Origin of the sequence: Chryseobacterium sp. MMO-72 (assembly GCF_037146035.1) — a bacterium.
Classification (GTDB): Bacteria; Bacteroidota; Bacteroidia; order Flavobacteriales; family Weeksellaceae; genus Chryseobacterium; species Chryseobacterium indicum.
In genome coordinates this window covers 230,686-288,356 of sequence record NZ_JBBCWG010000003.1, presented here as the reverse complement: position 1 = coordinate 288,356, position 57,671 = coordinate 230,686, and the positions used below count along the sequence as shown (strand labels likewise).

Sequence of the window (57,671 nt, the reverse complement as noted above, 5' to 3'; positions counted from 1 at the left end):
AAAAAGTAGCGTTCATTACATTTTTTCCGTAATAAGCTTTCGCATTGGGCAGAAAAGGATTCTTGTAATTTTCATCCCAGTCCAGTCCCGATTCCATCTGAGCCAGATGTTTTAACGTTAAATTTTTAGCAAAATCCTTATTTTTGAATTCCTCAAAATAATCAGAAAACTTATCATCCAGACTTTTAATTTTTCCTTCTTCCAATGCTTTGCCCAAAAGCATTACCGTAACCGCTTTTGCCATGGAGAAAGAATTGGTTTTCGACAGTTGATTATAGCCGTTCCAATACTGTTCGTGAAGCAGTTTTCCGTTTTTCACCACAATAAAAGATGCGGTATTGGAATGTGTTAAATCTTCAACGATATTTTTCGGTAATTGCTTTTTATTGTATTCGGGAGATTCCTCCCAAAGTTCAGGAGATTCTGTAGCGATGAGGTTACCGGAAAACAAGGTTCCGTCATCAATATTGGCACTGAGCTTTCCTCTTAAATAGGTTTTGGATATTCCGTTAAAAATATAACCATACCCTAAAACATATAAAAGCAGTACCGCGATGACAATAAATGTCACAAAATAAATAAGAATTGTCATAGCAATTGATCTTAAACAAATTTAAAATAAATTTGAAAACATGAAACGAAATGATTTATTTTTGTGATTATTGAACTAAAATGATGAAAAAACTAATTTCCCTATTTCTTATCCATTTCATTATCACCGTTTTCGGACAGATGTATAAACCGCTCGATACGGCAGATTACGTCCAGAGAAAAGAATTTCTGAAAAATTTTACGGCGAATACTGAAAGTTTAAGCAAAAAAAGCAGATCCGATTATCCGGGAAAGACGGGCAATGAGCTTTCTAAAATTTATAAAGAATTCGACAAAGAATTTGAAAAAAAAGTAAAGGAAAAAGATTTTGCTTTCAATTCTGTGTTTGATGCAAAGGTTAAAAATCTTATCGAACGGTTAAGAAAAAACAATTCCCAGATTCCGCAAAATTTAAAAATCCTTATCGCTAAGGACAATACTCCGAATGCATACTGTTTTGCAGACGGCACTTTTGTCATCAATATGGGACTTTTCAACTGGCTGAATAATGACGATCAACTTGCTGCCGTAATTTCACACGAATTAGGACATAAAATTTCCGAGCATACGCTGAAAACTTTTCTGAGCATGATCGAACAGGATAAAATGGACAGAATGGTGGTTCAGGATATAAAATCGACAAAGGAAAACCGGAATCAGAGGGCTTTTGATGTGATGAAAAACAGAATCTACAGAAAAGGGGCTGAAAACAGAAAGCAGGAAATGCAGGCGGATTCTTTAGGATATGTGGTTTTTAAAAATAGTGATTTTAAGAAAACTGAATACGTTAATGCTCTGAAAAGACTGGAAGATTTCGATACCATTTCGCCAAGAGAGCTGAAAGTGGAAACTTACAAAAAATACTTTAACCTTCCCAAACAGGAGTTTAAAGACAAATGGCTGAAAAAAGAAGATTTTTCTCTGTATAATTACAATCATTTCAAAGAAAAACTGAATAAAGATTCTCTGAAATCGCATCCTGAAATGGTTTTAAGAATCAATAACCTTAAAAAAGTGTTTCCTGAACTTAAAAATGATGTTCCGGATGAAAAACCTTCCGATTCTTATTCTACGGTAGAAAAAATCGCAAGAATGGAAACTTTGCCCAATTTTTATCACTCTGAAGATTACGGAGTCGGAATTTATGCAGTTCTTCAGTTTTTGCAGGATAATGAAGAGGAAAAGTATTATAAAAACTGGCTCGGAAAATGTTTTGCCAAGATTTATGAAGCGAGAAAAAACTATAATTTAAATCGATATTTAGATCGGGTAGATCCCAAAAATCAAAGTGAAAGTTATCAGCAGTTTCTGAACTTTATGTGGAACCTGAGTCTCGATGAAATTAAAAATATAGCAGACTATTATCAAACGACAGAATCCTGACCGAAGGTCAGGATTCTTATTGAGTATAAAATTTAAATCCACTCTTAATAATTTAATCTTTCCAGACGGATTTTATTGAATTTTTCTTTTTCATTGAATTCACGAAGCAGAATATAGCCTTCTTTCGCAACATATGGCGTTACCACATAATTATCTTTTTCTGAAATAGGAACAACTTCCTGCTTGAATTTCCCGTCAATAATCGTATTGATAAAAAGATTCCACTTCTTTTCTTTGGTCACCTGATCTTTCTGATAATCGCGGAAGAAAAAGACAACGTCTTTTCCGTCATTCAGATATTGAGAAAAAAGATAATCGCTGTTTACCCACTTCGATTTTTCTTTTTCAAAAACCTGTACATCTTTTACCTTAAAATCTTTATCGGTGTTAATGTAAACCAGATCGGTTGTTTTCGGAGCATTGTACTGTCCCGCAGGTTTGAATTTCTCCGAAAGAATTCCCACACTGCCGTCGCTCATAAAATACGCATCCTTTGTCTGAAGATAATAACCGTTTTCTACGCCTCCGTCTGCGCTCAGTTTTGGAATGTAGTTGGAAAGATCCGGTTTGTAGCTGATGGTTTTCAGATCTACATTGTAACTGTTTTTATCAAGAATAAATCTTGCAAAGCCTCTGTTCTCTTTGGAAATATAATTTCTTCCCAGCAAAACCACTTTATCGTCAAAAGTTTTGTCATTATCAATTCCGCTTAAAGCATCAATATTATAAATGGTTTCCGGCGAAAGTCCCGTTATCGGTTTGTTAGAAAGCTCTTTTCCGGTTTTCATATCAATCACCAGAAGAGAAAAAGTTTTGTCGTCATCATTCACCTTTCTCAGGATTCCGTAGATGCGGTTTTCGTCCTTTTCCAAAATGGTAAGATCCGAAAATACTTTTTTATCTCCGTTTGTATTGTAGCTGTATCGCCAGATTTCTTTCTTATTATCATCAAATTTTATCAGGCTGTTTTTATTGATGTATTTTCCGTAATCGTTGTATTCTAAAGCCAGATAACCGCCTTCTTTAATTTCTCCGACCACGGAAACATAATTGTACCCTTTCTCTTTCTTTTCGGCGCGGTTTTCTTTTCTTTCTTCTTTAAAAGTTTTGGGCTGTGAGATTTCTTTAAACGTTCCGTCTTCCTGATAATCGTAATACACTTTAGGCTTTACTGTATTGGTTTTAGGATCAATAACCATAGAAACTGGAGCCGCTGCATCTTTGGAAAAAGCCTGAAGATAATTGATGTCCGAAGGCTGAAGAATAATCTGCCCTTTAAAATCCACATATCCGAAATAATTGGAAACCAGAAGTCCCGCTTCAAATTCCTTATTCGCCACCGGATTCAGGTTTTTATCTAAAATAACGTATTCGAATTTCTGTTTTTTATTGTCTGTTTTCCCGTAGGAATAGATAGAAACATAGCCGTAAAGATTGTCTTTGGTATCAAACAGCGCATTCATCCCTACATTTTTACCTGAGGCTAAAGAAGCCAGATCCTGAGTCTGAGAATATGCAATTGTCTGAATAAGACCCAACCCTAAAAGTATTAATTTTTTCATGGTTAAAATTTGAATTTCAAAAATAGCAAATTCGGGGATATGTTCTTAAAAAAATAAAAGCCCTGATTTCTCAAGGCTTTCGGTCTATATTTTAGAAAGTAAGTTTCTGAAACTTGTTTTTTCGTCGATAATTCTTCTTAACTCAGAAACCGGAACTCTTTCCTGCTGCATCGTGTCTCTGTCTCTTATCGTCACCGTGTGATCCGTTAAAGAATCGTGGTCGATCGTGATACAGTAAGGTGTACCAATCGCATCCTGTCTTCTGTAACGTTTTCCGATCGCATCTTTTTCTTCGTAGAATAAGTTGAAATCATATTTCAGGTCGTTGAAAATTTTCTCTGCGTATTCTGCCAAACCATCTCTTTTCATTAACGGAAGAATCGCTGCTTTAATTGGCGCTAAAGCCGGAGGTAAAGATAAAACCGTTCTCTCAGAACCATCTTCCAAAACTTCGTCTCTTAAACAATGAGAGAATAAAGCTAAGAACAATCGGTCTAAACCAACCGAAGTTTCCACCACATACGGAACATAGTTTTCGTTTCTTTCCGGATCGAAGAACTGAAGTTTTCTGCCTGAGAATTCTTCATGCGCTTTTAAATCGAAATCCGTTCTTGAGTGAATACCTTCCAGTTCTTTGAAACCGAAAGGGAAATTAAATTCAATATCTGCTGCAGCATTTGCGTAGTGAGCCAGTTTTTCATGGTCATGAAATCTGTAATTTTCGTCACCTAAACCTAAAGCCAAATGCCAGTTCAGACGCTTTTGCTTCCACTGCTCGTAGAATTCCAATTCTGTTCCCGGAGCAACGAAAAACTGCATTTCCATCTGTTCGAATTCACGCATTCTGAAAATAAACTGTCTTGCAACAATCTCGTTTCTGAACGCTTTTCCGATCTGTGCAATACCGAAAGGCAATTTATGACGTGAGGTTTTCTGAACATTCAAAAAGTTAACGAAAATTCCCTGCGCAGTTTCCGGTCTTAAATAAAGATCCATTGCAGAATCTGCAGAAGCACCTAATTTAGTCCCGAACATCAGGTTGAACTGTCTTACTTCTGTCCAGTTTTTAGAACCGGTATCCGGATCAGCAATTTCCAGCTCTTCAATTAACGCTTTTACATCAGCAAGATCTTCATTTTCTAAAGATTTTGCCAGTCTGGAAAGGATTGCTTCCCTTTTGGCTCTGTATTCCAAAACTTTTGGATTTGTTGCCACAAACTGATCTTTATCAAAAGCGTCACCGAATCTTTTCGCTGCTTTTTCAATCTCCTTATTCTCCTTATCTTCAATTTTAGCGCAGTAATCTTCCACCAAAACATCTGCTCTGAAACGTTTCTTAGAATCCTTATTATCAATCAATGGATCGTTGAAAGCGTCTACGTGCCCCGAAGCCTTCCATGTTGTAGGGTGCATCAGGATCGCCGAATCAATACCCACAATATTTTCGTTAAGCTGTACCATCGCTTTCCACCAGTATTGCTTGATATTATTTTTTAACTCGGCTCCGTTTTGTCCATAATCATAAACTGCGGATAAACCATCGTAGATCTCACTCGAAGGGAAAATAAAACCATATTCTTTAGCGTGAGAAATCACTTTCTTGAAAACATCTTCTTGCTTTGCCATAATTTTTTAACGTCTGAAAGTGCAAAAATATGAATTTGAATCCCAATTCCATGAAATTCAATAAAAAAAGCCGTCAATAGACAGCAAATATTTACATTTATAATTTTCAGGAGTCGGGAACCTGCTTTCACTACTCGCTTTTTTCTGTATTCAGCGCGGCGGAGCCGCCGCGCTGAATACAGAAAAAGAGCTCAGACATGCCGTTCAATCAGGACTACTAAGAACAGCATAAAAAAAGCAGTTGTAAAAACTGCTCCTGTATATTTTAGAAATTGTAGGATAATCCGATGCTGTTTCCTGTGATGTCTAGCCTGTAAGAAGCGGTTTTTGCCTCTCCTCCTTCCGGATTCTGGTTCTGTGTATCCACAGCTTTCTTGAGATTTTTTCCGGAACTGATTGCAAAAGGAATCCCGATTCCCACAAATCCTGCTCCGATTCCTACCAATCCCCAGCCGCTTTTATCTTTTACTTCGTAAGCTACGCCATTGTGATAAGCTGTTTTTGTGCGTAATATCTGTTTTGCTAATCCGAAACCGATAAAACCACCGCCAATCGCTCCGAAAATCTGAGAAACCGTACTGTTGGTGTTCGCTTTCTTCATATAGTTCAGCGCTTCAGGATTGGTAAATACCTTTTTATACTCGGAAAATTTGAATTTCTGATCCCCTTTGATGAAAAACTCTCTGTTAGACTTTCCCAACCTAAGTGAATCTGAATTCTGGGCGAAAGAAATTAATGGAAAAATACTCAGCAATAAAGTAAATAATAGCTTTTTCATGGTTAAAAATTTGCGCGAAAATAAAGATTCTCTCTTTTATCAAAAGAATTTAAAATGTTAATTTTTTTCAATATCAGATGAATGAAATCATTTTCATTATTATTGTCTTAATTTGAGACAATTTATCGTAATTTGCTTTATCAAAATTGAATCATGAAAAAATCAGGATTATTAATTGTTGTTTTTCTTTTGGTAAGCCATTTGTTTTTTGCGCAGAAAATTTCCGGAGGAAAGATTGTTACAACCTATATTACCGCTAAAACATTACAGAATAGTGCAGGAGAAAATCCTAAGCGTAGAGTAACCGTTTATCTTCCGCCGGATTATGAAAAATCCTCCAAAAGATATCCTGTTATTTATTTTTTACACGGTTTTTTCTGGAGCGACAGTTTGCTGGTGAACAACGATAAGATCAATCATATTTTTGATCGGGCGATTTATTCAAAAAAGATAAAACCCGTTATCGTTGTCATGCCCGATGAAAGTACCATTTTTAAAGGAAGTTTTTACGCTAATTCAAAATCTTCAGGAAACTGGTCAGATTTCACTTCCGTTGAGCTGGTCGGTTTTATTGATAAAAATTACAGAACAATAGCAAATAAAAACAGCCGCGGAATTTCAGGGCATTCTATGGGCGGAAACGGAGCGTTAAGAAATGCAATCCTTCATCCTGAAGTTTTTTCTTCTGTGTATGCACTGTCACCCGGAATTTTAGACGTCCGTTTCTTTGCACTTTCAGAAATGGAACTCTATAAAAATGCTGATCAAATTAAAAACATTCAGGATGTATCCAAACCTGAAAATGCAAGGTTAAATATTGTCTTTGCCATCGCAAGAGCTTACAACGGAAATAAAAACAAAGCTCCCTTTTTTGCAGATCTTCCATTTTCTTTTGAAGGTGAAAAGTTAAGGATTAATTCAGCCATTTTAGACGAAATGAACAGGAATTCCACTTCAGAACTGCCTTTTTCACAATATGAAAATCTGAAAAAATTAAAAGCCATAAAATTCGACTGGGGTAGAAACGACGAGCTGAAACACATTCCGCCAAGCTGCCTGAATTTCAGCAAAACACTGGAAATACTCGGTATAAAACATGAAGCTGAAGAATACATAGGAACGCACGGAAGCGAAGTAAGCAAAGAAAACGGAAGAATTGAAAATCAGATGCTGCCGTTTTTTAATACACATCTTAAGTTTGAAGAATAATATAAAACTTCTACTTTTGCCGGATGTTAGAAATTCTTTATCGCGACGAACATCTTATTGCCATCAACAAACCCAGCGGATTGTTGGTTCATAAATCTTTTTATTCGGGAGAAGCGGATAGGTATGCGATTCAGGAACTGAGGAAGCAGATCGGACAAAAAGTGTATCCTGTTCATCGCATAGACCGGAAAACTTCGGGCGTTTTGCTGTTTACTTTAGATAAAGATACACTGAAAATGATGAGTACTCAGTTTGAAGAAAAACAGGTTGAAAAGAAATACATTGCCATTCTTCGAGGCTGGACAAAAGAAGAGGAAACGATTGATTATGATCTGGTTAACGAAAATGAAGTCAAACAAAATGCAATTACGTATTACCGTCGTTTACAGACTTCCGAAATAGATTTGCCTTTTTTAAAGCACCAAACTTCGAGATATTGTCTGGTTGAAGCTATCCCCAAAACGGGACGATTTCATCAGTTGAGAAAGCATTTTAAACATATTTTACATCCGATTTTGGGCTGTCGAAAACATGGCTGCAACAAACAGAATAAATTGTGGCTTCAAACCTTTGATATTAATAAAATGACGCTTCACGCCCATCAGTTAATTTTTAATCATCCGATTTCCAACGAAAGAATTACGGTAAATGCTACTATTGATGAAGATTTCAAAAGAGTAGGGGATATCTTGAAACTGGATTTGAGCGCATATTCTTAACTTTTTATACTCATTATTCTGGCTCTTTCTTGTTGTTGTAAATCTATTAGAACTCATTCAAACCTCATAGGTTTTTAAAACCTATGAGGTTTATATTTTACCGAATAAACATCACGCTCTTTAAATTGGCTTTATCAAATCAACTCGTTGATTCCTCTTTGCTCACTTCATACTAAAACATAGAAAATTGAAACTTTACGTCAAAAATTATCCATTGAGTTGCCAATTACATATTTAAATTTTATAGATACCATTGATAATATCTTTTTCCATAAAATATCACACATTAACCGAACATTAATTTTAAAATGAGTACTTTTGTAAAACTTTTTTTCAATGTACAAATCGCTCATTCGCCCGATTCTTTTTAAATTTGATCCTGAAGAAGTACACCATTTTACTTTTTCGATGCTTAAAAATTTCGGATTTCTTACCAAATTATTTTTTCCAAAACCTATTGAAGACAAACGTCTGGAAAGAGAAGTTTTTGGCTTGAAATTTAAAAATCCTGTGGGTTTAGCGGCAGGTTTCGATAAAAATGCGGTTTTATTTAATGAACTGGGAGATTTAGGCTTTGGATTTGTGGAAATTGGAACCGTAACGCCGAAAGCTCAGGCGGGAAATCCTAAGAAAAGACTGTTTCGTTTAATTGAAGATGGCGGAATTATCAACCGAATGGGCTTCAACAACGACGGTCTGGAAGCAGCGATTGAAAAACTGAAAGGCAATAAAGGAAAAATCATCATCGGGGGTAACATCGGAAAAAATACGAATACTTCTCCCGAAAATTACACGCAGGATTATCTGGAATGTTTTGAAGGGCTTCATCCTTACGTAGATTATTTTGTGCTGAATGTAAGCTGTCCGAACGTAGGAAGCCATGCCAAACTGGAAGATGTAGAATACCTTCGTGAACTGATTACGGAAGTGAAAAAAATCAACCAGTCGAAATCTGTACAGAAACCAATTCTGCTGAAAATTGCTCCGGATCTGAATACCAATCAATTAGATGAAATCATTGAACTGATTGCAGAAACAAAAATCGACGGAATCGTGGTTTCCAATACATCAGTGAACCGGGAAGGTCTGAAAACGTCACCTGAAGTTTTAGCGGAAATCGGAAACGGCGGTCTTAGCGGAAAACCGATTCGTGAAAGAAGTACAAAAATGATCAAATATCTGTCTGATAAAAGCAACAGAGCATTCCCGATCATCGGAGTTGGCGGAATTCATTCTGCAAAAGATGCGCTTGAAAAGCTGGATGCAGGAGCAACGTTGGTTCAGTTGTACACAGGTTTTATCTACGAAGGTCCGGAATTGATTCAAGATATTAATAAGGAAATTTTGACGAGAGCGGGTCGTTTACCAAGATAAGTTGAAACGATAAAAATATAGAAGTATAATAAACTTTCAACTACTAAACAGTAATTCAAAAACTACTGTTTAGTAATTGAAAGTTTTACTTAAGGATTCACAGAACCTGCACAAACACCATTAATGCATGCGCCCGCTAATGTAGCTGGTCCTGAATTATTTCCTACAGCACCTGGTCCGAATCTTTGTGGGCAAATACTTTTAGAATTACAAGGACATCCTACAGGAACAATTTCAAGTGCACTTTGACAATAATTGTTGTCAGGATCATATACTACTAAATTTGTTAATCCACCTGTTATTTCTTTTAGAGCTTTTCTTGATAATGGAGTTGCTCCATTTAATAATTTTTTCATATTAATGAGATATTTATCAATCTCGAAAATACTCTTTTCTTTCAATAAGAAAAACAAAAAAAAATTATAAAGTATGTTAATTTTTCATCTTGACTTTGTAATTGAAGCATTTTTCACGTCTACAGTCAATTGAAAATGAGTACGATGTTTTTTTAATGTTGACTTCCAAAATTATAAAAATGTAAATTAGCCAAATCATAAACTCCCGTCAAGGGAATTTTCTTTTTGTATTTATCATAATAATACCAACCTTTCACAAAATGCTGATACTGCTGATAATCGATAATTCCATCATAGCTCAACTGCATTGTGACAGGATTTCCGGCAATCTTTCCTTTGAAAATTTGAGAAGAATCTATTACTTTTTTTAATTCAATTTTCTGGCAAAGTAAAAATGTTAGGCTTAAAGAAAATAACAGGGAGAGTATTTTTTTCATGGTTTGATTGTAATTTAATTTAAAATGGTCACAAGAAAAAATGCGCAATCGTATAAATAATCAGCCCTACTAAACCACCCACGATCGTTCCGTTCACACGGATGAACTGAAGATCTTTCCCTACTTCCAGCTCCAGCTTTTCGCTTAATTCTTTTCCCTGCCAGTTTCCGACGGTCGAGCTGATGAGGTTTCCGAATTGATGGGTATTTTTTAGAATATATTTGTAAGCGGTAACACGAACCCAGTCGTCGATTTTTTTCTGAAAATTTTCGTCGTTTTTTAAATTCTGTGAAAATTCATTCAGATTTTTAGACAGATATTTTTTTAATGAAGATTCATCGTCCTGAAGTTCTTTCGTTAACGTATTTTTAATGGAAATCCAGATGTCGTTGGAATATTCATTCAGCTTGTCATTTTTAAGAAGATCATTTTTAATATTTTTAAATTCCTCTTCCCATTTCGGATCCTGTTTGAGTTCATTGGAGAAATCATAGATTTTCTGGGTGATCAGATTTCGTATTTCGTGGTTCGGATCTTGCTCAATCTCTTTGAAAAAGTCAGAAAGTCCGGTGGTAATTTTATCAGCAATTTTATTATCCACAAAAGCCGGGATAAACGTATAGCTTCCTTTTTTTACGCGGTCTTTAATCATTTCATCATTTTCAGAAATGTAATTTTTAATCTGTGAAGAAAGATTGGTAATGATTCTCTGATGGTCGTTTTTGTCTAAAAGATAGTTGATTCCGTTGCCTAAAATGGCGTTCAGTTTGATAGTATCGGTCATTTCAGATACTTTGTTGCTGATAAAACGGCTTACTTCCGAGTCATCGAGCTTATTTAAAATATCCAGAACAATGTCTGAAAGATTTTTAAGCAAAACATCCTGATTCTTTTCTTTTCCGAGCCATTCTCCTACAAAATTCGAGATTTTTAATTTCTGAATATAAGGTCTGATGTTTTCAGGAGAAAGAAAATTCGTTACGACGAAATTTCCAAGATTGTCTCCCAGTTTTTGCTTGCTGTTTTCAATAAGATTGGTGTGCGGAATCGGTAAACCAAGCGGATGACGGAAAAGGGCTGTTACGGCAAACCAGTCTGCTAAAGCTCCTACCATTGCAGCCTCGGAAAAGGCACGAACGTAACCTATCCAGTGTGAATCTATGGTTTTTTGCAACAGCGTTGTCCCGATAAACAGAACCACCATTAATACAAATAATCCTGTGGCAAATGCTTTGTATTTTCTGAGCTGTTTTCTTTTGGCTTCATCATTCATATGCTCAAATTTAGTAAATTTGGTTGTGAATTTTCAAGTATAAATTTTGCTGTAAAAAAATAGTAATTTATACTTCTGATTTATCGGAATCACTATTTTACGGCTTAAATTTTGTCTCTGTTATAAAAATATTTAAAATTCTATGGAAAACCAAGCAAAAAACAATCCATACTACTCCAGAACAGATACTTCAAAACTCGATATTTCCAATGATGAGTGGAAAAAAATTCTTGCTCCGGATTTATACGCCATTGCAAGAGAAGCTTCTACGGAAAGACCTTTCACCGGAAAATACAATGAATTTGACGAATTAGGAGAATATTACTGTGCCGTTTGCGGAAACCATTTATTCCGTTCTACATCCAAATTTTCCAGCAGTTGTGGCTGGCCAAGTTTTTTTGAAGCAGATAAAGAAGGAGTGTATTACAAAAGAGATACTACCTATGGAATGGAAAGGGTAGAAGTGCTCTGTAAAAGATGCGATTCTCATCTGGGACATGTTTTTGATGATGGTCCTCAGCCAACGGGATTGCGCTACTGCATGAATTCTGTAAGTCTGGAATTTGTTGCAAATTCTGAAAAATAATCCGATTTGTACCCACGAAATCAGTAAGTTAAAGTTTCTTAAATTGCGTTAAACTTCGTGGAGTTATTACGTTTACACTAAATATGTTTTATACATTTGCTGACTCAATTGGATTTAACATAATAGTGAAATAGTGAATGAAAGCATTGTATAGCTTATTAGGTGCAGCTTACATCGTTACTACTTCATTCTATTTGTCTCCAAAAAAGGCAATCGAAAAGAATGAAATCAGTACAAAAAAAATTGTAAGATTAGCCGACACGAAATCTGAGAAATCTGCCGAAAAAGCAGTAAGTTCATCAGAAGAATTATACAAATCTATTGTTTTCGAGCAGGGACACGAACTTAATGAGGAAGTTTTTTTCAAAGCGGTAACAGGTTTTGAAAATATGAAGAAAGCAGGTTTGCTTAACGGGGATTCGCATTTACTTACGGTATGCGATTTTTCTATGTCTTCGAACACAAAAAGACTTTGGGTAATTGACATGAATGAGAAAAAAGTATTGTTTAATTCATTAGTAGCACACGGAAAAAATACAGGCGAAGAATTTGCAACGAATTTTTCTAACACGGAAAGTTCGTTGCAGAGCAGCTTAGGATTTTATATCACGGATGCAACGTATGACGGAGACAACGGTTATTCTCTTAGACTACTTGGAATGGACAAAGGATTTAATGATGCAGCTTACAGAAGAGCCATCGTTATGCACGGCGCAGATTATGTAAGCGAGGAATTTGCCGCCATGCATAAAAGAATCGGCAGAAGTTGGGGTTGTCCAGCCGTTCCGAGAGATTTAACAAAACCGATCATTAATACCATTAAAGGAAGAAATCTTCTTTTTATTTATTATCCTGATCAGAATTACCTTTCCAAATCGGAGTGGTTAAAAGCATAACAGAAAAGCAGTCGGTTTGACTGCTTTTTTTATTGGATTAAATTTTCCCATTATAGTTGTCATTCTGACAAAGGAAGAATCTATTGAATTACTATTTATCGTTGATTAAGAGCGGATGATACAGAATTGTTTTATCTGCTCAATCTTCCAGAAATTTACTCTAAAAGCTTAAGAAAACTTCTTAAAAATCAAAGTTGCATTATGTCCTCCGAATCCAAAAGCGTTACTTAAAGCATAATTGATGTTCTTTTCTTTGGCTTCTCCAAAAACAATATTCAGATCTTTAGGGATGTTTTCATCAATCCTGTGAAGATTAATCGTCGGCGGAATAATTCCTTTTTCAATCGCTTTGATTGAAAGAATGGCTTCCGCAGCTCCGGCAGCTCCCAACAAATGCCCCGTCATGGATTTTGTGGCACTGATGTCGAGATTTTTACTTCCTTTAAATAATTTATTGATTCCGTTTAATTCAACCAAATCTCCCATTGGAGTAGAAGTAGCGTGAGGATTAATATAATCAATATCTTCGGTGTTGATTTCTGCCTCATGTAAAGCAAGCTGCATGGCTTTAATGGCTCCGACTCCATCGGGATGAGGTGCTGTCATATGATATGCGTCGGCTGTCATCGCTGCTCCTACCAATTCTGCATAAATTTTTGCACCTCTTGCTTTGGCGTGTTCATATTCCTCAAGAATTAAGGCTCCGGCTCCTTCTCCCATCACAAAGCCGTCTCGTTCTGCATCATAAGGTCGACTGGCGGTTGTAAAATCATCGTTTCTTGTAGACATCGCTTTCATAATAGAGAAACCTCCAATGGAAGCAGGGGTAATCGCAGCTTCAGAACCACCGCTCACAATCACTTTGGCTTTTCCTAATCTGATGTAGTTAAAGGCATCCATCAGCGCAGTATTTCCGGTTGCACATGCTGAAATCGTTGTATAATTGATTCCCTGAAGTCCGAATTTCATTGAAATCATTCCCGAAGCCATGTTGGCAATAAATTTAGGTACGAAGAAAGGATTGAATCTTGGCGTTCCGTCTCCTTTGGTAAATTCCATCACTTCACTCTCGAACGTCCACATTCCGCCCTGTCCGGTTCCCCAGATTACTCCGGTGTCGAACGGATCCATTTTTTCAAGCTCCAATCCGGAATCTTTTAAAGCTTCTGCTGTGGAATACATCGCGTATTGTGAAAAAAGATCACTTCTTTTGATTTCGTTATGCGTTAAATGAACTTTCGGATCAAAATTTTTAACTTCACAGGCAAAATGAACTTTAAATTTTTCTGTATCGAAGTGGGTGATTTTGTTGGCTCCGCTTACACCGTTAATACTGTTGTTCCAGAATTCTTCAACATTATTTCCTAAAGGCGTTACTGCGCCAAGTCCTGTAATGACAACTCTTTTCATTTAATTACTGATTTTGAATAAATTAGAGGTTCCTCTTGCAATTAAGCGCGTTTTATCTGCATTCCAGATTTCGCACTCTGCGTTTACAAACTGCTTTCCTCTTTTGATGATTTTCGTTTCAGCTACAATATTATCATTTTCTTTTGCTGTTGAAAAATAATCGATGCTGTTATTTATGGTTACGATAAAGTTTTTTTCGTTTAACGAGAACATGGTGGCTCCGATAACATCATCAAAAATGGCTGCGGTAACCCCACCATGAAGATTTCCCATCGGGTTCAGCCATTCCTGCCTTACTTTATATTGGAACTCCAATTGTCCTTCTTCTGCCGAAAGAACAACGGGATTCAGCCATTTCATAAATGGGGAAGGAGATGCTGTAAACTCTTTTCCGATGAATGATTTTATGATTTGTAATTTATCCATATGAATTATGAGATGTTTTGTTTAATTTCTTTGTCGATAACCTCTAAAATCCTGTCTAAAGCGAGATTGAGATATTTTTCGTCTTCTGTGGTTTTGGATAAAAGAATACCGCCTTCAATCATCATCACCAATAAAGAGGCAAATTCCTCCGCGTTAATTTCAGGCTTGAATTCTTCGCTTTTTTGTCCTTCAATGATAATATTTGAGATGGTTTTTATCCAGTCCTCAAAAGAATGCCGTACTTTCTTTCTAAGTTCCGGAAAGGAGTCACTACATTCTGTCGCTGCATTCATTAGCGGACAGCCGCCGTTTTGGAAGACAATTTTCCAGTTTTTTCTGTAAAATGCAATAAAAGCATACAGTTTGGCAGACATCGTAGGATATTCTTCACCAAAAGATCTCTGCATATTTTTCTTCAGCATTCCTGCATTGAACTGATATACTTCAAGAGCTACTTTATCTCTGTTTTCAAAGTTTCCGTAAATACTTCCTTTGGTTAAACCCGTCGCTTTTGTAATGTCCGAAAGGGATGTAGAGGTATAGCCTTTGGTATTAAACAAAGAGGCGGTTTTCTCAATGATGAATTGTTTTGTCTTTTCTGCTTTTGACATTTTTCTGCTGAATTCCTGCAAAGATACAAAAATATACCAATCGGTATATTTTATAATAAGATTAAATGTATCCGTCTATATTAAACCATTAAGATTTTATTTAAGAAGTTTAGATTAATTAAGTTGAATATTTTATTTTTTAAATTTTGGCTAAAGCCTTATGATTTATTTTTTGAATGAAAAAACGGGCTGAAGCCCGTTCCTATTCATGTTGATATTAAGATTTTAAATAATTTACGTGAAGAGCTTAATTAATCTAAACTTCTTAAATAAAATCTTAATGGCTCAAATTCTTAGTTAGCCAAAGTAGCTTCCAAAGTAATTTCGAAATTGAAAGCTGCACTTACAGGACAACCTTCTTCCGCATTTTTTGCATATTTCTGGAATTCTTCTTCTGAAATTCCGGGAACTTTAGCTGTTAATGTCAATTCAGATTTTGTAATTTTTCCTGCGCTCGGATCCAAAGTAATAACAGATTTTGTCGTTAATTCTTCCGGAGTATAGCCTGCCTGAGAAAGTTCTGCGCTTAATTTCATGGTGAAACATCCAGCGTGAGCCGCTGCTAATAATTCTTCAGGATTTGTTCCCACTCCGTCTTCAAATCGGCTGTTAAATGAATACTGAGTCTGGTTTAAAGTGGTGCTTTGTGTCGTAAGATGTCCTTTTCCTTCTTTAATGGTTCCGTTCCAAACGGCTGTTGCGTTACGTCTCATAATGTTTTGTTTTAATATTGTTATTTTGATGTGACAAAGGTATTGCAGATTTCGTTCCAGATAAATACACAAAAAGAACTAACTATTGTACTTTTTTCCCGAGACATAATTTTTTTTGAAACTTGCAGGTGTGCTTCCTGTCTTCTGACTGAAAAGCCGGTTGAAATAGGCAGGATCTTCATAGCCGAGATCGTAGGCAATTTCTTTTACCGTTTTGTCGGTATAGAATAATAGTCTTTTGGCTTCCAATAAGATTCTGCTGATGATAAACTGGTTGGGAGATTCCAGATTCAGATTTTTAAATTTGTGCGTAAGTGTTTTGGGGGATAGGTGAAGCATTTCTGCATAATCTGCCACATTATGTTTTTCGCGAAAGTGAACTTCAAGCAAACGGCTGAAATCCCTGAAAACATCCAGTTCGTGCGCCGGAATTTTTACTTCATCATTATTCAGATTCTGCTTTTTCCATTTTCTGGTGGCGCGGATGATAATTTGTTTAACGTAGGTTCGGATCATTTCTTCTGCGGAAGAATCTTTCCATTCCAGTTCGTTTTTAATGTTTTGAAATAAATGTTGGATTGCAGAATTTTCTTCGGCATCGAGTTCAACAAAAGGAATTTCAAACACGTTATGAAAAAGCAGTCCGTCACAGGCAACTTCCTTATCATGAATCTGAATGCAGTAAAAATCACGGTTGTAATAGATCAGATGCGATTCGTCGTTTCCATTTTCCATTTGCAGATGCTGATTCGTCAGAAAAAATAAAGCCGGATTTTCGGTTTTATAATGTCTGAAATCCACGGACAGTTCGTATCCTGCAGGAATATAGAAAATTTTAATTTCAGATTTGTATTTGTGGTCTTTAAAATTGAGCAGATTGTTTTCGGAAAAAGTTTCGAATCCCAGTTTCTTGTACTGGTCTTCAAAGATAAGTGTTTGCGACATCCTTTTGCTTTCCTATAAATGTACAAAAAAGCATGATTCCAACCCTATTAATTATTGAAATCATGCTTAATAATATAAACTTAATTGCTGATTTCTGAACCATTAAAAGAATTTAAGAGGTTAAGTTTAGTTTAGAAAAACAAATTACTTTCAATAAGTATAAAACTAAAAAAGTAAGTTCCTCTTAATATTCTAAACTCCTTAACAGAAATCTTAATGGTTTAAACTAAGTGCAAATAATATTAATTTTGGTTTTCAGCTTACAACTCCAACTCGCTAACGCTCAAATCCTCAAACTCTCAAATCCTCAAACCCTCAAACTTAAAAAGTAACATCCAACCCGACATAAAAATTAGCTTTCATGATCGGAGCATAGACCATTCCGCCGTCAAAATAATTTCCGAAAGGATTTTTAACATCAACAATGGCATTTTTCTGATAATAGGAAGTTAAATTTTCTCCTCCTAAATACGCCCTGATTTTCTTATTGAAATTCCTTGAAATCTGCGCATTTAAAACAACATAAGATTCAGAATAGGCTGGAAGCTGAAATTCTGCAGGATTCGAAGATGTATTAGGAAGTCTCTGTTTTCCGACTGCATTCAGTGTGGTATCGAAACTCCAGAATGCGCCTTTAGTGTTTTTGTTGGTAGAGTAGGCAAGATTCACAAAACCTCTGTGTTTCGCCATGAAAGGAACTTCACGTCTTCCATCCAGATAATCTGCCTGAACATCGTAATATTTGTAAGCCAGTCTCACTTCAAAATTTCTGAAAAGAATGAAATCCCACTGAGTCTGGAAAGAATTTGCGAAAGACTTTCCGTCAAGATTATAGAAAGTTAATTGTTGAGGAGACCGGTCCAGATCCACTATCACCTGATCCTGAAAATCTGTTCTGAAAAAATCTGCAACAATGGTAGATTTTCTTCCGAAAAGTTTGAATTCCTGCTGTAAACTCGCTCCGTAATTCCATGCAATTTCAGGTCTTAAACCATAAATATTTCCTCCGTTCTGTAAAACCTGAATGGAACGGTTAGATGCGAAATACTGCTGACTTTCGGCAAAAATGTTTGCCGTTCTGAACCCTCTTCCTGCGGAAAGCCTCAAAATCGTCTGCGGTGTAAAATCATATTTAAAATTCAGTCTCGGAGTAAACTGCGTTCCGGCAAGATTATGAAAATCTACTCTAGTTCCGGCAACTAAGGTGTATTTTAAACCTGTTAAAGTATATTCCGCAAAAGCTCCCGGAACAATCTCGTTTCTTTTGATGGTCGAGGTTAAATAGTTTTCATCATATCCATCATACATGAAGCTTGCTCCGGCTTTGTATTTATGATTGGTATTTCCCAAAATACTTTCAAAAATTAAATTGGAATAATACGTCTGCTGTTTTCCGGAATAATTTCTCAGTCCGAAAAAGCTGTCCTGCTGATGAAAAGTGTACTGGTTCATCCAGCCCAGACTTTGGTAAGGTTTTCCTTTAAAAACATACCCTGTTTTATTCCAAACCTGAAATCTGGAGATATCAATTCCAACTCCGTACAGCGATTGTTTTTCCTGCGGAATTTTTTTATCGAATCCGGTCTGTCCTGAAGTTCTTTCGTCTTTGATGAAATTAATTCCAAAATGTGAACCGAAACCTGACTTTTGCAGATCATTGTAATTCAGTAAATAAGCTGCATTTAACTGCGTTCCTTTCGGTCTGTCCAGAAATCCGTCATCATTCATATCGGTATCTCCGAAAGTTCCGTTTCCGTGAAGTAAAAATGTCTGCGACCACTTTTCATTGATGGGCGAAACACTGGTGATATTGGCTTCTGCTCTTCCGTTAAAATCTGAAAATAAATTCAGTGAAGTTTCCGGCTTTTCGGCATTCTTAAGAAGTTCTGTATTTATTTGTCCTGTAATGCTTTCATAACCATTCGTCACAGTACTTCCGCCCTTGGTAAGCTGAATGCTTTCAATCCATCTTCCGGGAATGAAACTCAGCCCGTAAGCGGAAGCCAATCCACGGATTTCGGGCAGTAATTCTTTTGTTAAGCTCGTATATTTTTGGTCTAAACCTAATATTTTCAGTTGCTTTGTTCCTGTAACCGCATTGCTGAAAGAAACATCAACTGTTGCATTGGTTTCAAAACTTTCAGAAAGGTTACAGCAGGCTGCTTTCAGGAGTTCTTTTTTATCAATATTAAAAATAAGTCCTGCTTCTTTTTTGTTTAAAGACGTTGCCGCTTTTGATCCGTTTACCGTAACGCCTTTAATATTTTTTTCATGACTGCCGTGATTTTCACCCGCTTCATGATGATCAGCGTGATCTGTGTTTTCTGAAGGATTTCCTTCTTCCGCATGAACTTTCGGATTTGTTTCTCCAAAAGGAATTTCTCTATCGTAAAGACAGCATGAGGGTAGGTTTTTATACGTGTTGTCACTGGATTTATACTTCTCGTTATCATGCCCAACTTCCGCAATTTTCTTCAAAATTTTGTCTGATGATGTTTTATTCGAATCAAAATTCAGCGTTACAATTTGTCTTTCGGCATTCCATTCTACGGAATCTGCTCCTGCATTTTTTGCGGCTTTTTCAATTCTTGCTTTGCAGGATTCACAATTGCCTTTTACATAAAATTCATTTTCTTTTTTAGCATGATTTTCATGATTTTCAATGGTTTGTGGCTGTAAGTCTCTGGTGTAATGACAGCATTCCGGAAGAGCTTCATACGTTTCAGCAGAGGCTTTGAATTTTTCATTGTCATGACCTGCTTCTGCGATTTTTTTTAAGATTTCATCTGAAGAAGTGTTGTTGTCTGTTTCAATGGTTAATATTTGTGCATCAATTGAATAGGTTGCTGTTTTTGCGCCTGCATTCTTAGCAGTGTTTTCGATTCTTTCTTTGCACATCTCACAGTTTCCCTTTACTTTGAACTGGTTTTTTGAAAGATTCTGGGCAAAAATAAATTGTATGGATAATAAGAATACACCAAGAATAATCCTGGAAATATATAATTTCATTTTGTTTAAAATTTAGATTAATTAAAGCTTTAATGCTGCAAGGTAAACATCAGGTCGATAACCAGTCATTCTGATGCTGGTAAACCGATGTTTAGTAACATTATTTTTAATTAAGCTATTTTCGGCGGCTGCCAGATTTCTTTTAAACGGCTTGAAAGATAAGGATCCGAATATTCGAACTGCGAGTTTTTATTCGATTTGTAATACGAATATTCTAACTGTAAACTCTTTGAAAAAGGAGTTTCTATAAAAGTATAACAGGCTAAACACGTTGAACAGCAATCGTCGTTACAGCTTGATTTCTGCTCTTTTTTGTGATGGTTATTTTCGGAATTTTGAGAATGATCTTTTTTACAGCAGCTCATTTCAGAATCTTTTTTGCAACAGTTTTCCTGCATATTCTGTGCATAGAAATTATCTTTAGGAATCAGAAAGATTCCCAGGCAGAAAATAACAGTTATTATCTGAAATAATTTCATAACACAAAAGTACAAAATTTCTTATAAAGGCTCTCCCACTTTCTTCGCACAGTCATGCCAAGGTTCTCCATGAGGAGGATTTACCGCCGGTTTCGGACCTGTTGGAGCAGGTGTCGGAGCCGGAGCGGGAGCGTTTTGTGCGATATTTTGCTGTACAGGCTGCTGAACCGGAGCCGGTTTGCTGTTCAAAGGTTGTCCTACCGGAATATCGCATCGGTGTCCCGGTTCTCCATGAGGAGGATTCATTCCTTTCGGAGTTTTAACGGTTTTTGCTTTTCCGCTTTGGTCTAAGGCAAATTTTCCGGGTTGTAAAGAATTTGGATCAATCTGAATGGTCTGTCCCTGCGGAGCATTTACCGCAACATTCTGAGTTCCCTGTTGAGGTTGTGCAGGAGCAGAATTTAATGGCTGTCCTACCGGAATATCGCATCTGTGACCGGGTTGACCGTGTGGTGGATTCATTCCCGGAGAAGTAACGGTTGACGTTCCCGATCCTGTTGTTGTTTTAATTCCCGCCTGATCAAGAATAGAAGCTTTAGGAGCCTGATTAACCGCTACAGGAGCCTGCGGAACTCCGGCTTCTTCTTTAAGATAAGTAGCTCTCTCATCCTTTTTACACGATACTGTAAATATAGAAATGGCAAGTATGCCCAACAATGTAGTTTTCATATAAAACAAAATTAGCAAAACATTTTTAAATGCTTTGCTAATTTTATAATAATAGTCGTTTTTTAGAATTAATTCTTAACTAAAAGTCTGAATCCTTCTCCGTGTACGTTGATGATCTCCAGTCCTTCGTCGTCTTTCAAAAGTTTACGAAGCTTAGCAATATAAACGTCCATACTTCTTGCTGTAAAATAGTTTTCTTTCTTCCAGATTTTTCTCAAAGCCAAGTCTCTTGGCATAAAATCGTTTCTGTGGATACAAAGAAGTTTCAATAGTTCATTTTCTTTTGGAGAAAGCTTGTATTCGTTGTCACCAACTCTCAGTTGTCTCAACATAGAATCAAAGAAAATATTGCTGATCTTGAACTGTTCCTGCTCTTCATTTTCTAAGGTGGAACTTCTCTGAAGAATTGCTTTAATTTTATATAAAAGAAGCTCAGTATCAAATGGTTTTGTGATGTAATCATCAGCTCCCAACTGATATCCCTTCAAGATATCTTCTCTCATATTTCTTGCAGTTAAGAAAATGATCGGTGTATTTTTATCTATTTTTTTTACGTCTTCTGCTAATGAAAAACCGTCTTTTTTAGGCATCATCACGTCGAAAATACAGATATCGAATTCGTTTTCCGTAAATTCTTTCAACCCCTGTTCTCCGTCTGTAGCAAGAGTAACTTCGAAGTTATTTATCGTTAAATAATCCTTCAGCACTGCCCCAAAACTCTGGTCGTCTTCTACTAATAATATTCTGTTGCTCATAGTTGTAACTATTAATCGTTAATAATTTTGAATGAACAAGTCATTCTCCTCTTTTCTAATATTTGTTTATTGGATAAAAATTTTATTTATGCCATCGGAAGCTTTATTGTAAATGTGCTTCCTTTTCCTTTTTGTGAATCTACAATAATCTGTCCCTTATGGAGTTCCACAATCTTTTTTACATAAGACAGTCCTAAACCCTGTCCTTTTACATTATGAATATTTCCGGTTTCTTCCCTGAAGAATTTTTCGAAAATTTTCGTTTTATTTTGGGTTTCCATTCCCATTCCCTTATCTGAAACTTCTATTACATAAAAATGACCTTCATTTCTTGTTTTAATAGAGATTTCCGGCGTTTCCGGCGAATATTTATTGGCATTGTCCAAAAGGTTTACCAGCATATTCGAGATGTGGAATTCATCAATTTTAAAATTATAATTCGTTGCATTAAATTCCTCTCTCAGCGTACCGTTTCTCTGCTTTACAATAAGACTGAAAGATTCTGCCGTTCTTCTGATCAGTTCTCTTACGTTGGTTTCCTTCAGGAATAATTTCACTTCATTACGTTCGAGTTTAGACATATTCAGAACATTTTCCACCTGCTTTTTCATCCTCAGATTTTCCTGCTTAATCAGTTCCGAATAGTATTTTACCTTTTCCGGATTGGTTGCAATCTTATCATTCGCCAAAGAGTCTGTTGCTACAGAAATCGTTGCCAGAGGAGTCTTAAACTCGTGAGACATATTGTTGATGAAATCTGTCTTTACTTCTGCCAGTTTTTTCTGTCTCATCATATAATTAATGGAAATAATATAAATTCCCAAAATGGTAAGCAGCGAAAGAAAGGTTCCCAAAAGCATCGGCCAGTTGTTCATTGCAAGAGAGTATTCTTTTTTTGGAAAAACGAGCGCAAGATTATATAATGTTCTTTCTTTTTTATCTGTAAAAAGTGGGTATGAGTATCTGTTGCTATCTTTTTCTTCTTTATAATCTTTTGTAACAACACTTGTTACTTTGTTATTTTTATCTGTAATTCCGTAACCGAATTTTGCTGAAATACCTCTTACTCTCAATTCTTTTGCAATTACAGAATCCAAAACTTTTGGATTTACACGCTTAGTAATTGGGATGTTATTTCCTACGATTTTTGCATATTCACGCATATAAAAATCTCCGTTTTCTAATCCCTGATTAATATCAGCAGTAAGAATTTCTCTACTTGTTGTATCTCTTTTTATTTTATAGGCGGCTTCATCAGAATACAGTTTTGTAAGCTTAATCGAATCTCCCTGCAGAGAAATCGGAAGCTGGCTTTTTTCAATAATATTCTTAGAATAAATAATCTGTCTACGCGTTCCGGAATCTTCTACCTGCTGAATCGTGGTTAAAGTAGGCTGATCACTGTTTGCTAAAATATTATTTCTGAAATCTTTATTGTCTTCATTTAGATATTTATCTACCTCAATTTCTCCAATGGTTTTTGCTGTACCTTCTAAAGCAGAATACACTTTATTGGAAAACTCCTGTTCCAGTGCTCCGTAATAATTTTTCAGCCAATAAAACTGGAGTGTAACGAATACAATCAAAGAGATCGTCATAAACACAGAAATTATTGGGATGAACTTATTATTCATTTACTTTATTTTAATCGATTTTGAAATAATGAGTGTTAAAATTAATTATTTTATGACTTGATAAACAAAAAACGCGCCAATAAATTGTGTAATTTTTCTTAAAAAGGCGTTATTTAACGTTTTTTTATAAATTTTTAATTTTTGTTATAATAAACACTATGTGTAAAATAAAAAAGGAAAGTAAAAATTTACTCTCCTTTTTTTATTTCTAAAGTATTTCTTCATCCTGAAAATACTGAATAATTGCTTTTTTCATTAAAAGCTGCTGTTCGTTCGGTTTCAGTTCTGGAAGATCTTCCAGTTTATCAAAGTGTGGATATCCGTCGTCATCGTAATGCGAAAATTTATAATATCCGAAAGGCTCCAGTAATCTGCACACTGAAATGTGGATTAAATTTACCTTATCGTCTTTTGTGTATTTCTGCTGTCCGCTTCCCAGTTCCTGAAGTCCGATCAGAAAAAGGTAGGTTTCTATCGGAGCATTTTTTTCCGTATCGAAATTTTCAATAAAGAATTGCTCTATTTTTTGCCATAATTCCGCTTCGTTCATTATATATCAATTCTTTTTATTGTTTATTCTGTTTTTTCGGGAAAATAAACATAATCCCTATATTTTACCTTCCAGTTTCATCAGGAAAGCATATTCCAGAGCATCTTCTTTCAAAGATTCAAATCTTCCGCTCGCTCCGCCGTGTCCTGCGCTCATATCTGTTTTGAAAATCAGGATATTGTCATCCGTTTTCAGTTCTCTCAGTTTTGCCGTCCATTTTGCCGGTTCCCAATATTGTACCTGAGAATCGTGTAATCCTGTGGTAATCAATAGATTTGGGTAATCTTTAGCTTCCACATTGTCATACGGCGAATATTCTTTCATATAATGATAATATTCTTCATCATTCGGATTTCCCCATTCGTCGTATTCTCCTGTTGTTAATGGGATGGTTTCGTCCAGCATGGTCGTTACAACGTCCACAAAAGGAACCTGTGCTACAATTCCGTTGAAGAGAGAAGGTTCGTAATTCATTACCGCTCCCACCAGTAATCCTCCTGCGCTTCCGCCCATCGCGTACAAATGTTTTGAGGAAGTATAATTTTCTTTAATTAAAAATTTTCCGGCATCAATAAAATCAAAAAATGTGTTTTTCTTGAACAGCATTTTTCCGTCTTCATACCATTCTCTTCCCAGATATTCTCCGCCTCGTATGTGGGCAATTGCGTAAATAAAACCTCTGTCTAAAATAGAAAGCCTCACGTTTGAAAAACTTGCATCAACAGTGTGTCCGTAACTTCCATAACCATATAAAAGTAAAGGTGTATCTGCAGATTTTGGGGTATCTTTATGGTAAACCAGAGAAATGGGAACTTTCGCTTCTCCGTCTCTGGAATCTGCCCAGATTCTTTCGGAAATATAATTTTCGGCAAAGAATTTTCCGCCCAAAACTTCCTGCTGTTTCAGAAGTTTTGTGGTTTTTTCCTTCATATTATATTCGTAGGTGGAACTTGGCTGTGTAAGAGAAGTGTAGCCGTAGCGGAGAACTTCCGTGTCAAATTCCAGATTTACTCCGATGTAAGCGGTATAAGTAGGATCTGAAAACGGCAGATAATGTGATTCCTGCGTTTTCTCGTCAATAATCTTGATCTGTAAAAGACCTTCTTCTCTTTCTTCAAGAACCAGATAGTTTTTAAAGATCTCAAAACCTTCCAGTAAAACTTCCGGACGGTGAGGAATTACATCCACCCAGTTCTCCATTCCGCAGTTATCGATCTTTGTCTTTACAATTTTAAAATTGAAAGCATCGTCTGCGTTGGTAATAATGTAGAATTCATCTTCATAATGCTCAACCGAGTATTCCAGATCATCTATTCTTGGCTGAATAATCGTCCAGTCTGCGAAAACGTCATCGGAAGGAATAAATCTGTGCTCATCCGAAATGGTGCTCGAACTGGCAATAAAAATATATTCCAGAGATTTGGTTTTGAAAACATTTACGTCGAATGTATCATCTTTTTCATGGAAAATCAGCACATCATCCGAAGAATCTGTTCCCAGTTTATGTCTGTACACCTGAAAAGCTCTTAAACTTTCATCTTTTCTGATGTAGAAAATATGCTCGTTATCATTTGCCCAGACTGCTTTTCCTGTGGTGTTTTCAATTTCATCAGGAAGTGTTTCACCGGTCTGTAAATTTTTGAATTTAATGGTGTAAATTCTTCGGCTCACGTTATCTGTTGAAAATGATGCCAATTGGTTGTTTGGAGAAACAGCAACACTTCCTACTTCAAAATAATTTTCGCCTTCTGCCAAAATATTAACGTCCAGAATAATTTCTTCTTCGTTTTCGAGACTTTGGTATTTTCTGCAGAAAATAGGATATTCTTTTCCCTCTTCGTAACGAACGATGTACCAATATTCGTTAAAGAAATAAGGTAAAGATTCGTCATCTTTTTTATAACGGGCTTTCATTTCCTCAAAAAGTTCTTCCTGAAAAGGTTCTGTATCCTTCATGATGAAATCTGCATACGCATTTTCTTCTTCGAGATATTTTATTACTTCTGGATTTTCTCTTTCGTTGAGCCAGAAATAGGGGTCTAACCTTTTATCACCGTGTGTTTCAAGTATTTTTTCTATTTTTTTTGCCTTTGGAGCTTCCATTCAATGTTAATTCTTGTTCAAATTTAGTTAAAAAAAAACCATCTTTCCGGTAAGAAAAGACGGTTGCTTTATATTTTATATTAAAAACTTATTTATGTAATGCTTTAATATACTTTTCCAATGCCATGGTCATGGACGGAGTTTCCTTTGTAGGAGCCATTAAATCTACTGTTAGCCCTGCTTCTTCTGCTGCTGCTGAAGTAGTTGCACCGAAAACGCCGATTTTTGTTTCTTCCTGCTTGAAATCCGGAAAATTCTGCTGTAGAGATTTAATTCCCTGCGGACTGAAGAAAATCAGCATATCATAATCTTTTACATTGATGTCTGTAAGATCGCTGCAAACGGTTCTGTACATGATGGCTCTTTTCCAGTCTACATTAGAAGCTTCCATTGTTTTGGTAATATCCGGGCTTAAAACATCTGATGATGGCAAAAGATATTTTTCGCTCGGGAATTTTTTAAACAGCGGAAGAAGATCCGAGAAGTTCTTTTCCCCGAAGCTGATCTTTCTTTTTCTGTACACAATATGCTTTTGAAGATAATTCGCAATGGCTTCCGACTGGCAGATGTATCTCATCGTATCAGGAACCGAAAAACGAAGCTCTTCAGCTAATCTGAAGTAATGGTCGATCGCGTTTTTACTCGTGAAAATAATTCCGGTATATTGCGTAAGATCGATCTTTTGTGTTCTAAGCTCTTTATTGTCAACTCCTTCGACGTGGATGAAAGGACGGAAATCAATCTTTATCTTTTCCTTCTTTGCAATTTCCAGGTACGGAGACGACTCACTTGGCGCTGGTTGAGAAACCAATATAGACTTTATTCTCATCATTGACAGTTATTAAAAAAACAATAGTTTCCAAAGCAACAAAATGGGTGCGATTTGGAGCGTGCAAATATACAAAAATTTATAATACCATTTCTCAGGTAAGATGTTGTTCTTGTGAAATAAATAGAAAAACACCTTGAAAATGAATACAAAAGAGAAAAAGAAAATGTAATATAAAAACATTTTATTTCTGTCGATCGGGAAATAATAGTGGGTTACACATAAAATTATTAACAAAAAAGACAGGACAAAATAAAATTTTGTAGAGGTAAAATAAAAAACAGTCCATTTCTTTCCGTCGCCAATGCTTTGGAAAAATAAAAATCCTAAACTTGATTTTATTGCATAAAAAAATATGACCGCAATTAAACAAAAACCAAATTTATTAAGCTGATACCCCAAAATCTGAAGATCGGCAACATATTTTGGAACTATGGGAATATACTGGGAGATCAGAACCGAAAGCGTAAGTGTAATAACACAGGATGTGATTACCCAGCTCGGAAGGTTGTTGCTGGCGTCAAAATACTTTTGAAGCAGAAAATCTTTCAGGTTGGCTTCTCTTTCTACGACGTTCATCATAAAAAGGTATAAAAAGATACAGCCCAGCAATATAAAGATTACCCAATCGTTATGTTCAGGTATTCTTACATGATTTATAAATGTTTGTGATAAAGGCAACGGAATTTTTTTGCAAAATTATAGATTATTTTGTATAAAATAAAAAGGTTAAATAAACTATCTTTGCAAACTGAAATGAAAAAACTGGTCATAATTCCGACTTACAACGAAAAGGAAAATATTGAAAATATTATTTCCGCAGTTTTTGCATTGGAAGATGACTTTCATATTTTGGTAGTGGATGACTCGTCTCCTGATGGAACGGCGGACTTGGTGAAGGAATTGCAGAAGAATTATCCTCATTATCTTCATCTGTCGGTACGAAAGGTGAAAGATGGTTTGGGAAAAGCATACATTCATGGGTTTAAATGGGCGATCGAAAATAAGTATGATTATATTTTTGAAATGGATGCCGATTTTTCGCACAACCCGAATGATCTGCCTAAGCTTTATGAAGCCTGTTTAAAAGCAGACATGGCAATCGGTTCCCGTTATTCCAAAGGAGTAAATGTGGTGAACTGGCCTATGGGAAGAGTTTTGCTGTCTTATTTTGCTTCAAAATATGTTCGTTTTGTTTTGGGACTTCCGATTCATGATACTACGGCAGGCTTTGTCTGTTTTTCAAGAAAGGTTCTGGAAGAAATCGGTTTGGATAACGTAAAATTAAAAGGATATGGATTTCAGATCGAAATGAAATTCAGAGCTTTTAAAAAAGGATCTAAAATTGTAGAAGTTCCTATTATTTTTACCAACAGAATTCTGGGAGAAAGCAAAATGAATGGCGGGATCATTCATGAAGCGGTTTTTGGAGTTTTAAATTTAAAATGGAAATCCATCATCAACAGATTATGAAAAAACTGATCTTCATTTTTGTTCTGATGTGTCTGTTTTCATGCGGAGACTACATCGATAAGCCTAAAAATCTGATCCCGAAAGATCAGATGGCAGAAATTCTGGCTGATCTTTCCATTAACGATCAGGCAACTTTCATGTATCCCAACACGAATCTTGAAGCAGGAACAAGATATATCCTGAAAACACATAATGTAAAATCTCAGGATTTTGTGGAAAGCTTCAAATATTATGTGGTGAAGGAAGAGATGAGCGGTATTGCAGATGATGCCCAGAAAATAGTATTAAAGAAAGATCCCAAAGCGGATCAGTATGTAAAGGATAAAAAAAATAAATCAGGAAATCTTCAGAATCCTCCTGCTTTATCGAGATAATTTAAGATGCAAAAGTTTTTTAATATAGAAAAAACCTCTGAGGGAAAGGCAAGAGCGGGAGAACTTACCACAGATCACGGTAAGATTCAGACGCCTATTTTTATGCCTGTAGGAACGGTTGCAAGTGTAAAAACAGTTCACCAGAGAGAATTAAAAGAAGATATCAAAGCTCAGATTATTCTGGGAAATACTTATCATTTATACCTTCGTCCGGGAATGGAAGTCATGCAGGAAGCCGGAGGTTTGCATAAATTCATGAACTGGGATCTGCCGATTCTTACGGATTCCGGAGGTTTTCAGGTGTTTTCGCTGGCGAGCAGCAGAAAAATGTCTGAAGAAGGAGCCCGATTCAAATCTCACATCGACGGAAGTTACCATATGTTCTCTCCCGAAAAATCCATGGAGATCCAGAGACAGATCGGAGCCGATATTTTTATGGCTTTTGATGAATGTGTGGCGTATCCGTGCGAATACAATCAGGCAAAAACATCCATGGAACTTACACACCGTTGGTTGAAAAGATGTATCGAATGGACGGAAAACAATCCTGAATTGTACGGTCACAAGCAAAGACTTTTCCCTATTGTTCAGGGATCTACTTTTTCCGATTTAAGAAAAATTTCCGCAGAAGTTATTGCGGAAGCCGGAGCGGAAGGTAATGCAATCGGCGGTCTTTCCGTAGGCGAGCCTGAAGAAGAAATGTACAGAATTACAGATGAGGTTACCGATATTTTACCAAAAGAAAAACCGAGATATTTAATGGGAGTGGGAACTCCGTGGAATATCCTGGAATCCATCGGGCTAGGTATTGATATGATGGATTGTGTAATGCCAACAAGAAATGCCAGAAACGCAATGCTTTTCACATGGAAAGGCGTAATGAATATGAAAAACGAGAAGTGGAAGAAAGATTTTTCGCCTCTGGACGAATTTGGAACAAGTTTCGTAGACAGAGAATATTCTAAAGCGTATGTAAGACATTTGTTTGTTTCTAAAGAATATCTGGCAAAACAGATTGCTTCCATTCATAATTTAGCTTTTTATCTGGATCTGGTAAAAGTGGCAAGAGAACATATTATGGCAGGAGATTTCTATCAGTGGAAAAATTCGGTGGTTCCAATTCTTCGTCAGAGATTATAATTAAAAATAAAAACGCAGTAAAATGCTTAAAATAATAGACCGATATATCGTTAGAAAATACCTTGGAACATTCAGTTTCATGCTGATATTGCTGTCTATTGTTGTTTTGGTGATCGACGTACAGCAGAAAATTCCAAGAATTGAAAATGCAACAGCGCTGGATCCGAAACTTAATGTTACGTACTTCCTGATTCATTTTTATCCTTTCTGGATCGTGAATCTGGTCATGACGTTCCTTTCGATTCTCGTCTTTATTTCGGTAATCTATTTTACCTCAAGAATGGCAAACAATACCGAGATTGTTGCCGTTATCAGTAGTGGAGCGAGTTTTCACAGGTTTGCAAGACCTTATTTGCTTACATCCTTGTTTATTGCTGTTTTGTCATTGGGAATCAATCACTTTTTGCTTCCCTGGGCGAATATTCAGAAAAATCAGCTTGAAGCCTATACCTACAATGCAACCAATAAAGAGAAGGTTTTAGGAACGGCTCCCGTTTCTGCGCAATTAAGCAAAACGGAGTATATCTTTATCAATTCATGGAATAAAAGAGAAAAAAGAGGTTCCGGATTCGTCTATCAGAAGTTTGATAAGGATAGAAGAATGACGTACGAGTTAAAGGCTTCTGATGTTTCGTGGGATAAAGACAAAAAAGAATTTGTACTGAATTCCTACACGGAAAAAACCATCAATAAAGACGATACAGAAAAGTTGTCCAGCGGTTTCGATCTGAAGAAAAAATACGGTCATGATCCTGAAGAACTTTTCCCCAATGAACTTTTAGGGCAAAATAAAACAACACCGGAACTGATAAAATTCATCAAAAGAGAAACTGAAAAAGGTAACAGCAACTTGAATGCGCACTTAAACGAGCTTCACCAAAGAACTTCGATGCCATTTTCCATCGTTATTCTTACCTTTTTAGCGCTGTCGCTTTCTTCACAGAAAAAACGAGGCGGATTGGGTATTAACTTGGCTCTGGGTATTTCTTTAGCCTTTGTTTTTGTATTTTCCTTTGAAGCTTTAAAAGTGGTTTCGGAAAATAAAAGTATTTCGCCTGCTTTGGCGATGTGGCTTCCCAATATGATCTTTTTCCCGCTTGCTGCTTTTCTTTACATTAAAAGAGCCAATCAGTAAAGTAATTTTATTTCTTTGTGATAGAAAGATCGTAGTCCGTCATTTTCAAGATCAATCCAGAGTTCACCATTTTCATCAGCCTTTTTGATGATGCCATTTTGGCGTGTTTTTTCGAGTTCGAACACCGATATTTCGTCTTTTCGGAACAGGTTTTCATTGAAAAGTTTGAGGATTTCCTCTTCCGATGGAATATTTTTCAGTTTTTCGGTTAAAAAATCATGAAGTTGTAAAGTGAAATCATTCAGGTCAAAACTTCTTCCGGTCTGCGTTAAAAGCGATCCTGCATTGGAAATTTCAAATTTTTCCTGAAGAATATTAAATCCGGCTCCTGCAATGAAATATTGATTTTGATTAAATTTTTTCTTTTCAATAAGGATTCCTACGATTTTTTTACCTTTAAGAATCATATCGTTCGGCCATTTTATTTTCACGTCGCCGTCAGTCAAATTGGCAAGGAAATCCCTTATGACAATTGCGGTATAATAATTGAACATAAAATCCGAGACTGTAAAGTGTTCAGCCTTTACAGCAAGAGTATAAGCCAGATTTTTTTCAGCCGTTGAAGACCATGTATTTCCGTACTGTCCGCGACCTTTCGTCTGATTGAATGTGTGAAGTGCAATAAAATCTGAATCTTCATAAAGTAAAAACTTAGATATTTCGTCATTAGTAGAAGAACATTCTTTCACATAAAACAGTGCGCTCATTTAAGAAAACTTTAAGACTTTAAAAGGCTAAAAATAAGGCTAAAGTAAAAGAAAAACAATAAATTTGCAGATTATAGTATTTTTTAATGAATAAAACAGTAGAAAAACAAGCGCTAATAGATAAAATTGTAGAGGCTATCCAGGATGTAAAAGGTGAAGATATCATGATCTTTGATCTTTCCAATATCGAAAATTCAGTAGCAGAAACGTTCATCATCTGTAGCGGAAACTCAAATACGCAGGTTTCGGCGTTAGCGGGAAGTGTAGAGAAAAAAGTAAGAAACGACCTTAAAGACAGACCTTGGCACGTAGAAGGTACCGAAAACTCTATGTGGGTTTTGGTAGATTACGTTTCCGTAGTAGTCCACATTTTCCAGAAAGAAGTAAGAGAATATTATGATATTGAAGAACTTTGGGGAGATGCTGTGATTACGAAAATCGAAAATTAATTATTAAATTTTAAAAAGTATAAATGAACAATAAAGGATTTAACTGGTTTTTTCCTATCATGATTGTGGCACTTGTGCTGTTCTTTGTAGCCAATTCTATGGGCGACAGCAGCGGTAAGACAATCGATGAAGATGGTTTCTTCAGAGAAATGCAGGCAGGGAAAGTCCAGAGAGTTTTAATTGACAAACAGGCTCAGAAAGCCGATGTATTTTTAACACAGGCTGCGAAAACAGCAACTGTAAAAAAAGACGATAAATCGAATCCTTTTTCGGGGCTTGTAATGGCTCCAAAGGCAGATTACTCGCTTAAATATGGAGATCTTAGACTTTTCCTTGAAAAATTTGATGCCATCAGAATGCAAAATCCGGCGATAAAAACGTCTAAAGATTATGCGGAAGGCGAAAGCCCGTTAACGAGCTTTTTAATTCAGGCATTAATCTGGATTGCGATTCTAGGGATCTTTTATTTCCTTCTTTTCAGAAAAATGGGAAGCGGAGGCGGACCCGGCGGACAAATTTTCTCCATCGGAAAGTCGAAAGCAAAACTTTTTGACGAAAAAGAAAGAATTCAGGTAACATTTAAAGATGTTGCAGGTCTTGAAGGAGCGAAAGAAGAAGTTCAGGAAGTCGTGGATTTCCTTAAAAACTCAGAAAAATATACCAAACTGGGAGGTAAAATTCCGAAAGGAGTTCTTTTGGTGGGTCCTCCGGGAACCGGTAAAACATTATTAGCAAAAGCAGTAGCGGGAGAGGCGAAAGTCCCTTTCTTCTCGCTTTCAGGTTCAGATTTTGTGGAAATGTTTGTTGGGGTAGGAGCTTCAAGAGTAAGAGACCTTTTTGCTCAGGCGAAAGCAAAATCTCCTGCGATTATCTTTATTGATGAGATTGATGCCATCGGACGTGCAAGAGGAAAAAATAATTTCTCTGGCGGAAATGACGAAAGAGAAAACACACTGAACCAGTTATTAACTGAAATGGATGGTTTCGGAACCGATACGAACGTTATCGTAATGGCTGCAACCAACCGAGCGGATATTCTGGATAAAGCCTTAATGAGAGCCGGACGTTTTGACCGTTCCATTTATGTAGACCTTCCGGAACTGCACGAAAGAAGACAGATTTTTGATGTTCATTTAAAGAAAATCAAGCTTGATGATACTGTAGACAGAGAATTCCTGGCAAAACAAACCCCGGGATTCAGTGGAGCCGATATTGCAAATGTTTGTAATGAAGCAGCCTTAATTGCAGCAAGAAACAACCACGCTTCGGTAACGAAACAGGATTTCCTTGATGCGGTAGACAGAATTATCGGTGGTCTTGAAAAGAAGAATAAAGCCATCAAACCTTCTGAAAAAAGAAGAGTTGCTTATCATGAAGCAGGACATGCTACGATTTCATGGCTGGTAGAACACGCTTCACCACTATTGAAAGTAACGATTGTTCCGAGAGGACGTTCTTTAGGTGCGGCTTGGTATCTTCCGGAAGAAAGACAGTTAACAACTACAGAGCAAATGCTGGATGAAATGTGTGCAACATTGGGAGGTAGAGCAGCAGAGCAGGTGATATTCAATAATATTTCCACCGGAGCGCTTTCTGATCTTGAAAGTGTAACCAAAAGAGCTCAGGCAATGGTAACCATTTATGGTTTGAGTCCGAATATCGGGAATATCTCTTACTATGACAGTTCAGGACAGTCTGAATATTCTTTCGGAAAACCTTATTCTGAAGAAACTGCGAAGAAAATTGATATTGAGATCAAAGGAATTATCGAAAATCAGTATGACAGAGCGGTTCAGATTTTAACTGAAAATAAAGATAAGCTTGATGCTCTGGCGAATAAGCTTTTAGAAAAAGAAGTAATCTTCCGCGAAGACCTTGAAGAAATTTTCGGAAAGAGAGCATGGGATCCTGAATTAACAGAGAAACCTGTTACCAATACGATTCCGGATGCTAAGGAACCGCAAGAACAGATTCTGACTAAAGAAAAAGAAGGAGACAGTGAAATTCAGGCTCCTGAAAGCCCGACACAGCTTTAAAATTTCTTTAAATTTAAATAACACAAAACCTGACAGTTCTGAAATTGTCGGGTTTTTTTATATTTCTCGGTATGTTTTTGGATTTCTATATGATTAATTTATATTTTTGTATAAAGTTGACTAAAAATAGATCAAATTGAATTTATTTAAGAAGATTGTAAGCAAACTTACGAACCAGCCGGAGCAGGATGAAAGACAAAGCCTGGAAAAGCTAGGGGATTCGCTGAAAAATGCGGATCTCGATTATAAGTTTGCCCAACTGTTTACGCATTCCGGAGGTTTTTTTAATTACTGTGCAGATGAAGCGGAGGCGTTACAGACTTTGAACCAGATTATTAAAATTGAAGGAATACATAATATGTTCTGTTGGGATAAAGACCTTCAGAATTTCCTGAATGTCGTAAAAACGCCTTATACTTCTGAACTCCAGAGCAATAACGATGCAAGTTTCATTACCTGCGAATATCTTATTGCGTACGACGGAAGAATTATGCTTTCTCACAATAATATCCTTCATTATCATTCTTCCAGACTGCCGGATAAAATTATCATTATGGCAAATATTTCACAGATTGTGAACAACCTGAATGATGCGATGGGAAAGATCAAAAGAAACGGAAATATCAAAAATCTTACTTCCATCAGCGGTGGACAGTCGAAAATGGATACTTCTTCCCATACCAACACAAAACTGTTTTTATTGTTGCTTGAAGATTAAGCATCAGATTTAAAATTTAACATCTTGGACAAAAATCTCATTCAAAGAACCTTATCAGGAATTGTTTACGTAGCAGTTATTATTCTTTGTACCACTCCGCTTGGAGCCCAGTTAATCAACAGTATTTCTCCGGATCTTGTAAAGCAGCAATATCTTTATTACGGATTAATTTCTCTTCTAATGGGAGTAGGTTCGTGGGAATGTTTTAAAATCATGAAATTCGGGAAAGGCTATGAACGGTTTGTTGTTTTTCCTTTGGTGATTTTTATTTTTTATGTGTTTTCGAAAAGATATTTTAATTATGGTTTCTTTTTCGATTTCAGGCTGAGTGAAATCCTTGCGATGGTTCTTATCGTTATTGCAGCCGTTACTTTATTTAAATTCCCGAACGAATTATATTTTGACAGCGGAAAGCTTATTTTCACGGTAATTTATGTAGCGCTGCCTTTCAGCTTTGCTTTGGGGCTTCCCAAATTTAGAAGCTATGATAACAGTTTTTCTTTAGAAGTACTGTTTCTGTTTATTCTGATCTGGAGCAGCGATACCTTTGCTTATTTAACCGGAAAATTCTTCGGAAAACATAAAATGGCGCCTAAAATTTCTCCTAAAAAAACATGGGAAGGTTATATTGGCGGTGTTGTTCTTACTTTAATCCTGTCTTACTTTGTAGAACATTATCATCCGGATCTTCGCGGAAACTGGATGGTGGTAGGTTTTCTGGTGGCTGCTTTTGCGCCGATCGGGGATTTGGTGGAAAGCCAGCTGAAAAGAAATTTCGCCGTGAAAGACAGCGGAAACATCATTCCGGGACATGGAGGCGTATTAGACAGACTGGATAGTTTCATTATTTGTGTTCCTGTCGTATATTTGTACTTTATTTTAGAAAAATTTATTTAATCTCATGAAATTACACAGAGAATCAAAAGGAACCATTACCGTTGCGACTATCCTGTTCATCATTTTGGGTGCGCTGGCTATTTATTTTCTTGAAATGTGGTCGTTGGTGATCATTCTGCCTTTATTGGTAATCTACAGTTTAGTATTTTGGTTCTTCAGAGTTCCGAATCGTGAAATTCTCGATCACAAAGAGAATGTGATTGCTCCGGTAGACGGAAAAGTGGTGATGATAAAAGAAGTTGAAGAGGATGAATTTATCAAAGGAAAAGCCATTCAGGTTTCTATTTTTATGTCTCCGCTTAATGTACATATCTGCCGATATCCGGTTTCAGGAAATGTAATTTATAAGAAATACCATCCGGGAAAATATCTTGTAGCATGGCATGAAAAATCTTCTACGGAAAACGAGAGAACAACCGTTGCGGTCGAAAGTTTAACCAATCATAAAGTGGTTTTCAGACAGATTGCAGGATATGTGGCAAGAAGAATTGTTTTCTACTGCAATGAGGGCGATACTGCAAAAGCAGGGCATGAATTCGGTTTCATTAAATTCGGTTCCAGAATGGACGTATTTCTTCCTTTAGATACAGAAATTGTATGTAAAATTGGTGATATCACGAAAGGAGGTCTTGATGTGATTGCCAGAATGAAGGATGAATAGAAATTGATACAAAATTATTATAATACAGAGAGGTTTTTCAGCCTCTCTTTTTCTTTTTCAAAAATCAATATCTGAAAGGATTTCCAAATTTTTTTGAAATTTAAATTTAAAAAAAGCTTTAAATATTTTAACCTATCAAAAATGATAGGTATTGGTAGAGATTGATATATACTATAATTTTGTCTCATTAAGTGTGAGATAATCAGGTGAATAATAATGAGTTTATGCATTATTACGGCATGATTCAGTTCATCTAATTTTCTTTTATGTAATTAGCTGCTTTTTTAATAACCTTAACTTAAACACTACGAAATGAGAAATTTTTATATTTTTTATCTGATCGGGCTGAGTTGTTCTTCTTTTGCCCAAGTGGGAATTAATACGTCATCTCCTGAGGCGACGCTGGATATCAGAGGAAAAAACGATACCGGAAATGCAGGGGTAGCCGTTCCCGGTGTTGTACACGGTAAAGACGGTATTCTTGTTCCCAGAGTTACAGCACTGAATGTAAACGGTACTGTGAATGGACAGCTGGTATATCTAATAAACAATTCCAGCATTTATAATAAAGGATTTTACTATTGGGACGGAATCTCTTCCTGGGTAGGTTTAAGCGGGGGAGGAAGTGCCGGAGATCTTACAAATGATGCATTTGTAAATGACAACACCAACCAGATGGTAAAACTGGGAACTAAATCTGACGGATTTACCGTAAGACCATCAAATACTGCCTTTGTTATAAAAGATAACGGAAATCTGGGGATTGGAACTGAAACACCAAATACATCGGCATTATTAGATTTAACAGCCGCAGATAAAGGGATTTTAATTCCTAGAGTTGCTCTTACAAGTACCACAGATATTGTTACCATTCCTAATCCATTAACCAGTATGTTAGTCTACAATAACGGATCAGCAGCTTTAACTTATAAAGGATTTGTTTTTTGGAATGGAACCGAATGGAGAACAATTAATAATCAATCTACAAAAGCGCCTACCATAACTTCTTTAACCTGCAACGCTGCGACTTTATCTCCTGCAACCTATACCAGCGGGGTAGCTTATAATGGGATTTTAAAAATCCCGTATACAGAAGGTAACGGCGGTCTTTATCAGGAAGGAACTACAGTTACCGTAAATGGATTGAACATAAAACTTCTTCCGGGAGAGCTTGCAACAGGCAGTGGTCAGCTTTCTTTCTCAGTATGGGGAACACCTTCTGTTTCTTCCCCTACAGCAATTACTTTTCCTATACAGGGAAGTTCCGGCAATGGTTTAGTGCCGTTTCTTACCAGTGGTCAGAATTGTAGTGCTGCAGTAGGCGATCAGGTTGCTGCTGAATACAGCCAATCGATCACTTTGGGACCTTTGGTTTCAACAAACGATCCGGCTCCCGGATATCACAAATATGTTACCTCTCCCGATGGAAAATTTTCTGTCAGAATATTTGTACAAGATGGAGTTAGTAACCTAAATTCAGGCGTAAACTTACAGATAAGAAGTAACTCCGGTACACCAAGTATTTTCTGGAATGGTTCAACCCAACGCATTTCAGGAGGTTCTACTGTAGCCGCTTATAGCGATAATCCTTTTCCTCAGGCAGGAAAGTGGTATGGAGGTGATGGGACTGCTTTCGGAGGTCCTTTTCAGGAAGGTGTTTTAGCAGCTTGGGGAATTTCGAATCTTTATAACGGAAATAAGCCTGAATTCAGAACCTACACATGGACTACAAATGATAATGCTCAGGTTGCTTACGTATTAACGTGTATGTTTTCAAATAATGATGCTGCTGCGATTGGTTTAGATGCAACCACATGTCCTAATGGTACCTGTCCCACTACAAAAGCATATCTCAGAATTGAACAGTTCAGGGTTCCATAATGTTCTGAGTTCTTAGAAAACAAATATAAGCTCTTAATGTTTATCCTTAAGAGCTTTTTCTGTGAAAAGACTATAACGTTGAAGGAAATCCCGAAATCAACTATTTAATTTTAACATAACAGATCAATGTATTGGCAATCTGTCTGCTGAATTTCTTGGAATAAGGTCGGTAAAATTTCATCAGGTGTTTTTATTTTGTTGTTCTAATATAAGATTTCCCCAGTTATCCATAGCTTCCAGTAAAGGAATAAGTGTTTTACCAAAATCGGTTAAACTGTAGATTACTTTTAATGGAGGTTTCTTTCCGTAAACTTTTCTTGAAACCAGACCATCATCACGTAATTGTTTTAAATATAAGCTTAAGGACATATCTGTAATAAAATCCATCTCGTTTTTAAGTTCAGTGTAGCGTCTTTCACCATCTTTTAGATGGTATAAAATCAAAGCTTTCCATTTACCGCCCACCAAGTCCATTGCTAAACTTATAGTAGAAGGATATAATTTACCTTTTATTTTAATGTTTTTGCTCATTGTTTTTGACTTTTTTTGATAGCCATTGCGCATGAAATGATAGAGCCAAATGGATTTTGCAAACATGTTCTGAAACAAAAACAGCGCAGACTATTTATTACCAAATTATTATAAAAGAAAGTCTAAACTTTGCTCAATAAAGTTCACAATACTTTCATTAAAAGACGAATTATATGGTAAAATACAATTGGAGTTTTGATAATATACTGATATGAAAAAGTGGAGATTATTTAACGGCAGTATTTAATATTTATATTATACATACACTTGCTTTAACCTCATTGTTTAATGCATTTGTAAAAGTAAATACAAATAAAAACTAAAATGTAAAAATAAACGGAGGATTGATGAATGAGTTCATTTACTGCCTAAAATATTGTAAAACAGTAGTTTTTGTAAATATTTCGTTTTGTTAAAGTAGCATTTTTTATCTTTGTTTTTTACTAAATAGTTTAATTTATTACCTTGGAAAAATTTCATTTGGGTGACATAATTTTAAAACTGTTATTTTTGTTTTGCTTATTTATAATTTCAGAACTATTTAATATTTACACTAAGAACAACAATGAAAAAAAATATTATTCCCTCTATTTTAATATTTTCAACGGTTTTTTTCGCTCAAGTAGGAATTAATACATATAATCCGAAATATTTTATTGGAGCAAACTCTAAAAATGATTCTTTCATAAATTGTAGAGGCTGTGAACAGCAGTTAAATTTACAGACATTCTATATCGAACAGATAAGTAGCAGTTATTAAGATATAGATTAGAAAAAAATAAAAATAAATACTATAATACTGATAGACATTAGTAAGAACTCCATTTCACTACAATTTTATGTTTAAATTTTCTGTTTATTTAATAAAGTATATAGGCACTTAATATTTATGAATTATAGTAAGGAAATTCTGTATAATAAACGTCAGGTATTCATCAGACAATATTTGTGGATTAAATTATTTTTAGATTTAGTAATTATAACGATAAAAATTTTAGATTTTTATTTCTATGGTATTGTTACCAAATACAATACCCTGCTTGCGCTAGTAAGTTTTTTATCGTCTTTGATTTTGCTGTGGAAAATAGATTTTTTAAATAATTTCAAATTCAAACATCTTGTCAATTTTAACAACTGCGTTCAGATGGCAATGATCGTATATAATTCAATATCTAAATTTCCGGATTTTCCAATTACTCTTATTTATTTAATTTTATTCCCTATATCTTTTTCTTATGTAAATAATTTTAAATATACTTTTCTTTATTCTGCATTTTTTTTTGTTGTATTTCTATTGGTGTACAGCTCTTTCGAATGGAACAGTTTCCCGAGTTGGAAAAGCAAGGACGTTAATACTGTTTTTTTCCTCTGGATTTACAATTTATTTTCTTTATACTTCCACTTTTTCTTCTTCCTCTTTCTGTTAACATTCCATATCTATTATGCAATAGAATTTAATAGTGTAAAAATTCAGAACAATTTTGAACAGAAAAATGAAACTTTAGAGAAAGAAACTCCATTATTACCCGTCTCCGAAGTAAAAGAAGATAAATTAATGCTTTTATACAGACGGATTATTGATTATACCGAAAAGGATAAATTTTACCTGAATTCTAATGCCAGTATTTATGACTTAACACAGGCGTTAAACACCAACAGAACTTATATTTCAGCAGCTCTGAACCAAAAAGGGAAAACCAACTTTAATGATTTTATCAATTCCTACAGAATAAATTTTGTTATACAGGAATTTGAAAAAGATATTCATAAAAAATACACTTTAAAGGTTATCTATACAAGTGCAGGCTTCGTTCATCAATCTCAGTTTAACAGAGCTTTTAAAAAAATTATGGGCAAATCTCCCAGAGAATATTTAAAAGAGATAAACGGCCAAAATTAATTTTTAAATCCAAAATACCTTTTGTCAGGGTTTAAAAGGCTACGCTTTACTACGCGTGAGTAGAATTGAGTATTGGTAAAAACTTAAAAACTGACTGCAATAGCTAATTTTGCAGGAAAATTCATTAGTTGTTTTTTTTGATTTGCTAGAAATAAAAAATAATATTTTCAAAATTATAGTAAATATTTAATTATTTATATTTGCAATGTAGAGTTTTGATATTATTAAATAGCTGATCTTCAATTATTTTAAATACAAATCATTTTAAGATTGATATTTTCAGGATCAATTCGTTGTTTTCTGTAAAATTTGTTTATAACTAAGAATACTTTGGTATTGTATAGGATAATTGTACAAATAGCTACTTGAACTACAAATAAAAAAACATAAAATGATTTACAAGCTTATCTTCAATAAAGGAGAGAGAAGTAATTTTGAAAATGATTATAACCATCTTATCAATCGTTATTTATTTTTTCTTTTTTTTCTTTTTCTATTCTATGCTATCTTTATCATTACTTTTTTCAGGGATATTATTATTTCTATATTCCTTATTACTATTACCTTATTCTGGATTCTTTTAATCTCAGTTAAAGATAAAACCACAACATTTCGTAAAACCCTCAAATTTGGAGTAGTAGGCATTTTGGTTTTACTTACCCTTATTGTAAGTTTTTTTAATATTTACAGTTCAAAAAACGTTGGAGTAGAATATTTTTATTTCAGTATTCTCTTTGCAATTCCTTTCTTTTTAAATTACAGAAAAAACAAAAAAGAAATTTATTTTCTGACTTTTTTTATTAGTTTTAATTTTATTGCCTGCCTTTATTTTGATTTCAGCTTTTTACCGAGAAGTAAGTTTTTGAAAGAAAAGGATTATTCTACCATAAAGCTGCTTAACATTTTATTTTCTGTTGTTTCTTTTTTAATGGATATTGTTTTTATAAGCCAAAAAGACGAGTTAATAAATGGACTTCTCGAAAACACGCAAATTAAAGATTCAACCATTGAAGATTTGATGAAGACCAATTCTAGATTAATGAAAAGTCAGATGCAGGCTAATCAGCTTACCGATGAAAATATTGATGAAATATTCAGACTGGCAGAGAAAAATTCGGTAATGTTTTTTGAGAGGTTTCAGGTTTTCTTTCCGGGTTTTATTCCGGGAATTTTACAGATTAACCCTAATCTTATTCATTCTGAATTGTATTTCTGCGCATTAATGAAACTGGATTTCGATACGAAAAAAATTGCTCAGTGTACTAATAACAGCATAAGAGCAGTAGAGAGTAAAAAATACAGAATACGGAAAAAACTGAATATTCCTTCGGATGTCAATATTAATAGTTTTCTTATGAAGATATAACTATTCGTCATTATGATTTCTCTTCAGATATTGAAAAACAGTAAGTTTTACTACGTACGCGTGATATTGCGTGCCACAATTTGCTAATAAACGAGCTAATAGATGATAACTTTGCTTCTGCTTATAAAATAAATATTTTATTTCAAATTTTAATCCATAAATAAAACATGATGAATACAAAATCTACAAAATTTCTGGTAAAAACTCTGTTTTTTGCCCTGTTCTTCTCTTTCGGAAACTTTTTCGCCCAAAACAATGGTGCTGTAGGGATTAATACTGCTTCTCCCAACCCAAATTCTGTATTAGACGTTGTTTCCGTCAATAATAACAAAGGTATTTTAATTCCCCGTCTTACAGTAACACAGCGGGATGCAATTACCATCAATCCCGCGAATGATGACGGTCTTACGGTTTACAATACTACAGAAGACTGTCTTAATTACTGGAGTCTTGCAGACAATGAATGGAAAAGCGTCTGCGGGCAAATAGGAAAGTCTGTTTTTACAATAGATTGTGCGAATACAAAAGCCAGTGGTACTTATATTCAGGGAAAAACACTTAACACATCACATTATCTTACAGTAACCGTAAATGTCACCAAAAAAGGAAGCTATACGATTACGGGAACCACAACCAATGGTTATAATTTTTACGCAACAGGTGTTTTTCTAAACACAGGAATACAGACAGTGCAGGTTGCAGGGCAGGGAACACCTTCTGCGGTTCAGTCTGATACTGTTCAGTTGTTTGCAAACGGTGTAAGTGTAAGCTGTACACCGGCAGTAACGGTGAATGTACTAAGTTCAGCAGCAACCTATTCTGTCTCATGCGGAAGCGCAACAGTAAATGGCGTTTACACAAAAGGAACGGCTCTCGGTGCAGGCAACACGATAACACTACCCGTTACAGTAACGGCGTTGGGAAGTTATTCTATCACAACAAATACAGTAGACGGAATTTCTTTCAGCGGATCAGGAATATTTACTGCTACAGGAAATCAGAACATAACATTATCCGGCACAGGCAAACCAACATCCACAGCTGATAAAGTAATGACGATTACATCCAACAGTGCGGATGGTGAATCTACCTGTAATGTAACGGTAATAATGACAATACCATCAAAGAAAATTTTACACATCGGATTAGAAACAGTTTACGGATACAGTGCTTTTACAGGACCATCGAGAAGTTTAATGGATTCTCCGACAAACTTTGGAACTTCAGCAGCCAGTGTTGTAAAATCTGGCGGCTATACTCATACTTCTTTAGGCGGTGCACCTTCTAATGCAACATTATTAGCAGCACTGAACACAAAACCGGATATTGTTATTATCGGCTATGCTTATACACCAGATGCAACAGCTTCGGGGTATATTGCAAATTATTTAAATAATAAAGGGGTTGTAATTGCGTTTGAGGATGATGCTGCTTCTTCCCAAAATATGATGCGCGCAATTTTCTCTGATCCTACTATTTCAGCCTCTAATGGAGCAGGAGCCGGTTCGGTATATGCTCTTGTAAATACAAATGATCCGATACTTAACGGTCCTTTTGGAGATGTGAGAGGAAAGAACTGGGGAGAAGACGCTTCTACAACGGTTAATATTACAGGTCTTACCAGTGGATTTATTCCTTACAGTTATGCACAGCCAATTAACAGCACAACTCCCAGAACGGGAATTTCAGGGTTAAGACACAGTTCGCTTAATTTTATCTGGTTCGGAGACGGTGGATTTTTAAGTAATGAAAACGCGAACGGGAATCAATATCCAAGTAATACTATTGAGCCATTTGTTGCGCCAAGTTCAGGAGGATATTTGCCGGTACAAAAGTCGACGTATGGATATGCAGGTAACGGATATGCATTGGGAGGAATGCAGGTACAGAATTCTATCATCTTTGCAAATGCTTTAGCATGGGCAATAAAGCAGGCAGAAACCAATGGGATAAATACCCAATAATAAGCACAAATTACTATACATCTAAAAGCTTCAGTAATTGCTTTTACTGAGGCTTTTTTGCTGTAAGTTAAGACATTGAATACACTTTAGTATAGCTGAAAAGTATCAAATCTTTCAACCTGAAAAGAGTATTTCCAAAGGTTTTAAATTCCTTTGGAAATACTCTTTCCTAATATATTTTTTATGATATTAATCGAAGTTCTGCAGTTCCACAAGTTTGTGATAAACTCCTTTTTTCGCAATAAGATCATGATGAGTTCCCTGTTCTACAATATCTCCTTTTTCCATTACCACAATCCAGTCAGCCTTTTGAATAGTGGAGAGCCTGTGCGCAATAACAAGAGACGTTCTGTTTTCCATCATTTTTTCAAGCGCATCCTGAACAAATCTTTCCGACTCCGTGTCCAGAGCAGAAGTTGCTTCATCCAGAATCATAATCGGTGGATTTTTCAATACAGCTCTCGCAATGGAAACCCTCTGTTTCTGACCTCCGGAAAGCTTTCCTCCGTCATCTCCGATGTTAGAGTCATATCCGTCTGGAAGATTCGTAATAAAGTTATCTGCATTGGCAATTTTGGCAGCAGCAATTACCTCTTCTCTTGTTGCTTCAGGTTTCCCCATCAGAATATTATTGTAAACCGTATCATTAAATAACACAGATTCCTGAGTAACCATCCCGAGAAGTTTACGGTATTCTTTTAGCCTTAAATTTTTAATATTTACCCCGTCAATAAGAATTTCGCCTTCAGAAACATCATAAAATCTTGCCAGAAGATTGGCGATCGTTGTTTTTCCGCTGCCGCTTTGTCCGACAAGAGCTACGGTTTTTCCTTTAGGAATACTTAAAGAGAAATTTTTAAGAATAGCATGGTCTTTATCGTAGTAAAAACCGATATTTTTAAATTCAATAGCTTTATTAAGTGTTGAAATACTTACAGGATTAGCAACTTCTTCAATTTTCACGTCCGCTTCAAGAATTTCCAATACTCTGTGTAAAGAAGCTTCTCCTTTCTGTACATTTGAAATTGATTGTGATAAACTCTTTACCGGAGGTAAAATCTGAAAGAACATTCCTAAAAAAACCAGAAAATCCTGAGGAGCAATGCTGTGCTCCACAACGATCTGTTTCCCGCCATACCATGCGATGATTAAAAAAGTAACAGAACCCAGAAATTCGCTGATTGGCGACGCTAATTCCTTCTTTCTTCCCAATCGTATCGAACTGTCGATCCATCTCTGCATAGAACCCATAAAGCGATTATCCATAATCTTTTCTGCGCTGAAAATCTTAATTACTTTTGAAGACTTTAAAGTTTCATCAACAATAGAAAATATCGTTCCCATTTCGTTCTGCGCTTCGTGAGAATCTTTTTTAAGACTTTTCCCGATTAACGCGATTAAAGTTCCCATAACCGGTAAAACCAGAAGAGAAAAAAGCGTTAATTCAGAACTTAGCAGAAACAAACTTATTAAAGTACTCACAAGCATAAACGGAGCGTTAATCAGTTCCACTAAACTTCCTAAAATACTGCCTTCCACTTCGCCTACGTCATTGGACATACGCGACATCATATCTCCTTTTCTGCTCTCTGTAAAAAATGAAACCGGCAAAGCTAAAACCTTACGATACATTTCTCCGCGCAGATCTTTTGTAACACCGACACGGTAATTAATCAACAGAAAAGATCCTAAATATCTGAAAAGGTTTCTCAGCAAAAACATAAATGCCGTGATGACGCAGAGCCATGCCAAGACATTCAGCGTACCATAATCATCCACCAAAGTCTGAATATAATAATTAGAATAGTTTTTCAGGTACGGAAATAAATCTGTCAGATTTCCGGAATATACAGGTGCAGATTCAAAATCTTCTCTTTTAATAGTTCCGAAAAGCATGCCCAAAACAGGAAGAATCGTTCCTAATGAAGCAATCTGAAATACAGAATATAATAAGTTGAAAAATAAACTTCCGAAAATGTATTTCTGATGAGGTTTTGCGAATTTTAATATTTTTTTATATTCGTTCATTCAATGAAAAAATTGGATAGCAAAATTACGTAATTTAAATGATAAGACGTTTTTAATCGCCTTTTACTTTATAAAATAAGTTTCTGCAGCATTTATTTTGTTACAGTATTCGGAAAAAATAAAGCCGCCCGAAGAATGGCAGCTTTTATATAACTTTTAAAATCTAACTTTATCATTATACTTCGGTGCAAAATTCTTGGGCGAAAGTTTGTCTAAAGTTTTCCCGAAATTATTGATTATTGTTGTTAAATTATTAAAATCCACAATGTGGATATCATCATTTTCATGGTGATAATGCGTCGCTTTAGTCATATCAACCGTTGAAAAAGAATGCGCGATAATTTTTTTCTTAACGAAACTCACATTGTCTGATCGGTAGAAAAGCTGTTCTGAAGCGTAAGGATCGGGATTTATTTTTAAGCCATTCGCGGCATTTTTATTAAATAATTCATCAAGATCCGAAAATTCATCACCCGTCATGAACAAAGCGTTCTTTCCGAAAGCAGATTCTGTTGCCACCATTTCGAAATTAAACAGCGCAGTCATTTTATCATAAATCGGATTCAGATTCTCATCCTTTGAAATGGCTCTGGAACCCAACATTCCTTTTTCTTCTCCGTTAAATGCCATGAAAACCAAAGAAAACTCCGGTTTTTTATTTTTGAAATAATCTGCAATTCCTACCAGAGTGGTAATTCCGCTTGCATCATCATCTGCACCATTATAAATATTGTCCTGAGGATTGTTGCTGGTTCCGATATGGTCAAAATGTCCCGAAAATCCTAGAAATTTTTCTGTTTTTCCTTTTTTAACGCCACAAACATTATAAGCTGTTTTTCCTTTGTAGTCAAAAGGAACCAGATAAGAATTTCCTGTGCAGTACTCTAAATTGTTTTCTTTAAATAATTTGGCGATATAATTGGCTGCATTATCATTTTCAGCAGTTCCGATTTCGCGGCCTTTCATTTCATCAGAAGCCAGAGTTGAAAGAACAGTCTGTATTCTTTCCGTAGAAACTTCCTGTGCGAAAGAAAATATAGAGAAAAGTGAAAAGGTAAGATAAGTAAGTTTTTTCATTTTTAATAATTTATAAACAATCAGTCGCAATATAAGCGGAAATGTTGCATGCGAATGTTTTTAAATGAAAAATTACACAAAATAAAAAACAGCTCCTTAAAAGAAGCTGTTCTCACTCAAAAAATCGTTGTAAGGTTATCGAAGTCTGTCTACAGATTTTACGAGCCTCTCATCTTTTTTAATGTAAATGTTTGCTATAAGCAGACAGATCACCGCAATTAATGAGAAAACCGGCTCAATACCCTTCTCAGGAAAATCTATTCCTCCGGATAATTTTAGTAACCAGTACATCAATACACCAATCAACAAAGCGTTTATAATAATGCTGATGTTATTCAGCAGAATTTGTCTTTTTCTGTTTTTAAAGCTGAAAATACTGAGTACTCCCACCAAAACAAGGACAATACATCCGATATTAATCACAGGAAAGCTGTCTGAAATAACAACATCTTCTCCTGTAATGAACAGAAACACAGCAGCCAACACTGCTAAAAAAGTCCATATAGTCTGTATTCTTTGTAGCATTGAATATTAAATTCTACGCAAAAGTAATATAAATTTTGCACAATTCAAAAATAAGTGTAGATTTGCATTATACGAATGTACTTGAAAACAACAGTCACCTGACTTACTTTTCTTATTCACAATTAATTACATTTTTTACACTAAATATGTTTAACATTGAAACGTTAAGGTCAAAATCCGTAACGGAACTGACTAAAATCTTAAAGGATTTGGGCGTTAAAGTGGCAAGAAACAGCACTGAAAATGACAAAATCTTTGCAATTCTTGACTTTCAGGCCTCTAATCCAAAAGTAGCAAAAGAATATTTCAACGCTACTGAAACCAGTATGAATACTGAGGAAAAACCGGCAGAAAAACCTGCGAAGGCTCCTGCCAGAAAAGCTGCTCCTAAAAAAACGGCAGCTAAAACAAAAGCTGAAGCGAAACCTGCGGAAGAAACAAAACCTAAAGCAGAGGAAAAAACTGAAGCAGAGGTGAAAGAACCCGTTTCCGAAGAACCCAAAGCTGAAGAAACAAAAACAGAACCTGCACCAGCAACAGAAGAACAGACTGCAGCAGCGCAAACTAAGAAAAAGAGGAAAAGAGTTTCTCCTGCCAATACAGCCAATGCAGAAGCGCCTCAGGAAAAAACAGAAGCTCCAAAAAACACAGAATCTCAGGAATCTGCTCCAGCAGAAGAAAAGCCGAATAATTCCCCTCAACATCAGGCTAGATCCCCAAAAGGACAAAACAACAATCCGAATAACAACGGAAACCAGCATAGAAATCAAAATCATAACCAAAACCCGAATCAAAACCAAAACCAGCATCAGAATAAGCAGCAACAGCAGCATTCTGAAAGAGCGGAGGAACAGCACGAAGCTCCTAAAAAGGAATTCAGTTTCGACGGAATGGTAAGTATTGAAGGAGTTCTGGAAATTTTACCCGACAATTACGGATTTTTACGTTCTTCAGACTTCAGTTATATTTCTTCTCCCGATGACGTATATGTTTCTACGGCGCAGATCAGAAATTTTGGTCTGAAAACCGGAGACACTGTAAAAGGAATTGTAAGATTACCGAAAGAAGGCGAAAAATATTTCTCTTTATTAAGACCAACAGAAGTTAACGGGCGCGATCTTGCTTTTATTAAAGACCGTGTTGCTTTTGAATATTTAACCCCGCTTTTCCCACAGGAGAAATTCAACCTTGCCGGAAAAGGCTCTACGATTTCTACAAGAGTAGTGGATCTTTTTGCTCCGATCGGGAAAGGACAGAGAGCAATGATCGTTGCGCAGCCGAAAACCGGTAAAACGATGTTGCTGAAAGATATTGCCAATTCTATTGCTGCCAATCATCCGGAAGTTTATATGATGGTTCTTCTGATTGACGAACGTCCGGAAGAAGTTACCGATATGGAAAGAAGCGTAAATGCAGAAGTTATTGCATCTACTTTTGATGAAGCGGCAGAAAAGCACGTAAAAGTGGCTAACCTTGTTCTGGCGAAAGCACAAAGAATGGTAGAGTGCGGACACGATGTTGTGATTTTATTAGACTCCATCACAAGATTGGCAAGAGCTTATAATACCGTAACGCCTGCTTCAGGTAAAGTTTTATCGGGAGGTGTTGATGCGAATGCACTCCATAAACCGAAAAGATTCTTCGGAGCTGCGAGAAAGATTGAAGGAGGAGGTTCTCTAACGATCATTGCAACGGCTCTTATTGATACGGGTTCTAAAATGGATGAGGTAATTTTTGAAGAATTTAAAGGTACTGGAAACATGGAGCTTCAGTTAGACAGAAAAATTGCCAACAGAAGAATTTATCCTGCAATTGATTTGGTAGCTTCAAGTACCCGTAGAGACGATCTGCTTCTGGATGAGGTAACATCTCAGAGAATGTGGATTCTTAGAAAATACCTTTCTGAAATGAATCCAATTGAAGCAATGGAATTTGTTGACAAAAACATCAAAGGTACTTTGAATAACGAAGAATTCCTGATGTCGATGAATAAATAAATTGAATTTAATTTGTTAAGAGAAAGCACGGACGTTTAATGTTCGTGCTTTTTCGTTTTTAGTTTGAAATTAAATTATTCTTTTGGAGCTTTATCTCGCTTTCCGCACTCGCTATTTAATGATTTCGGCGGCGGCTTTGCCGCCGCCGAAATCATTAAATGAGCTCAGACAATTGCTGCAATCGAGGCTAGGGTTTTTGTATGATATTTCAATATTTCATTGGCTTCACAAAATTTGTGATCCTGAAAGAGTTTAATGAAAGATTAAAATAAAATTTGGGAAAATTCTTGTTAACTCTTTGGTTTGTTGTCAACTTTACAAAAGTAAATTTTCAAATTGTCAGGCTTCCATCATTAAATTTCTTACCATAAAAATTTAATTCATTCTAAATCAATATATCAATGTTAAAGATTTATTAAAGTAATCCCCATTTTTTGAATATAGATTAAATAATGGCTAAATTTGGGTAATAACATTAACATTAAAAATAAAATTATGTCATTTGAATTACCAAAACTAGGATATGCTTACGATGCATTGGAGCCGACAATTGATGCAAGAACAATGGAAATCCACCATACAAAACATCATCAAGCATACGTAGACAATTTAAATAATGCGATCAAAGGAACTGATCTTGAAGGAAAAACTATCGAAGAAATCTGCCAGACAGGAACTGATAAACCAGCGGTAAGAAACAATGGAGGAGGACACTTTAACCACACCTTATTCTGGGAAATTTTAACTCCGGGCGGAAGCAAAGAACCGGTAGGAAATGTAAAAGCTGCTATTGAAGCTTACGGAGGTTTCGAAAAATTCAAAACAGATTTTTCTGATGCTGCTAAAACAAGATTCGGTTCAGGATGGGCTTGGTTGGTAAAAAATGCTGATGGTTCCGTTACTGTTTCTTCAACTCCGAATCAGGATAACCCGTTAATGCCGGTTGCAGACGTAAAAGGAACACCTGTTTTGGGACTTGACGTTTGGGAGCACGCTTATTATTTAAATTACCAGAACAGAAGACCTGATTATGTATCTGCATTCTTCGAAGTGGTAAACTGGGATAAAGTAGAAGAATTATTCAACAAATAATTTTCAACGTTTTATAAAAAAGAAAGGTTCAGAATTGCTCTGAACCTTTTTTAATATCTTGTGGTATCACTTCCCGAAAGTCCGTTCATTTTCAGACCGTATTTCCAGTTTACATAAGCAAAAACCTGATACAGTTTGTATTCGAATTTAATACCGTATTTTTCCTTCGGATCATAATCAATCGAGGATTCTATGACGTTTCTGTATCTTCCTGAATTGTAATACGAATTCCATTCTGTGACTAGAAAAGTATTTCTGTTTTTCAGATAAGATTCAGAATACTGGCTGATTGGCTTTGCAACCGCATTCAGAAAATAATCAAACTGAGTATCGATTACCGTAAGATCCCATTCTCCATCATCATTTTTTGATGGTTTCATTTCCGACTTTTCTTTTTCATTCTTAGGATTGCTCTGTGCAGAACAATTGAATGAAAATAAAGAAAGTGTTAACAGTAAAACTAAATTTTTCATCTTATAAATTTACAAAAAAAAGACACTCAATCTGAGTGCCTTATATTTTTATGGTTCTTTCTGGAGGACTACAAATGCCGGAAAGTGGTCACTGTAACCGCCGGTAAACTGGTCGCCGTTCCACGATCGGAAAGGGTAACCTTTGTAATTTCCTTCTTTATTCACTAAGTAAGCTGGAGCAAAAATTTCAGCCTTATATACCGAATAATCTTTTGTAACCTGATCCTGAATTAAATTTTTAGAAACAATGATCTGGTCAAATAAGTTGGGTGCGTCCTGATATGCTAATGAAGCAACTCCTTTTTTGTACAAAGGATACATTAAATTCAGGTAAGGATTAGCATCACTTAAATCTTTCGGGCTTGGCTGAGCTTTCAGATAATTTTTTAAGCTTGAACTTACAGGATCGTCGTTAAAGTCTCCCATGGCAAATAATTTAGTAGAAGGATCTGCAGCTCTTACACTGTCCATCTGCTGTTTTAGTAAAGCTGCTGCTGCATTTCTTTTTGGCAGGGAAATAGCTTCGCCTCCTCTTCTTGAAGGCCAGTGATTCATGAAGAATGCCACTTTCTCATTATCAAGGAAGCCTGTAACAACCAGGATGTCTCTTGTATATTCTCTTTTTCCGTCATCACCGAAAACTTTCAGTTCTTTTTTCAAAGAATTTGTTGGAGTGAATCTTCTTTTCTGATAAATCAAAGCCACATCAATTCCTCTGTAATCGTAAGAATTGTAATGGATGATTCCGTAATCATATTTCTTCAGTGCCGGTTCATTAATAAGATCCTGAATAACCTGTCTGTTTTCAACCTCAATTAAACCTACTACTGCAGGAGCTGTTTTGGTATACTGTGCTCCCATTTCAGAAATTACTTTAGCTTCATTTGCTAATTTTGTTTTGTAAACTTTGGTGTTGTAGTTTTTAGCACTTTTTGGAGTAAATTCTTCTGAACCTCCTTGGTATCTTACGACTTTTTTCCCGATTAAAGCGCCGTCGCTCCACGGTCCGTCGTACTTTTCAGCTTCTAAAAACTTAACGGAATCCAATGGAATACTTCTGTGAAAAGCCGGATTTTTAATGTCTTTAGTTCCGTCGATATAATCTGCTGAGCGAATCGTGTCCCAAAGGTTTTCCACATTCAAAAAACCTACAGTGGCCACTTTTCTCAGTTTACCCTGCTGTTGTGAAAATGCCATTATCGAAAAAATGATGGCAAAAAAACTCAAAAATTTCTTCATTCTCTTAGAGTTATTATTAATATTATTTAATCTGCAAATTTACTTTTTTTTAACTTCCCGCTATTTTAAATATTTGTAAATTTAAAATGTGGTATTTACGTTTTTATTTATAATGATTCTTAAAAGCTTGCAATGTTAAGAAAAAATAACGTAAAAAAAGTTGTAAATTCTAAAAATTGACTAAATTTGCGTCCCCAACTTTTAAACTGTTGAGAATTAATAAGAAAAGTATTTAAAAAATAAATATACTCATGATTAAAAAACTATCATTAGTCTCTTTATTTACTTTACTTCCAGCGTCATACTATTTTGCACAGACTACGGTCTCTGCATATTTAAAAGATGCCGAAGGAAAACCCGTTGAAAGGGCAGAAGTAGATCTTAAAGGGAATGACAATGATGTAACGGCTGACAAAATCGGATACTTCCAGTTTGTAGACCTAAAGCCGGGGCATTACCAAATTGTGATTACAAAACCGAATTACGAAACCAAAGTAATGGAGTTTGATGTAATGGACAGTGAGAAGAAAAAGGATTTAGGGACTATTACCCTATATTCTGCACTTACAAGCGCGGATCAAGGTTTAGCAATCATTGACAGTGATGGAGACGATGAGGATAGCAACAGCGGACAGGCTTCTACAGTCGGTTTACTGCAGTCATCTCAGGACATTTTCAGCAGAATCGCAGCGTTTGATTTAGGATTTTATTGGTTCCGCCCAAGAGGAATCGATGGAAGATTTGGAGAAACTATGTTAAATGGTGTTTCCATGATCAAGTCTGATAACGGTAATGTGGATTTTGGAAACTGGGGAGGACTTAACGAAATTACAAGATACCCGGAAATTTCTTCAAATCATTCACCTTCTGAATATGCTTTTGGTGGAAATAGCTCGGTAGTTTATAAAAATACTAAAGCGAGTGAATACAGAAAAGGATTTCAGTTTACTCAGTCTTTAACCAACAGAAATTACAGAAACAGAACATCTCTAAGATACAGCTCAGGAATGAGTAAGAGCGGATGGGCATTTACTGCAATGGGAGCAAGAAGATGGGCGAAAGAAGGTATTCAGGAAGGAACGTTCTATGATGCTTACGGAGCTTATTTAGGAATTGAAAAGAAGTTTAATGATAAGCATACGATGACGTTCAATTTCATCGGTGCACCTTACAGAAGATCTACTGCAAGTCCAAGTACTCAGGAAGTATACAACTACAGAGGGGTTCATTACAATTCTTATTGGGGATATCAGGACGGAGAGCAGAGAAGTGAAAGAGTAAGAAAAGGATTCCAGCCGATCTTCCAGATTCAGGATTTCTGGAAAATCAATAAAAACAATACGCTTTGGACTTCTGTATCTTATCAATTCGGAAAAGACAAAGGTTCTCGTCTGGATTGGCAGAATGTACAGAATCCATCTCCTACATACTACAGAAACTTACCAAGTTATTACGATTCATTAGATCCTAATGCTTCTGTAACTCTTCCTACAGGAGTAACAGGAACAACGGCTCAGCAGGCTTTTCAGGCTGCAATGAACGGATGGACTTCCAATGATCCGAACTTTACACAGCTTAACTGGGACAGATTATACCAGAGAAATATGCAGCAGCCTGCAGGAACCTATTATGGGCAGACTGGTAAAAGAGCATTATATTATTTGGTAAACGATGTAAGTGATGATAAAATCTGGAATGCTTCTACTCACTTTGTTCACAACTTTAATGATAATACGAAATTCTTATTAAACGTATCTTATCAGAATTACCGTTCTGAGCAGTACAGAGAAGTAAACGATCTTTTAGGTGCTGATTTTGTACTGAACAGAGACCCGTTTGCAGCAACAAACCAGCCCGGAAAATCAGGATTATACAATCAGGGTGAAGAAAATGTAACGAAAAAAGTAGGTGATAAAATGACTTACGACTACATTTTCAGAAGACAGGAAGTAAAAGTAAATCCTGGTGTAAGATTCACAGCGGGAGCTTTTGATGTATTCGTATCTGCATTGGCAGGATATTCTTCTTCAAACAGAGAAGGTCTTTTCAATCATTACTTATACAAAGATTCTTATGGAAAAGGGATGGATTATAACTACTGGAACTACGGTCTGAAAGGACAGATCGTTTACAGACTGAATGGTAGAAACTTCTTTGTATACAACGGAGCGTATTATAATCAGGCCCCTTATCTGGAAGATTTATTTGTAAATCCAAGAGTAAACGGATCTGTAGCACCCAACGTGAAGAGCATGACGGTAAATGCAAATGACCTTAGTTATGTTATTTCTTCTCCTTTCTTAAAACTAAGATTAACAGGTTATTTGGTTGATACAGACAATGAAACAACAGTTCAGAGATTCTTTGCAGACGGTATTCCATTAAACAGTGTGGATGCAGATGGTAATCAGACCAATGTTCAGAGTGCTTTTGTATCTCAGGTAATGACGGATGTTAAGAAGAGAAATATGGGAGTTGAACTTGGGGTTGATGTTAAAGTGTTACCAACATTATCATTACAAGGTTTAGCAAGCATCGGACAGTATACTTATAAGAATGATCCAAAAACTTATTTTGCATCAGATGCAGTAGGTGTTTTTGCAAACGGTCTTCCGTATGTAGATCTTGGAAAAGCATATATCAATAATTATCGTCAGGGAGGAACTCCTCAACAGGCTTACTCGGTAGGTTTCCGTTACAACAACCCGAAATACTGGTGGGTGGGTGCCAACTGGAATTATTTTGATGAAAATTATTTAGATCCTGCAGCTTTAGTGAGAACAGAATCGTTTGTTCAGAACAATGTTACAGGAACTCCATATTACGGGCTTACAGATAGTGATCTTAGAAAAGTACTTCAGCCAAACAAATTGCCTTCGTCATTCTTTCTGAATGCGAATGCAGGAAAATCTTGGGTAATCGGTAAATACTATGTCTTAATTTCTGCTACAGTTAATAATATTTTAAATAACAGAAAATATATTACAGGAGGATTTGAACAAACAAGAAATGCGGTGTATCCTACCTTCTCTCAGGATTTGAATAGAGAATACACTTTGTTTGCACCAAAATACTGGTACACTCAGGGAAGATCATATTTTGTAAATTTACAGTTCAGATTTTAATATCAATTCACTAATTATTCTAAAAATTAATAAAATGACAATAAAGAAATACTTAAGTTTAGTAGCAGGAGTTGCATTTGCGGCGATTTCTATTACATCTTGCGTTCAGAAAGACGAGTGGGAAACTCCGCCAATCAAGTGTGAGAATAAATTCCCGGCTCCTACAATGACTTTGGCTGCTTTCAAAGCTCAGGCTCCTTCTACAGGATATGTTTTAATTTCAAACGACCAGATTTTTGATGGTTATGTAGTTTCTTCAGATGAAAACGGAAACTTCTATAAAACAATTTCTTTCCAGGATAAGCCGGAAAATCCGACTGCAGGTTTACAAATTGAGGTTGACAGATCCAGCAACTATGCAGATTTTCCTGTAGGTGCGCACATCAGAATTAATGCGAAAGGTTTAAGATTAGGTTTAGACAGAGGTACTGTAAAAATCGGTTCTGTAGATCCTACTTACGCAATCGGAAGAGTGCCTGCTTCTTTGTTAAGCAGATATGTTTCAGGAGTTTGTAACGGGAATGGTCTTGAGGTGGTTACAATCAAACCTTTAGAATTACCAAACCTTGCTGCTGCAAAAAGTGACCAGTATATCAATACATTGGTAAAAGTTGCTAATACACAGTTTACCATTGCAGATATTTATCCTACTGCTAAAACATTTATCGATTATGTGGCAGGAGCAGGAGTAGATACTGACAGAACTTTGGAAGATGCTTCCGGAAACAGTGTAACTTTAAGAAATTCAGGTTTCTTCTCTGAAGGATCTAAAACATTACCAACAGGAAACGGAGATATTACTTTTGTAGTAAGCCGTTATAATACAACTTGGCAGATGCTGATCAGAAATACAAATGATATTAACTTCAAAGGAACAAGAGTAGATGCTACACCGCCGAAAGGAGGAACTGCAATTACTTATTCAGGAGCTTTCCTTGAAAACTTTGAGAGTTATGCTACATCTCCAGCTAACCTTGAAGTATTTCCTAAATATGTAAACGATCCGCTTCTAGGAAACAGATACTGGCAATTAAAAACTTTCAGCGGAAACAAATACATCCAGTTGGGAGCTAATTCAGGAACTGGTCCTTACGTAACTTATTTTGCAGTACCTGTTGATTTTACAGCAGCAAACACACTGAAATTTGACGTAAACGTAGGATTCTTTAACGGTAATGCTTTAAAAGTATATTATACAACCAATTATACTCCTCTTGGAGATATTACTCAGGCTACCAAAACAGATATTACTTCTGCATTTACAATTCCACAGGCTCCTACAGGTGCTTATGGAACAATTGCTCCTGCAGGAATGTACACTTTCCCGACTTCTTTAACGGGTAACGGATTTGTATTATTCGAATACACAGGAAACGGAAGTGGTGTTACCACTACAATCCAATTGGATAACATTCAGGTTCAGTAAGAATTTTGAAAATTTAAATAGTATAAAGGCTGTCTTTTTAGGCAGCCTTTTTATTTTTGCCAAAACTTATAGAATATGCAGTATTTTGTTTATGCTTTAGATCATACGTATACAGATGATTCCCGTACAGAATCTAAAAGGTTAGGATATTTTAAGAATTTAGAAGAACTGCAAAAAGTAAAGAGTAAGGCTGTTCAATTACCGGGTTTTAAAATATTTCCGGAATGCTTTGTAATTCAAAAATATATTTTAGATAAAGTTAACTGGAAGGAAGGATTTACAGAGGTTATAGGAGAAATAGGACCGGATTATCTGGAATCGGGAGATGAGGTTGATGCAAGTATAGTATCGGTAAAAGAGCTGGGAATTGAATCTGTTTTTTGCCTGAGCCATACTTATACACTCAATACCTATTTGGATGATGAAAGATTTATCGGAATATTTTCAGGCTATGAAAAAGCTCAAATGGTGATGAATGAATTAAAAAATAAATCTGGGTTTAAAGATTTCCCAAACGATTTTATTCTTGATGAA

52 protein-coding genes (2 of these 52 only partly in view) are annotated in these 57,671 nt (G+C 35.9%); 24 read left to right on the top strand and 28 right to left on the bottom strand.

All coding sequences use genetic code 11. The annotated features are described in order from the left end of the window. Window positions 1–592, bottom strand: the 5' portion of a protein-coding gene (locus WFH39_RS06545; RefSeq protein ID WP_336689242.1) for a serine hydrolase domain-containing protein. 542 nt of this gene lie to the left of the window's left edge; only the first 592 of its 1,134 coding nucleotides appear in the window; its start codon is at window positions 590–592; the stop codon falls past the left edge of the window. 83 nt (window positions 593–675) lie between these two features. On the opposite strand from WFH39_RS06545, the gene WFH39_RS06540 reads away from it, so the two are divergent. After that, window positions 676–1,974 (top strand): M48 family metalloprotease, encoded by a 1,299-nt coding sequence (locus WFH39_RS06540; RefSeq protein ID WP_336689241.1) that lies wholly within the window; start codon window positions 676–678, stop codon window positions 1,972–1,974. A gap of 44 nt (window positions 1,975–2,018) precedes the next feature. Here WFH39_RS06540 and WFH39_RS06535 read toward each other — a convergent pair whose 3' ends face one another. The 3 genes from WFH39_RS06535 to WFH39_RS06525 form a co-directional block, all read right to left on the bottom strand. Continuing rightward, the gene (locus WFH39_RS06535) at window positions 2,019–3,536 is read right to left on the bottom strand and encodes a hypothetical protein (RefSeq protein ID WP_336689240.1); all 1,518 of its coding nucleotides are present in this window, start codon (window positions 3,534–3,536) and stop codon (window positions 2,019–2,021) included. 84 nt (window positions 3,537–3,620) lie between these two features. Then, window positions 3,621–5,162: a glycine--tRNA ligase gene (locus tag WFH39_RS06530; RefSeq protein ID WP_235132518.1), complete on the bottom strand. Its 1,542-nt coding sequence runs from the start codon at window positions 5,160–5,162 to the stop codon at window positions 3,621–3,623. A gap of 265 nt (window positions 5,163–5,427) precedes the next feature. Further along, entirely contained in the window at window positions 5,428–5,940 is a 513-nt protein-coding gene (locus WFH39_RS06525) for a hypothetical protein (protein ID WP_235132519.1), read from the bottom strand. A 153-nt stretch (window positions 5,941–6,093) separates the two neighbouring features. On the opposite strand from WFH39_RS06525, the gene WFH39_RS06520 reads away from it, so the two are divergent. From WFH39_RS06520 to WFH39_RS06510, 3 genes are all read left to right on the top strand, one after another. Continuing rightward, complete coding sequence (locus WFH39_RS06520; protein ID WP_336689238.1) at window positions 6,094–7,149, top strand: alpha/beta hydrolase; 1,056 nt, start codon at window positions 6,094–6,096, stop codon at window positions 7,147–7,149. Window positions 7,150–7,172: 23 nt separating this feature from the next. Next, window positions 7,173–7,868, top strand: coding sequence for a pseudouridine synthase (locus tag WFH39_RS06515; RefSeq protein ID WP_336689237.1), 696 nt, complete (start codon window positions 7,173–7,175; stop codon window positions 7,866–7,868). Between the two features lie 336 nt (window positions 7,869–8,204). Beyond that, window positions 8,205–9,242: a quinone-dependent dihydroorotate dehydrogenase gene (locus tag WFH39_RS06510; protein ID WP_336689236.1), complete on the top strand. Its 1,038-nt coding sequence runs from the start codon at window positions 8,205–8,207 to the stop codon at window positions 9,240–9,242. Between the two features lie 89 nt (window positions 9,243–9,331). Here WFH39_RS06510 and WFH39_RS06505 read toward each other — a convergent pair whose 3' ends face one another. The 3 genes from WFH39_RS06505 to WFH39_RS06495 form a co-directional block, all read right to left on the bottom strand. Then, window positions 9,332–9,598: a hypothetical protein gene (locus WFH39_RS06505; RefSeq protein ID WP_336689235.1), complete on the bottom strand. Its 267-nt coding sequence runs from the start codon at window positions 9,596–9,598 to the stop codon at window positions 9,332–9,334. Between the two features lie 152 nt (window positions 9,599–9,750). Beyond that, window positions 9,751–10,035, bottom strand: coding sequence for a hypothetical protein (locus tag WFH39_RS06500; RefSeq protein WP_336689234.1), 285 nt, complete (start codon window positions 10,033–10,035; stop codon window positions 9,751–9,753). Between the two features lie 28 nt (window positions 10,036–10,063). Further along, window positions 10,064–11,308 carry a DUF445 domain-containing protein gene (locus WFH39_RS06495; protein ID WP_336689233.1) on the bottom strand — a complete coding sequence of 415 codons (1,245 nt, stop codon included), beginning with the start codon at window positions 11,306–11,308 and terminating at the stop codon, window positions 10,064–10,066. Between the two features lie 142 nt (window positions 11,309–11,450). On the opposite strand from WFH39_RS06495, the gene msrB reads away from it, so the two are divergent. Next, window positions 11,451–11,894, top strand: coding sequence for a peptide-methionine (R)-S-oxide reductase MsrB (gene msrB / locus WFH39_RS06490; RefSeq protein WP_336689232.1), 444 nt, complete (start codon window positions 11,451–11,453; stop codon window positions 11,892–11,894). Window positions 11,895–12,031: 137 nt separating this feature from the next. After that, window positions 12,032–12,790: a murein L,D-transpeptidase catalytic domain family protein gene (locus WFH39_RS06485; RefSeq protein ID WP_336689231.1), complete on the top strand. Its 759-nt coding sequence runs from the start codon at window positions 12,032–12,034 to the stop codon at window positions 12,788–12,790. 168 nt (window positions 12,791–12,958) lie between these two features. Here WFH39_RS06485 and fabF read toward each other — a convergent pair whose 3' ends face one another. From fabF to WFH39_RS06415, 14 genes are all read right to left on the bottom strand, one after another. Further along, window positions 12,959–14,200: a beta-ketoacyl-ACP synthase II gene (gene fabF / locus WFH39_RS06480; RefSeq protein WP_336689230.1), complete on the bottom strand. Its 1,242-nt coding sequence runs from the start codon at window positions 14,198–14,200 to the stop codon at window positions 12,959–12,961. Further along, window positions 14,201–14,626: a PaaI family thioesterase gene (locus WFH39_RS06475; protein WP_076391530.1), complete on the bottom strand. Its 426-nt coding sequence runs from the start codon at window positions 14,624–14,626 to the stop codon at window positions 14,201–14,203. It abuts the gene before it with no gap. A gap of 5 nt (window positions 14,627–14,631) precedes the next feature. Next, complete coding sequence (locus WFH39_RS06470; RefSeq protein WP_336689227.1) at window positions 14,632–15,237, bottom strand: TetR/AcrR family transcriptional regulator; 606 nt, start codon at window positions 15,235–15,237, stop codon at window positions 14,632–14,634. Between the two features lie 293 nt (window positions 15,238–15,530). Beyond that, entirely contained in the window at window positions 15,531–15,950 is a 420-nt protein-coding gene (locus tag WFH39_RS06465) for an OsmC family protein (RefSeq protein ID WP_336689226.1), read from the bottom strand. Window positions 15,951–16,028: 78 nt separating this feature from the next. Then, window positions 16,029–16,895, bottom strand: a complete 867-nt coding sequence (locus WFH39_RS06460) for a helix-turn-helix domain-containing protein (protein ID WP_336689225.1) — start codon at window positions 16,893–16,895, stop codon at window positions 16,029–16,031. A gap of 321 nt (window positions 16,896–17,216) precedes the next feature. Beyond that, window positions 17,217–19,904 carry a TonB-dependent receptor domain-containing protein gene (locus WFH39_RS06455; protein ID WP_336689224.1) on the bottom strand — a complete coding sequence of 896 codons (2,688 nt, stop codon included), beginning with the start codon at window positions 19,902–19,904 and terminating at the stop codon, window positions 17,217–17,219. A 110-nt stretch (window positions 19,905–20,014) separates the two neighbouring features. Then, window positions 20,015–20,383 carry a hypothetical protein gene (locus tag WFH39_RS06450; RefSeq protein ID WP_336689223.1) on the bottom strand — a complete coding sequence of 123 codons (369 nt, stop codon included), beginning with the start codon at window positions 20,381–20,383 and terminating at the stop codon, window positions 20,015–20,017. Window positions 20,384–20,404: 21 nt separating this feature from the next. Beyond that, window positions 20,405–21,052 carry a hypothetical protein gene (locus tag WFH39_RS06445; protein ID WP_336689222.1) on the bottom strand — a complete coding sequence of 216 codons (648 nt, stop codon included), beginning with the start codon at window positions 21,050–21,052 and terminating at the stop codon, window positions 20,405–20,407. Between the two features lie 68 nt (window positions 21,053–21,120). Beyond that, on the bottom strand, window positions 21,121–21,807 hold the full coding sequence (locus WFH39_RS06440) for a response regulator transcription factor (protein WP_027380477.1): 687 nt from the start codon (window positions 21,805–21,807) through the stop codon (window positions 21,121–21,123). 86 nt (window positions 21,808–21,893) lie between these two features. Then, window positions 21,894–23,441, bottom strand: a complete 1,548-nt coding sequence (locus WFH39_RS06435) for a sensor histidine kinase (RefSeq protein ID WP_235132532.1) — start codon at window positions 23,439–23,441, stop codon at window positions 21,894–21,896. 208 nt (window positions 23,442–23,649) lie between these two features. Continuing rightward, window positions 23,650–23,991, bottom strand: a complete 342-nt coding sequence (locus WFH39_RS06430) for a hypothetical protein (protein ID WP_336689221.1) — start codon at window positions 23,989–23,991, stop codon at window positions 23,650–23,652. A 57-nt stretch (window positions 23,992–24,048) separates the two neighbouring features. Beyond that, window positions 24,049–26,094, bottom strand: a complete 2,046-nt coding sequence (locus WFH39_RS06425) for a S9 family peptidase (RefSeq protein WP_336689220.1) — start codon at window positions 26,092–26,094, stop codon at window positions 24,049–24,051. A gap of 88 nt (window positions 26,095–26,182) precedes the next feature. Next, complete coding sequence (locus WFH39_RS06420) at window positions 26,183–26,923, bottom strand: uroporphyrinogen-III synthase (protein WP_108411599.1); 741 nt, start codon at window positions 26,921–26,923, stop codon at window positions 26,183–26,185. A gap of 12 nt (window positions 26,924–26,935) precedes the next feature. After that, window positions 26,936–27,535, bottom strand: coding sequence for a DUF4271 domain-containing protein (locus WFH39_RS06415; RefSeq protein ID WP_336689325.1), 600 nt, complete (start codon window positions 27,533–27,535; stop codon window positions 26,936–26,938). A gap of 144 nt (window positions 27,536–27,679) precedes the next feature. On the opposite strand from WFH39_RS06415, the gene WFH39_RS06410 reads away from it, so the two are divergent. From WFH39_RS06410 to WFH39_RS06395, 4 genes are read left to right on the top strand one after another with little or no spacing between them, the layout of a single operon-like run. Next, complete coding sequence (locus WFH39_RS06410) at window positions 27,680–28,396, top strand: polyprenol monophosphomannose synthase (RefSeq protein ID WP_214588195.1); 717 nt, start codon at window positions 27,680–27,682, stop codon at window positions 28,394–28,396. Then, the gene (locus tag WFH39_RS06405; protein ID WP_214588196.1) at window positions 28,393–28,770 is read left to right on the top strand and encodes a DUF4296 domain-containing protein; all 378 of its coding nucleotides are present in this window, start codon (window positions 28,393–28,395) and stop codon (window positions 28,768–28,770) included. Before WFH39_RS06410 ends, WFH39_RS06405 begins: the two co-directional genes overlap by 4 nt. A 6-nt stretch (window positions 28,771–28,776) precedes the next feature. Then, window positions 28,777–29,910 (top strand): tRNA guanosine(34) transglycosylase Tgt, encoded by a 1,134-nt coding sequence (gene tgt / locus WFH39_RS06400; protein WP_235132536.1) that lies wholly within the window; start codon window positions 28,777–28,779, stop codon window positions 29,908–29,910. A gap of 22 nt (window positions 29,911–29,932) precedes the next feature. Further along, window positions 29,933–31,045, top strand: a complete 1,113-nt coding sequence (locus WFH39_RS06395; protein ID WP_214588198.1) for an LptF/LptG family permease — start codon at window positions 29,933–29,935, stop codon at window positions 31,043–31,045. On the opposite strand, the gene WFH39_RS06390 is transcribed toward WFH39_RS06395, so the two are convergent. Then, on the bottom strand, window positions 31,039–31,752 hold the full coding sequence (locus WFH39_RS06390) for a biotin--[acetyl-CoA-carboxylase] ligase (protein ID WP_336689219.1): 714 nt from the start codon (window positions 31,750–31,752) through the stop codon (window positions 31,039–31,041). The two genes, WFH39_RS06395 and WFH39_RS06390, sit on opposite strands and share 7 nt — an antisense overlap. 86 nt (window positions 31,753–31,838) lie before the next feature. Here WFH39_RS06390 and rsfS point away from each other — a divergent pair, with 86 nt between their 5' ends. The 6 genes from rsfS to WFH39_RS06360 all read left to right on the top strand — a co-directional run bounded on the left by rsfS (window position 31,839) and on the right by WFH39_RS06360 (window position 38,394). After that, window positions 31,839–32,201, top strand: coding sequence for a ribosome silencing factor (gene rsfS / locus WFH39_RS06385; RefSeq protein ID WP_076391563.1), 363 nt, complete (start codon window positions 31,839–31,841; stop codon window positions 32,199–32,201). 23 nt (window positions 32,202–32,224) lie between these two features. Beyond that, complete coding sequence (gene ftsH / locus WFH39_RS06380) at window positions 32,225–34,237, top strand: ATP-dependent zinc metalloprotease FtsH (RefSeq protein WP_214588201.1); 2,013 nt, start codon at window positions 32,225–32,227, stop codon at window positions 34,235–34,237. A 136-nt stretch (window positions 34,238–34,373) separates the two neighbouring features. Continuing rightward, complete coding sequence (locus tag WFH39_RS06375) at window positions 34,374–34,955, top strand: LUD domain-containing protein (RefSeq protein ID WP_214588202.1); 582 nt, start codon at window positions 34,374–34,376, stop codon at window positions 34,953–34,955. Between the two features lie 24 nt (window positions 34,956–34,979). Beyond that, window positions 34,980–35,852, top strand: a complete 873-nt coding sequence (locus WFH39_RS06370) for a phosphatidate cytidylyltransferase (RefSeq protein ID WP_290264497.1) — start codon at window positions 34,980–34,982, stop codon at window positions 35,850–35,852. A gap of 4 nt (window positions 35,853–35,856) precedes the next feature. Next, on the top strand, window positions 35,857–36,513 hold the full coding sequence (locus WFH39_RS06365; RefSeq protein WP_235132540.1) for a phosphatidylserine decarboxylase family protein: 657 nt from the start codon (window positions 35,857–35,859) through the stop codon (window positions 36,511–36,513). Window positions 36,514–36,825: 312 nt separating this feature from the next. Beyond that, window positions 36,826–38,394: a hypothetical protein gene (locus WFH39_RS06360; RefSeq protein WP_336689218.1), complete on the top strand. Its 1,569-nt coding sequence runs from the start codon at window positions 36,826–36,828 to the stop codon at window positions 38,392–38,394. Between the two features lie 180 nt (window positions 38,395–38,574). Here WFH39_RS06360 and WFH39_RS06355 read toward each other — a convergent pair whose 3' ends face one another. Then, entirely contained in the window at window positions 38,575–38,925 is a 351-nt protein-coding gene (locus WFH39_RS06355; RefSeq protein ID WP_336689217.1) for a winged helix-turn-helix transcriptional regulator, read from the bottom strand. An 889-nt stretch (window positions 38,926–39,814) separates the two neighbouring features. Here WFH39_RS06355 and WFH39_RS06350 point away from each other — a divergent pair. From WFH39_RS06350 to WFH39_RS06340, 3 genes are all read left to right on the top strand, one after another. Continuing rightward, window positions 39,815–40,825 carry a helix-turn-helix domain-containing protein gene (locus WFH39_RS06350; protein WP_336689216.1) on the top strand — a complete coding sequence of 337 codons (1,011 nt, stop codon included), beginning with the start codon at window positions 39,815–39,817 and terminating at the stop codon, window positions 40,823–40,825. 391 nt (window positions 40,826–41,216) lie between these two features. After that, entirely contained in the window at window positions 41,217–42,191 is a 975-nt protein-coding gene (locus tag WFH39_RS06345) for a helix-turn-helix transcriptional regulator (protein ID WP_336689215.1), read from the top strand. Between the two features lie 167 nt (window positions 42,192–42,358). Beyond that, complete coding sequence (locus WFH39_RS06340) at window positions 42,359–44,155, top strand: hypothetical protein (protein WP_336689214.1); 1,797 nt, start codon at window positions 42,359–42,361, stop codon at window positions 44,153–44,155. A 189-nt stretch (window positions 44,156–44,344) separates the two neighbouring features. Here the strand turns inward: WFH39_RS06340 and WFH39_RS06335 are convergent, their stop codons facing one another. The 3 genes from WFH39_RS06335 to WFH39_RS06325 form a co-directional block, all read right to left on the bottom strand. Next, entirely contained in the window at window positions 44,345–46,183 is a 1,839-nt protein-coding gene (locus WFH39_RS06335) for an ABC transporter ATP-binding protein (RefSeq protein WP_214588209.1), read from the bottom strand. A gap of 156 nt (window positions 46,184–46,339) precedes the next feature. Continuing rightward, window positions 46,340–47,260, bottom strand: a complete 921-nt coding sequence (locus WFH39_RS06330; protein WP_336689213.1) for a M28 family peptidase — start codon at window positions 47,258–47,260, stop codon at window positions 46,340–46,342. A gap of 135 nt (window positions 47,261–47,395) precedes the next feature. Further along, window positions 47,396–47,785, bottom strand: coding sequence for a DUF4293 family protein (locus WFH39_RS06325; RefSeq protein WP_076391587.1), 390 nt, complete (start codon window positions 47,783–47,785; stop codon window positions 47,396–47,398). A gap of 146 nt (window positions 47,786–47,931) precedes the next feature. On the opposite strand from WFH39_RS06325, the gene rho reads away from it, so the two are divergent. Continuing rightward, the gene (gene rho, locus WFH39_RS06320; RefSeq protein WP_336689212.1) at window positions 47,932–49,782 is read left to right on the top strand and encodes a transcription termination factor Rho; all 1,851 of its coding nucleotides are present in this window, start codon (window positions 47,932–47,934) and stop codon (window positions 49,780–49,782) included. Window positions 49,783–50,277: 495 nt separating this feature from the next. Beyond that, window positions 50,278–50,874: a superoxide dismutase gene (locus WFH39_RS06315; RefSeq protein WP_273139652.1), complete on the top strand. Its 597-nt coding sequence runs from the start codon at window positions 50,278–50,280 to the stop codon at window positions 50,872–50,874. A gap of 50 nt (window positions 50,875–50,924) precedes the next feature. Here the strand turns inward: WFH39_RS06315 and WFH39_RS06310 are convergent, their stop codons facing one another. Together WFH39_RS06310 and WFH39_RS06305 are read right to left on the bottom strand one after the other, a co-directional pair. Then, complete coding sequence (locus tag WFH39_RS06310; RefSeq protein ID WP_214588213.1) at window positions 50,925–51,347, bottom strand: DUF6146 family protein; 423 nt, start codon at window positions 51,345–51,347, stop codon at window positions 50,925–50,927. Between the two features lie 48 nt (window positions 51,348–51,395). After that, the gene (locus tag WFH39_RS06305) at window positions 51,396–52,586 is read right to left on the bottom strand and encodes an endonuclease/exonuclease/phosphatase family protein (protein ID WP_336689211.1); all 1,191 of its coding nucleotides are present in this window, start codon (window positions 52,584–52,586) and stop codon (window positions 51,396–51,398) included. A 251-nt stretch (window positions 52,587–52,837) separates the two neighbouring features. Here WFH39_RS06305 and WFH39_RS06300 point away from each other — a divergent pair, with 251 nt between their 5' ends. The 3 genes from WFH39_RS06300 to WFH39_RS06290 form a co-directional block, all read left to right on the top strand. Next, window positions 52,838–55,711: a carboxypeptidase regulatory-like domain-containing protein gene (locus WFH39_RS06300; protein WP_214588215.1), complete on the top strand. Its 2,874-nt coding sequence runs from the start codon at window positions 52,838–52,840 to the stop codon at window positions 55,709–55,711. 34 nt (window positions 55,712–55,745) lie between these two features. Further along, a complete protein-coding gene (locus WFH39_RS06295) occupies window positions 55,746–57,137 on the top strand; it encodes a DUF5689 domain-containing protein (protein WP_235132552.1) in 1,392 nt (463 codons plus the stop codon). 75 nt (window positions 57,138–57,212) lie between these two features. Further along, window positions 57,213–57,671: the 5' portion of a DUF7336 domain-containing protein gene (locus tag WFH39_RS06290; protein ID WP_336689210.1), read on the top strand. The gene runs 51 nt beyond the window's last position; 459 of the gene's 510 nt are visible here — the first part of the coding sequence; it begins with the start codon at window positions 57,213–57,215; its stop codon lies off the right edge, out of view.

Excerpts from the sequence above, each read along its gene's own strand:
- WFH39_RS06540 (WP_336689241.1), top strand. The coding sequence starts at position 676 with ATGAAAAAACTAATTTCCCTATTTCTTATCCATTTCATTATCACCGTT.
- WFH39_RS06535 (WP_336689240.1), bottom strand. The coding sequence starts at position 3,536 with ATGAAAAAATTAATACTTTTAGGGTTGGGTCTTATTCAGACAATTGCA.
- WFH39_RS06530 (WP_235132518.1), bottom strand. The coding sequence starts at position 5,162 with ATGGCAAAGCAAGAAGATGTTTTCAAGAAAGTGATTTCTCACGCTAAA.
- WFH39_RS06525 (WP_235132519.1), bottom strand. The coding sequence starts at position 5,940 with ATGAAAAAGCTATTATTTACTTTATTGCTGAGTATTTTTCCATTAATT.
- WFH39_RS06520 (WP_336689238.1), top strand. The coding sequence starts at position 6,094 with ATGAAAAAATCAGGATTATTAATTGTTGTTTTTCTTTTGGTAAGCCAT.
- WFH39_RS06515 (WP_336689237.1), top strand. The coding sequence starts at position 7,173 with ATGTTAGAAATTCTTTATCGCGACGAACATCTTATTGCCATCAACAAA.
- WFH39_RS06510 (WP_336689236.1), top strand. The coding sequence starts at position 8,205 with ATGTACAAATCGCTCATTCGCCCGATTCTTTTTAAATTTGATCCTGAA.
- WFH39_RS06505 (WP_336689235.1), bottom strand. The coding sequence starts at position 9,598 with ATGAAAAAATTATTAAATGGAGCAACTCCATTATCAAGAAAAGCTCTA.
- WFH39_RS06500 (WP_336689234.1), bottom strand. The coding sequence starts at position 10,035 with ATGAAAAAAATACTCTCCCTGTTATTTTCTTTAAGCCTAACATTTTTA.
- WFH39_RS06495 (WP_336689233.1), bottom strand. The coding sequence starts at position 11,308 with ATGAATGATGAAGCCAAAAGAAAACAGCTCAGAAAATACAAAGCATTT.
- msrB (WP_336689232.1), top strand. The coding sequence starts at position 11,451 with ATGGAAAACCAAGCAAAAAACAATCCATACTACTCCAGAACAGATACT.
- WFH39_RS06485 (WP_336689231.1), top strand. The coding sequence starts at position 12,032 with ATGAAAGCATTGTATAGCTTATTAGGTGCAGCTTACATCGTTACTACT.
- fabF (WP_336689230.1), bottom strand. The coding sequence starts at position 14,200 with ATGAAAAGAGTTGTCATTACAGGACTTGGCGCAGTAACGCCTTTAGGA.
- WFH39_RS06475 (WP_076391530.1), bottom strand. The coding sequence starts at position 14,626 with ATGGATAAATTACAAATCATAAAATCATTCATCGGAAAAGAGTTTACA.
- WFH39_RS06470 (WP_336689227.1), bottom strand. The coding sequence starts at position 15,237 with ATGTCAAAAGCAGAAAAGACAAAACAATTCATCATTGAGAAAACCGCC.
- WFH39_RS06465 (WP_336689226.1), bottom strand. The coding sequence starts at position 15,950 with ATGAGACGTAACGCAACAGCCGTTTGGAACGGAACCATTAAAGAAGGA.
- WFH39_RS06460 (WP_336689225.1), bottom strand. The coding sequence starts at position 16,895 with ATGTCGCAAACACTTATCTTTGAAGACCAGTACAAGAAACTGGGATTC.
- WFH39_RS06455 (WP_336689224.1), bottom strand. The coding sequence starts at position 19,904 with ATGAAATTATATATTTCCAGGATTATTCTTGGTGTATTCTTATTATCC.
- WFH39_RS06450 (WP_336689223.1), bottom strand. The coding sequence starts at position 20,383 with ATGAAATTATTTCAGATAATAACTGTTATTTTCTGCCTGGGAATCTTT.
- WFH39_RS06445 (WP_336689222.1), bottom strand. The coding sequence starts at position 21,052 with ATGAAAACTACATTGTTGGGCATACTTGCCATTTCTATATTTACAGTA.
- WFH39_RS06440 (WP_027380477.1), bottom strand. The coding sequence starts at position 21,807 with ATGAGCAACAGAATATTATTAGTAGAAGACGACCAGAGTTTTGGGGCA.
- WFH39_RS06435 (WP_235132532.1), bottom strand. The coding sequence starts at position 23,441 with ATGAATAATAAGTTCATCCCAATAATTTCTGTGTTTATGACGATCTCT.
- WFH39_RS06430 (WP_336689221.1), bottom strand. The coding sequence starts at position 23,991 with ATGAACGAAGCGGAATTATGGCAAAAAATAGAGCAATTCTTTATTGAA.
- WFH39_RS06425 (WP_336689220.1), bottom strand. The coding sequence starts at position 26,094 with ATGGAAGCTCCAAAGGCAAAAAAAATAGAAAAAATACTTGAAACACAC.
- WFH39_RS06420 (WP_108411599.1), bottom strand. The coding sequence starts at position 26,923 with ATGAGAATAAAGTCTATATTGGTTTCTCAACCAGCGCCAAGTGAGTCG.
- WFH39_RS06410 (WP_214588195.1), top strand. The coding sequence starts at position 27,680 with ATGAAAAAACTGGTCATAATTCCGACTTACAACGAAAAGGAAAATATT.
- WFH39_RS06405 (WP_214588196.1), top strand. The coding sequence starts at position 28,393 with ATGAAAAAACTGATCTTCATTTTTGTTCTGATGTGTCTGTTTTCATGC.
- tgt (WP_235132536.1), top strand. The coding sequence starts at position 28,777 with ATGCAAAAGTTTTTTAATATAGAAAAAACCTCTGAGGGAAAGGCAAGA.
- WFH39_RS06395 (WP_214588198.1), top strand. The coding sequence starts at position 29,933 with ATGCTTAAAATAATAGACCGATATATCGTTAGAAAATACCTTGGAACA.
- WFH39_RS06390 (WP_336689219.1), bottom strand. The coding sequence starts at position 31,752 with ATGAGCGCACTGTTTTATGTGAAAGAATGTTCTTCTACTAATGACGAA.
- rsfS (WP_076391563.1), top strand. The coding sequence starts at position 31,839 with ATGAATAAAACAGTAGAAAAACAAGCGCTAATAGATAAAATTGTAGAG.
- ftsH (WP_214588201.1), top strand. The coding sequence starts at position 32,225 with ATGAACAATAAAGGATTTAACTGGTTTTTTCCTATCATGATTGTGGCA.
- WFH39_RS06365 (WP_235132540.1), top strand. The coding sequence starts at position 35,857 with ATGAAATTACACAGAGAATCAAAAGGAACCATTACCGTTGCGACTATC.
- WFH39_RS06360 (WP_336689218.1), top strand. The coding sequence starts at position 36,826 with ATGAGAAATTTTTATATTTTTTATCTGATCGGGCTGAGTTGTTCTTCT.
- WFH39_RS06355 (WP_336689217.1), bottom strand. The coding sequence starts at position 38,925 with ATGAGCAAAAACATTAAAATAAAAGGTAAATTATATCCTTCTACTATA.
- WFH39_RS06350 (WP_336689216.1), top strand. The coding sequence starts at position 39,815 with ATGAATTATAGTAAGGAAATTCTGTATAATAAACGTCAGGTATTCATC.
- WFH39_RS06345 (WP_336689215.1), top strand. The coding sequence starts at position 41,217 with ATGATTTACAAGCTTATCTTCAATAAAGGAGAGAGAAGTAATTTTGAA.
- WFH39_RS06340 (WP_336689214.1), top strand. The coding sequence starts at position 42,359 with ATGATGAATACAAAATCTACAAAATTTCTGGTAAAAACTCTGTTTTTT.
- WFH39_RS06335 (WP_214588209.1), bottom strand. The coding sequence starts at position 46,183 with ATGAACGAATATAAAAAAATATTAAAATTCGCAAAACCTCATCAGAAA.
- WFH39_RS06330 (WP_336689213.1), bottom strand. The coding sequence starts at position 47,260 with ATGAAAAAACTTACTTATCTTACCTTTTCACTTTTCTCTATATTTTCT.
- WFH39_RS06325 (WP_076391587.1), bottom strand. The coding sequence starts at position 47,785 with ATGCTACAAAGAATACAGACTATATGGACTTTTTTAGCAGTGTTGGCT.
- rho (WP_336689212.1), top strand. The coding sequence starts at position 47,932 with ATGTTTAACATTGAAACGTTAAGGTCAAAATCCGTAACGGAACTGACT.
- WFH39_RS06315 (WP_273139652.1), top strand. The coding sequence starts at position 50,278 with ATGTCATTTGAATTACCAAAACTAGGATATGCTTACGATGCATTGGAG.
- WFH39_RS06310 (WP_214588213.1), bottom strand. The coding sequence starts at position 51,347 with ATGAAAAATTTAGTTTTACTGTTAACACTTTCTTTATTTTCATTCAAT.
- WFH39_RS06305 (WP_336689211.1), bottom strand. The coding sequence starts at position 52,586 with ATGAAGAAATTTTTGAGTTTTTTTGCCATCATTTTTTCGATAATGGCA.
- WFH39_RS06300 (WP_214588215.1), top strand. The coding sequence starts at position 52,838 with ATGATTAAAAAACTATCATTAGTCTCTTTATTTACTTTACTTCCAGCG.
- WFH39_RS06295 (WP_235132552.1), top strand. The coding sequence starts at position 55,746 with ATGACAATAAAGAAATACTTAAGTTTAGTAGCAGGAGTTGCATTTGCG.